The 57,671-nt window shown below is 45.0% G+C and carries 49 protein-coding genes and 1 tRNA gene (1 of these 50 only partly in view); 24 read left to right on the top strand and 26 right to left on the bottom strand.

Going from position 1 to position 57,671, the window contains the following annotated elements:
- Positions 1-40: 40 nt before the first annotated feature.
- From ACBR23_RS00460 to ACBR23_RS00450, 3 genes are all read right to left on the bottom strand, one after another.
- Entirely contained in the window at positions 41-628 is a 588-nt protein-coding gene (locus ACBR23_RS00460; protein WP_371113764.1) for a Uma2 family endonuclease, read from the bottom strand.
- Positions 629-988: 360 nt separating this feature from the next.
- Entirely contained in the window at positions 989-1,273 is a 285-nt protein-coding gene (locus ACBR23_RS00455; RefSeq protein WP_371118333.1) for a hypothetical protein, read from the bottom strand.
- A 994-nt stretch (positions 1,274-2,267) separates the two neighbouring features.
- Positions 2,268-3,554 carry a class I SAM-dependent methyltransferase gene (locus tag ACBR23_RS00450; protein ID WP_371118332.1) on the bottom strand — a complete coding sequence of 429 codons (1,287 nt, stop codon included), beginning with the start codon at positions 3,552-3,554 and terminating at the stop codon, positions 2,268-2,270.
- Between the two features lie 358 nt (positions 3,555-3,912).
- On the opposite strand from ACBR23_RS00450, the gene ACBR23_RS00445 reads away from it, so the two are divergent.
- Positions 3,913-6,684 carry a phycobilisome rod-core linker polypeptide gene (locus ACBR23_RS00445; RefSeq protein WP_371113766.1) on the top strand — a complete coding sequence of 924 codons (2,772 nt, stop codon included), beginning with the start codon at positions 3,913-3,915 and terminating at the stop codon, positions 6,682-6,684.
- A 224-nt stretch (positions 6,685-6,908) separates the two neighbouring features.
- On the opposite strand, the gene ACBR23_RS00440 is transcribed toward ACBR23_RS00445, so the two are convergent.
- The 3 genes from ACBR23_RS00440 to alr all read right to left on the bottom strand — a co-directional run bounded on the left by ACBR23_RS00440 (position 6,909) and on the right by alr (position 10,419).
- Positions 6,909-8,033, bottom strand: a complete 1,125-nt coding sequence (locus tag ACBR23_RS00440) for a patatin-like phospholipase family protein (RefSeq protein ID WP_371113767.1) — start codon at positions 8,031-8,033, stop codon at positions 6,909-6,911.
- Positions 8,034-8,083: 50 nt separating this feature from the next.
- A complete protein-coding gene (locus ACBR23_RS00435) occupies positions 8,084-8,926 on the bottom strand; it encodes a mechanosensitive ion channel family protein (RefSeq protein ID WP_371113768.1) in 843 nt (280 codons plus the stop codon).
- 293 nt (positions 8,927-9,219) lie between these two features.
- Entirely contained in the window at positions 9,220-10,419 is a 1,200-nt protein-coding gene (gene alr, locus ACBR23_RS00430; RefSeq protein WP_371113769.1) for an alanine racemase, read from the bottom strand.
- A 275-nt stretch (positions 10,420-10,694) separates the two neighbouring features.
- On the opposite strand from alr, the gene ACBR23_RS00425 reads away from it, so the two are divergent.
- Positions 10,695-12,362 carry a peptidoglycan-binding protein gene (locus ACBR23_RS00425; protein WP_371113770.1) on the top strand — a complete coding sequence of 556 codons (1,668 nt, stop codon included), beginning with the start codon at positions 10,695-10,697 and terminating at the stop codon, positions 12,360-12,362.
- A 321-nt stretch (positions 12,363-12,683) separates the two neighbouring features.
- Here ACBR23_RS00425 and ACBR23_RS00420 read toward each other — a convergent pair whose 3' ends face one another.
- Positions 12,684-13,706 (bottom strand): S-layer homology domain-containing protein, encoded by a 1,023-nt coding sequence (locus tag ACBR23_RS00420; RefSeq protein WP_371113771.1) that lies wholly within the window; start codon positions 13,704-13,706, stop codon positions 12,684-12,686.
- Between the two features lie 91 nt (positions 13,707-13,797).
- On the opposite strand from ACBR23_RS00420, the gene ACBR23_RS00415 reads away from it, so the two are divergent.
- The 3 genes from ACBR23_RS00415 to ACBR23_RS00405 all read left to right on the top strand — a co-directional run bounded on the left by ACBR23_RS00415 (position 13,798) and on the right by ACBR23_RS00405 (position 15,094).
- Complete coding sequence (locus tag ACBR23_RS00415; RefSeq protein WP_341731422.1) at positions 13,798-14,166, top strand: YkgJ family cysteine cluster protein; 369 nt, start codon at positions 13,798-13,800, stop codon at positions 14,164-14,166.
- A 137-nt stretch (positions 14,167-14,303) separates the two neighbouring features.
- Positions 14,304-14,624, top strand: coding sequence for a hypothetical protein (locus ACBR23_RS00410; protein WP_371113772.1), 321 nt, complete (start codon positions 14,304-14,306; stop codon positions 14,622-14,624).
- A gap of 182 nt (positions 14,625-14,806) precedes the next feature.
- Complete coding sequence (locus ACBR23_RS00405) at positions 14,807-15,094, top strand: YggT family protein (RefSeq protein WP_340524505.1); 288 nt, start codon at positions 14,807-14,809, stop codon at positions 15,092-15,094.
- A 70-nt stretch (positions 15,095-15,164) separates the two neighbouring features.
- On the opposite strand, the gene ACBR23_RS00400 is transcribed toward ACBR23_RS00405, so the two are convergent.
- The 3 genes from ACBR23_RS00400 to ACBR23_RS00390 form a co-directional block, all read right to left on the bottom strand.
- Complete coding sequence (locus ACBR23_RS00400; protein WP_341735807.1) at positions 15,165-15,596, bottom strand: hypothetical protein; 432 nt, start codon at positions 15,594-15,596, stop codon at positions 15,165-15,167.
- Between the two features lie 62 nt (positions 15,597-15,658).
- Positions 15,659-16,711, bottom strand: coding sequence for a shikimate dehydrogenase (locus tag ACBR23_RS00395; protein WP_371118331.1), 1,053 nt, complete (start codon positions 16,709-16,711; stop codon positions 15,659-15,661).
- Between the two features lie 57 nt (positions 16,712-16,768).
- The gene (locus tag ACBR23_RS00390) at positions 16,769-18,127 is read right to left on the bottom strand and encodes a P-loop NTPase fold protein (RefSeq protein ID WP_371118330.1); all 1,359 of its coding nucleotides are present in this window, start codon (positions 18,125-18,127) and stop codon (positions 16,769-16,771) included.
- A gap of 657 nt (positions 18,128-18,784) precedes the next feature.
- Here ACBR23_RS00390 and ACBR23_RS00385 point away from each other — a divergent pair.
- A tRNA-Ser gene (locus tag ACBR23_RS00385) sits at positions 18,785-18,873 on the top strand.
- A gap of 320 nt (positions 18,874-19,193) precedes the next feature.
- Positions 19,194-19,469: a hypothetical protein gene (locus tag ACBR23_RS00380; protein WP_371113773.1), complete on the top strand. Its 276-nt coding sequence runs from the start codon at positions 19,194-19,196 to the stop codon at positions 19,467-19,469.
- 87 nt (positions 19,470-19,556) lie between these two features.
- Here ACBR23_RS00380 and ACBR23_RS00375 read toward each other — a convergent pair whose 3' ends face one another.
- The 3 genes from ACBR23_RS00375 to ACBR23_RS00365 all read right to left on the bottom strand — a co-directional run bounded on the left by ACBR23_RS00375 (position 19,557) and on the right by ACBR23_RS00365 (position 22,477).
- Positions 19,557-20,999 (bottom strand): tyrosine-type recombinase/integrase, encoded by a 1,443-nt coding sequence (locus ACBR23_RS00375; RefSeq protein ID WP_371113774.1) that lies wholly within the window; start codon positions 20,997-20,999, stop codon positions 19,557-19,559.
- A 119-nt stretch (positions 21,000-21,118) separates the two neighbouring features.
- Positions 21,119-21,535 carry a hypothetical protein gene (locus tag ACBR23_RS00370; protein WP_371118329.1) on the bottom strand — a complete coding sequence of 139 codons (417 nt, stop codon included), beginning with the start codon at positions 21,533-21,535 and terminating at the stop codon, positions 21,119-21,121.
- Between the two features lie 87 nt (positions 21,536-21,622).
- Complete coding sequence (locus ACBR23_RS00365) at positions 21,623-22,477, bottom strand: FAD-binding domain-containing protein (protein WP_371118328.1); 855 nt, start codon at positions 22,475-22,477, stop codon at positions 21,623-21,625.
- 74 nt (positions 22,478-22,551) lie between these two features.
- On the opposite strand from ACBR23_RS00365, the gene ribD reads away from it, so the two are divergent.
- From ribD to ACBR23_RS00345, 4 genes are all read left to right on the top strand, one after another.
- Entirely contained in the window at positions 22,552-23,706 is a 1,155-nt protein-coding gene (gene ribD / locus ACBR23_RS00360; RefSeq protein WP_371118327.1) for a bifunctional diaminohydroxyphosphoribosylaminopyrimidine deaminase/5-amino-6-(5-phosphoribosylamino)uracil reductase RibD, read from the top strand.
- A gap of 63 nt (positions 23,707-23,769) precedes the next feature.
- Positions 23,770-24,366: a hypothetical protein gene (locus tag ACBR23_RS00355; RefSeq protein WP_341735802.1), complete on the top strand. Its 597-nt coding sequence runs from the start codon at positions 23,770-23,772 to the stop codon at positions 24,364-24,366.
- Positions 24,367-24,457: 91 nt separating this feature from the next.
- Complete coding sequence (locus tag ACBR23_RS00350; RefSeq protein ID WP_371121352.1) at positions 24,458-26,599, top strand: RecQ family ATP-dependent DNA helicase; 2,142 nt, start codon at positions 24,458-24,460, stop codon at positions 26,597-26,599.
- Between the two features lie 4 nt (positions 26,600-26,603).
- Positions 26,604-28,112, top strand: coding sequence for a DNA-processing protein DprA (locus ACBR23_RS00345; RefSeq protein ID WP_371115794.1), 1,509 nt, complete (start codon positions 26,604-26,606; stop codon positions 28,110-28,112).
- A 79-nt stretch (positions 28,113-28,191) separates the two neighbouring features.
- Here ACBR23_RS00345 and ACBR23_RS00340 read toward each other — a convergent pair whose 3' ends face one another.
- Complete coding sequence (locus ACBR23_RS00340) at positions 28,192-29,106, bottom strand: PPC domain-containing protein (protein WP_371118325.1); 915 nt, start codon at positions 29,104-29,106, stop codon at positions 28,192-28,194.
- Between the two features lie 97 nt (positions 29,107-29,203).
- Here ACBR23_RS00340 and ACBR23_RS00335 point away from each other — a divergent pair, with 97 nt between their 5' ends.
- The 3 genes from ACBR23_RS00335 to ACBR23_RS00325 all read left to right on the top strand — a co-directional run bounded on the left by ACBR23_RS00335 (position 29,204) and on the right by ACBR23_RS00325 (position 34,196).
- Positions 29,204-30,886 (top strand): flavin monoamine oxidase family protein, encoded by a 1,683-nt coding sequence (locus ACBR23_RS00335; protein WP_371118324.1) that lies wholly within the window; start codon positions 29,204-29,206, stop codon positions 30,884-30,886.
- 425 nt (positions 30,887-31,311) lie between these two features.
- On the top strand, positions 31,312-31,794 hold the full coding sequence (locus ACBR23_RS00330) for an FxLYD domain-containing protein (protein WP_371118323.1): 483 nt from the start codon (positions 31,312-31,314) through the stop codon (positions 31,792-31,794).
- A gap of 383 nt (positions 31,795-32,177) precedes the next feature.
- On the top strand, positions 32,178-34,196 hold the full coding sequence (locus tag ACBR23_RS00325) for an ABC transporter transmembrane domain-containing protein (RefSeq protein WP_371118322.1): 2,019 nt from the start codon (positions 32,178-32,180) through the stop codon (positions 34,194-34,196).
- Positions 34,197-34,426: 230 nt separating this feature from the next.
- Here the strand turns inward: ACBR23_RS00325 and ACBR23_RS00320 are convergent, their stop codons facing one another.
- The 3 genes from ACBR23_RS00320 to ACBR23_RS00310 form a co-directional block, all read right to left on the bottom strand.
- Positions 34,427-36,919 (bottom strand): ATP-binding protein, encoded by a 2,493-nt coding sequence (locus ACBR23_RS00320; RefSeq protein WP_371118321.1) that lies wholly within the window; start codon positions 36,917-36,919, stop codon positions 34,427-34,429.
- Complete coding sequence (locus tag ACBR23_RS00315) at positions 36,916-37,956, bottom strand: ABC transporter permease (protein ID WP_371115788.1); 1,041 nt, start codon at positions 37,954-37,956, stop codon at positions 36,916-36,918. Before ACBR23_RS00315 ends, ACBR23_RS00320 begins: the two co-directional genes overlap by 4 nt.
- A 209-nt stretch (positions 37,957-38,165) precedes the next feature.
- Positions 38,166-38,678, bottom strand: coding sequence for an adenine phosphoribosyltransferase (locus ACBR23_RS00310; protein WP_371115787.1), 513 nt, complete (start codon positions 38,676-38,678; stop codon positions 38,166-38,168).
- Between the two features lie 238 nt (positions 38,679-38,916).
- On the opposite strand from ACBR23_RS00310, the gene ACBR23_RS00305 reads away from it, so the two are divergent.
- On the top strand, positions 38,917-40,083 hold the full coding sequence (locus tag ACBR23_RS00305) for a pyridoxal phosphate-dependent aminotransferase (protein ID WP_371118320.1): 1,167 nt from the start codon (positions 38,917-38,919) through the stop codon (positions 40,081-40,083).
- Between the two features lie 192 nt (positions 40,084-40,275).
- Here the strand turns inward: ACBR23_RS00305 and ACBR23_RS00300 are convergent, their stop codons facing one another.
- Together ACBR23_RS00300 and ACBR23_RS00295 are read right to left on the bottom strand one after the other, a co-directional pair.
- On the bottom strand, positions 40,276-41,049 hold the full coding sequence (locus ACBR23_RS00300) for an RNA polymerase sigma factor SigF (RefSeq protein WP_341731437.1): 774 nt from the start codon (positions 41,047-41,049) through the stop codon (positions 40,276-40,278).
- A 440-nt stretch (positions 41,050-41,489) separates the two neighbouring features.
- Positions 41,490-42,332, bottom strand: coding sequence for a photosystem II manganese-stabilizing polypeptide (locus ACBR23_RS00295; protein ID WP_341735791.1), 843 nt, complete (start codon positions 42,330-42,332; stop codon positions 41,490-41,492).
- Positions 42,333-42,708: 376 nt separating this feature from the next.
- Here ACBR23_RS00295 and ACBR23_RS00290 point away from each other — a divergent pair, with 376 nt between their 5' ends.
- Complete coding sequence (locus ACBR23_RS00290) at positions 42,709-43,071, top strand: hypothetical protein (RefSeq protein ID WP_341735790.1); 363 nt, start codon at positions 42,709-42,711, stop codon at positions 43,069-43,071.
- Between the two features lie 71 nt (positions 43,072-43,142).
- On the opposite strand, the gene ACBR23_RS00285 is transcribed toward ACBR23_RS00290, so the two are convergent.
- Both ACBR23_RS00285 and ACBR23_RS00280 read right to left on the bottom strand, forming a co-directional pair.
- Entirely contained in the window at positions 43,143-44,789 is a 1,647-nt protein-coding gene (locus tag ACBR23_RS00285) for a calcium-binding protein (RefSeq protein ID WP_371120841.1), read from the bottom strand.
- A gap of 365 nt (positions 44,790-45,154) precedes the next feature.
- Positions 45,155-46,447, bottom strand: a complete 1,293-nt coding sequence (locus ACBR23_RS00280; RefSeq protein ID WP_371118318.1) for a ribonuclease D — start codon at positions 46,445-46,447, stop codon at positions 45,155-45,157.
- A 78-nt stretch (positions 46,448-46,525) separates the two neighbouring features.
- Here ACBR23_RS00280 and ACBR23_RS00275 point away from each other — a divergent pair, with 78 nt between their 5' ends.
- The 5 genes from ACBR23_RS00275 (at position 46,526) to ACBR23_RS00255 (ending at position 48,695) form a co-directional block, all read left to right on the top strand.
- Positions 46,526-47,134 (top strand): Uma2 family endonuclease, encoded by a 609-nt coding sequence (locus tag ACBR23_RS00275; protein WP_371118317.1) that lies wholly within the window; start codon positions 46,526-46,528, stop codon positions 47,132-47,134.
- Positions 47,135-47,198: 64 nt separating this feature from the next.
- Positions 47,199-47,804 carry a Uma2 family endonuclease gene (locus ACBR23_RS00270; protein WP_371115782.1) on the top strand — a complete coding sequence of 202 codons (606 nt, stop codon included), beginning with the start codon at positions 47,199-47,201 and terminating at the stop codon, positions 47,802-47,804.
- 44 nt (positions 47,805-47,848) lie between these two features.
- Positions 47,849-48,175, top strand: coding sequence for an ATP/GTP-binding protein (locus ACBR23_RS00265; protein WP_371118316.1), 327 nt, complete (start codon positions 47,849-47,851; stop codon positions 48,173-48,175).
- The gene (locus ACBR23_RS00260; RefSeq protein ID WP_371118315.1) at positions 48,126-48,302 is read left to right on the top strand and encodes a DUF3226 domain-containing protein; all 177 of its coding nucleotides are present in this window, start codon (positions 48,126-48,128) and stop codon (positions 48,300-48,302) included. Before ACBR23_RS00265 ends, ACBR23_RS00260 begins: the two co-directional genes overlap by 50 nt.
- Before the next feature lie 48 nt (positions 48,303-48,350).
- Positions 48,351-48,695: a hypothetical protein gene (locus ACBR23_RS00255; RefSeq protein WP_371118314.1), complete on the top strand. Its 345-nt coding sequence runs from the start codon at positions 48,351-48,353 to the stop codon at positions 48,693-48,695.
- A 40-nt stretch (positions 48,696-48,735) separates the two neighbouring features.
- Here the strand turns inward: ACBR23_RS00255 and ACBR23_RS00250 are convergent, their stop codons facing one another.
- Positions 48,736-49,083 (bottom strand): histidine triad nucleotide-binding protein, encoded by a 348-nt coding sequence (locus tag ACBR23_RS00250; RefSeq protein ID WP_341735785.1) that lies wholly within the window; start codon positions 49,081-49,083, stop codon positions 48,736-48,738.
- A 191-nt stretch (positions 49,084-49,274) separates the two neighbouring features.
- On the opposite strand from ACBR23_RS00250, the gene ACBR23_RS00245 reads away from it, so the two are divergent.
- Positions 49,275-50,804: a YifB family Mg chelatase-like AAA ATPase gene (locus tag ACBR23_RS00245; protein WP_341735784.1), complete on the top strand. Its 1,530-nt coding sequence runs from the start codon at positions 49,275-49,277 to the stop codon at positions 50,802-50,804.
- Between the two features lie 12 nt (positions 50,805-50,816).
- Here ACBR23_RS00245 and ACBR23_RS00240 read toward each other — a convergent pair whose 3' ends face one another.
- The 4 genes from ACBR23_RS00240 to ACBR23_RS00225 all read right to left on the bottom strand — a co-directional run bounded on the left by ACBR23_RS00240 (position 50,817) and on the right by ACBR23_RS00225 (position 54,910).
- The gene (locus ACBR23_RS00240; RefSeq protein WP_371115778.1) at positions 50,817-51,641 is read right to left on the bottom strand and encodes a hypothetical protein; all 825 of its coding nucleotides are present in this window, start codon (positions 51,639-51,641) and stop codon (positions 50,817-50,819) included.
- Position 51,642: 1 nt separating this feature from the next.
- Positions 51,643-52,113 (bottom strand): helix-turn-helix domain-containing protein, encoded by a 471-nt coding sequence (locus tag ACBR23_RS00235; protein ID WP_371115777.1) that lies wholly within the window; start codon positions 52,111-52,113, stop codon positions 51,643-51,645.
- A 706-nt stretch (positions 52,114-52,819) separates the two neighbouring features.
- The gene (locus ACBR23_RS00230; protein WP_341735781.1) at positions 52,820-52,960 is read right to left on the bottom strand and encodes a hypothetical protein; all 141 of its coding nucleotides are present in this window, start codon (positions 52,958-52,960) and stop codon (positions 52,820-52,822) included.
- A gap of 258 nt (positions 52,961-53,218) precedes the next feature.
- A complete protein-coding gene (locus tag ACBR23_RS00225; protein WP_371115776.1) occupies positions 53,219-54,910 on the bottom strand; it encodes a transglutaminase domain-containing protein in 1,692 nt (563 codons plus the stop codon).
- A 439-nt stretch (positions 54,911-55,349) separates the two neighbouring features.
- Between ACBR23_RS00225 and ACBR23_RS00220 the strand changes: the two genes are divergently transcribed.
- Together ACBR23_RS00220 and ACBR23_RS00215 are read left to right on the top strand one after the other, a co-directional pair.
- On the top strand, positions 55,350-56,210 hold the full coding sequence (locus ACBR23_RS00220; protein ID WP_371115775.1) for a DUF928 domain-containing protein: 861 nt from the start codon (positions 55,350-55,352) through the stop codon (positions 56,208-56,210).
- 470 nt (positions 56,211-56,680) lie between these two features.
- On the top strand, positions 56,681-57,671 hold the 5' end (the start) of the coding sequence (locus ACBR23_RS00215; protein ID WP_371115774.1) for a ShlB/FhaC/HecB family hemolysin secretion/activation protein. The gene runs 1,052 nt beyond the window's last position; 991 of the gene's 2,043 nt are visible here — the first part of the coding sequence; its start codon is at positions 56,681-56,683; its stop codon lies off the right edge, out of view.

Genomic DNA, 57,671 nt, shown 5'->3' with positions numbered 1-57,671 from the left:
AATCAGGTTTCTCTGCCCCATACCTAAGCTCTAAACTTAATTAATCCGACTCAAAATCAACTTTATCATAAATATCTGCCAACGTAAACTGAAAAGAAAGCGACTTCAGAGATATCGTGACATTAGCATCATCATACTCCGAAAAAGTCCAACTATTCCCATCTGTTTTAAAATATTGCTCGACGTGCATCTCATACTGGTCAATTAGTAAATATTCCTGAAAAGTTGGAATGCTACGATAGGCCGCAAACTTGCCATCTTTGTCATAGCTTCTGGTAGACTTTGACAACACCTCAGCAATCATTAATGGATTAGTTATAGTATCTCTGCGCCCTTCTTCCAATTGCAACTCACCCTGAACTACCATCACATCAGGATAAGTATGTATGCGTTTTCCAGGAATCCACAGCCGTTGGTCTGTAACAAAGACGCTATAGGGTTGACGCTTGAGTGCAAAGTTTAACTCAGCGTAGAAATTGCCAGTAATTTTGTTGTGATTAGGAGTTCCACCAGTCATCAGGACAATTTCACCATTGATGTATTCGTGTCTTTCTTCCGAGTTGACCTCAAATTCGAGGTATTCTTCGGGCGTGTAAACCTTTTTTTCAGGGTGTGCTATCGTCTGCATTTCAACCTCCAAGGTTGTCATTTTTGGTTAGCTTGTAGGGTGCGTCATATCAATTCCGGTTGCACCGGAATGATATAGAGGAGACGGCTTGGCCTTAGTCCCTACCCCAGATTCATTGTAGGGACACGGCACTGCCGTCTCCTAATTGCGGCTACTGACGCACCTAACTAATTTAACTGGTTCCCAGGCTCTGGCCTGGGAACCGATGTCTAGAGGCTCTGCCTCGTCCTTATCTATCAGGAAAATGGAGGCAGAGCCTCTAGATATGCGTTACCAGGCCAGAGCCTGGTAACGAGTAAATTAATAATTCCCATGCAACCGGAAACGATATAAACCCTAACAAGGATTTAACCTTGCAGCTTACCGTCCAGATTTTCTCGACGATTTACCATCAGCCAGCTTCCGGCGAATCAGCACGCTCATCACTTGCTTCGGATTCGCCGCCCGCTGTACGGGACTCCAATCGCCGACTTCCGCAAATCCCAGCCGGTACAAGGTGAGTATGGTTTCCCTGACAGCCTTGGGCGAACCTGTAACCGTTACACACACAATTTCCTGTTCCGATACTGGTGCTGATTCGTCATTTGAGCCTTCCAGAGATGCGCTAACGGATTTGTCATCGTTGGGCACGAATTCTTCAGTCATATTCTGTTCTCCTGGTTTTGGGTTTTCTAGAAAAACCCAAAAACCCAGCCACCCCGCACAGCAACGCAAAGCAAGGTGGCTACAGAGAGTGTTAAGATTCTCGGAGCCTCCAGACTGCTATACCCAGTTTGGGGGTGAGCTGTCCATTGCTGTTACCAGCAGCTTTGGGCAGCGTAACTAGATTTTTGGGCGACGCGGGCTGCTTGTCCTGCAACCTCTCACTTCAAAGCGTAGCCGCATTTGGGGGCCTGTGTCAATCCATTTGGGATTTGGGATTTGGGAAAGGTGCGTCAGCTTTGAGATTGCTTCACTACGTTCGCAATGACGAAAATCCTAGTACGTGCATCCAGGATTAACTGGTTCCCAGGCTGGAGCCCATTCGTGACAACTTAACGTCAAACCCAATCACAGACTGCTGTTTGAGTATTAAGCTCAGATTCCCCCTAGCCCCCCCCAAGGGGGGAAGGGGGACTTTGAGCGGAATCTTGTCCCCCCCTTCTTAAGGGGGGTTAGGGGGGATCTGGCCTTAATCGTCAAACAGTAGTCTGTGACAGGGTTTGGCCTTAAGTTGACACCAAGTTTGTTAGTGAGCACGCGAGTCCGACAGGGAATCAATTCCCTGTCTCATAGCTAAAGTCAGTTGAAACTGACTGAAGATTTGCGTCAAACCAATACACATTAACTAACTCTTCAGTCCTCTTTGAGAGGACTTTCGCTATGAGACAGGGGTTTAAACCCCTGTCGGGTTATTGGTTCTACCTTAAGTTAACACCAATGGGCAATGCCGTCTCCTCCTTTCGGCTACTAATAATATTGGGAATTTAACAGAAATTATACTCCGAGCGAGAAACCGGGTTTTTCACAGAATTCACCGTGTCTAACCAAGATTTAGTAAAAAACCCGGTTTCTGACCTATGCCTAGTTCAAGTAAGGTGCGTCAGTTCAAGATTGTCGATTTTTAGCGAAAATAATGGCGACTGACGCACCCTACGACTCAACTCGGTGTGAGCAATATGAGCTGTTTTGATAAGATCGATCGCACTTCATCCAATCCCATCTCCACATCCACCAAAATCTCTCCCACAGTTTTCTGTATCTCTTTCTCCCCCCCTTGGCAAGGGGACGTTACCTCTTTCTCCCCCCCTTGGCAAGGGGACGTTACCTCTTTCTCCCCCCCTTGGCAAGGGGGGGCTGGGGGGGGTGCACAAGCTTGCAGAAACTCAAACTCGGCACTTGACAAATTGACCAATTGGTAGTTGCAATCAAACACCTGTTGACTCGGCCAACCGTGCATACAAATACTCAACTCTGGAATGGCAGCCAAAAGAGCTTTATCGTCCGACCAATCAATCTTATTAACAGGCTTTTTGCCCAAGAAAAACTCGTAATGAGTGATCTCCGTATCCAACAATTCAATTAATCGATAAAGCTCCCGTTCCGTCAAACCCTGAGCTCTTTCGATCAATTCCGGTGCTTTAGCCAAAAGTCTTTCTAACTGCCAATATCCCGGATTTGAGAAACCGATAAATTCCAATCCCGAAGCGTCGATTAACTCGAATAATGTCTCAATATTGTAGTCAACTTCCTGCGGGTGAACGTACATATCGGCAAAACATTCGTCTCGCTGATTTTCTCCGGCCCAACGCTGTTTTTCGTACTTGACAAGACGGTTGGTTTCTGGTAATGAAGCAAAGATTTCACGGCCGACTTTCACACCATCGGGATAGTCGCCTTTTTGAGTTCCTTGCAGAAGTCCGATCGCCCTTTGCATCAATTGAATTTCCCAGCGTCCGAGTTCAGCATACACAAAAATGTGCATCAAGCCACCGCTAGCCAACTTCGTCGCCAGGGATTGAATGCCACGAATCGGATCGGGTAAGTGGTGCAGCACGCCCACGCAGTTGATCAAATCAAACTCGCCTTCTAATTCGGCGGCATCATAAATGCTGAGGTGACGAAAATCTGCTTCGCGCGCGCCCGATCGCCTACAGCGTTCTTGTGCTACCTTCAAGGCACCGGAACTAAGGTCGATCGCCGTTACCGACGCTTCAGGATTGAGGTGAATCAGATAATCGGTACTCGAACCGGTGCCGCACCCAGCATCCAAAATGCGAATATCGAGTTTTTGCGGCTTTTGGCCGGTGCAAAAATTGTAAGCATCCGGCCAACTCCAGCGCCAGTTGTACCCCGGTGGTGGTTCGTCACTCAAAGGATCGGGCGGAAAAGGGAATGTATCGTAAAGGCGACGCACGGCTGCACTGATATCAGGCGAAGTTTCCATAGATTTGGGAATTATCTTGAATTTTGAGTGGGGTCGGGTGAATCCCAGGATATAACATAACGGCTAGAAGCCTTAACACACGAGAGAATGAAACAGCCCGACTGAACAGAAGCAACCTAGCTTCTTCCTTCTTCCTTCTTCCTTCCTCTTCCTTGTAATAAAACTTATCATTTTTTCTCATATAGGCCCTATTAAATCTATACAATAAGTTTCGACAGGCTTTTTAACAAATTAGGGTTGATGAACCCCAAAACATTTTAATCTGAGAAAGTAAGTAGGCCGGAACCTTAAGCTAGGGAAAGGCAAAATTAGTCTGAGCAAACGCTGTAACGATTTAGATAGGGAGCGAAGGAGTCTAATGACTGTAAAAGCAAGTGGCGGAAGTTCAGTTGCGCGTCCGCAACTATATCAAACTGTACCGGTCGCAACAATTTCGCAAGCAGAACAGCAAGACCGCTTTTTACAGCGGGGTGAACTCAGCGAATTGGCGAGTTATTTCAGTTCCGGGGCCTTGCGGATCGATATTTCCGCAACTCTGACCAAAAACTCGGAATTGATCGTATCCCGTGCAGCCAACCGGATTTTTACCGGGGGTTCCCCGCTGGCTTTCTTGGAAAGACCAGCAGAACCTGTGATGGCTATGGCTGGGGCGACTCGTGGCGGTACTGCAACGGTCTCTGAAGGCATGAAACTGGGAACTGTTACCTACGTTGAAGGTCGCGCTGGTGGCAGCAATGGCGGTGGCGGTGGATTCTTGGGACTGGGAAATCTGTTTTCTGGTAACGGTGGCTACAGCGGCCCAATTCCCCCAGGATTTCAGCCGATCAATGTCTCGCGCTACGGCCCTGGGAACATGACTAAATCCCTGCGGGATTTGAGCTGGTTTCTGCGTTATATCACCTACGCGATCGTCGCAGGCGACCCGAATATCATTTCGGTGAACGTCCGCGGATTGCGGGAAATTATCGAAAATGCTTGCTCGTCGGCGGCGACAATTGTGGCAATGCAGGAAATGAAGTCAGCTTCTTTGAGCTATTTCAAAAAGGATAGCGAAGCTGCTGCGATCGTCGGACAATATTTTGACGTCGCTATTACCGAATTCAAAGCCCCCACGCCTTCACCGAAGGTGCGTCAGCGCGAAACCAACGACCAGCAAGGGCTGCAATTGCCTCAAATCTACTTCAACGCAGCGGAAAATCGGGCGAAATTCGTCATGAAGACCGGTCTGTCGTCGGGTGAAAAGATTGAGGTCATCAAGGCGGCTTATCGCCAAGTTTTTGAGCGGGATATCAGCCGCGCCTACAGCCAAAGCATTTCTGACTTGGAATCCAAGGTCAAAAATGGCGAAATCTCGATGAAAGAGTTTATTCGCCGCCTTGGCAAATCTCCTCTGTACCGTCAGCAATTTTTCGAGCCATTTGTCAACAGCCGTGCTGTGGAATTGGCCGCACGTCACTTCCTTGGTCGCGGTTTGAGTTCGCGGGAGGAGTTTAGCAAGTATTTTGCGATCGTCAGTAAAGGCGGTTTGGCAGCCCTGGTAGATGCCATGGTCTATTCTCAGGAATATGCCGACTACTTCGGTGAAGAAACGGTGCCTTACCTGCGTGGTTTGGGCCAAGAAGCTCAGGAATGTCGCAACTGGGGCCCACAAATTGATTTGTTCAATTTCAGTGCTCCTTTCCGCAAGGTGCCTCAGTTCATCACCTTGTTCGCTGGCTACACTCAGCCTCTCCCAGACCAGCACGTTTATGGTGTGGGTAATGACCCGCTGGAAATTCAGTTCGGTGCGATTTTCCCGAAAGAAACTCGCAATCCTAAGAACCGTCCAGCTCCTTTTGGTAAAGACACTCGTCGTATCCTGATTCATCAAGGTGCGGGGATTGATAATCAATTGAGCAACCCAGGTGCTCGTGGTAAGGCTCCTGGTTCTCTTGGACCCAAGGTCTTTAAATTAGACCAGTTACCAAGCAATTATGTAGCTTCCAAGAAAACTGCTCGCGGTGTCTCTAGCAGCTACAGCAATGCTTCCAGCGTTAAATTTACGGAAAGTTCGACTCAAGCGGTGATTCGGGCTGCTTATCTGCAAGTGTTTGGTCGCGATGTGTTCGATGGCCAGCGCCAAAAGGTGGCAGAAATTAAGCTGGAAAATGGCGACATTCCGATGCGCGAGTTTATTCGGATGTTGGCCAAGTCCGATGTGTTCCGGAATATGTACTGGAGCAAGTTTTACGTTTGTAAGGCGATCGAGTATATTCACCGCCGACTCCTGGGCCGCCCTACCTATGGCCGTCAGGAAATGAATGCTTACTTTGACATTTGCGCTAAGAAGGGTTTCTACGCGCTGGTCGATAGCATCATGGACAGTCTGGAATACAACGAAGCTTTTGGGGAAGATACTGTGCCCTATGAGCGCTATCTGACTCCGGCTGGTTTGTCGATGCGGACGATGCGATCGAGTTCCTTTGGTGAGAAAAAGGTCAATGTTGAGCCGACAGCAGAAACTCCTCGGTTTATTGAATTGGGCACTGCGAGTGATGCTGGAGATCTTCAGTTGCAAAGTCGGATTGCTCAAGGTGTCAGCAAGCGCCGCGAACAAACTAAGGTGTTCAAGCTGACGACTACTTCGGACAAGGTAGCTTTGAAAACTTTAATTCAAGCTGCTTACCGTCAAGTTTTTGAACGCGATTTGAATCCTTACGTTGTGAAGAATGAATTCACGGCGCTGGAAAGCAAACTTGGCAACAATGAAATCAACCTCAAAGAGTTCATTGAATGTTTAGGTTGCTCGCCACTTTACGTGAAACAGTTCTATGCACCTTATCCAAATACTAAGGTGATTGAGTTGGGTACGAAGCACTTCTTGGGCCGTGCTCCTCTGAATCAAGCAGAGATTCGGACTTATAACCAAATCTTGGCAAGTAAAGGGATTAAGGGCTTTATCAACGCGATGTTACTCACCGTTGAATATGCTGAGGCTTTTGGTGAGGATACTGTTCCTTATCGTCGCTTCCCGACTTTACCGGCTGCTAATTTCCCGAATACTGAAAGGCTGTACAACCAGTTGACTAAGCAGAATGGTGAGATTGTGGTTCCGAGTTTTGAGCCAGCGACTGCTACCGACAGAAGCTAGATTGATTTGAGATGTGAGATGTTAAATTAGCTTGAATTTAACATCTCACATTAGGGGATGGGCTGGTGTATTTACCAGCCCTTTTTGATTGCTTATATCGTTTCTGGTTGTATCGGAATTATTAAACCACAGAGAACACAGAGGACACAGAGAAAGAGAAGAGAGAAATCATAATTCCGATGTCAACGGATTTGGTATGATTCCCCTAGCTGAAAGAAACAAGACTAATCTCCAAATCCCCTAGCCTTCAAGTGTTTTTCCCAACTAAAACTGGAACTCAGAAAAAATCTTTTAGTATATAAGTATCCTAAGCGATACAGTTTAGCCTTGCGATCGCCATCCAGGTTAAAGTGAGTCGCCGTCACCTCAGCTTCAGTCACGTCAATATTAATTACCCTACCTTTATCCATCTCCCGCTGGTGATACCTGTCTCTGGCTTTCATCATGGTGGTGAACATTGCCGACAACATCGACACGGGACTGTTAATATTAACTTGATTCTCAATACCAGTATCAATTAATCGAAACCCAAAGGTAAACCAGCGTGGGGGTACGGGAGTTGCACCGGATTGTTTGTCATAAATCCACAGCGGGAAATTACTCAAAATTCCTCCGTCTACAATTATGTCATTCCCCAGTTTTCCTGGTTCAAAAAATAGCGGAATACTCATGGACAAGCGCACGGCTTCAGCTACGCTAAAATCTTCAGCACTTTTGAGTCGCAACTGTTCGTACAAAGCATCAGCATCCGCCGAGTCTCTCCGCTGTAAATCGTCGGGAATTACCAACATTTCACCACGACTAAGGTTGGATATTACTACTTTTAATTCTCGGTCTTTTACCTGTTGTTTGACATCAGCAAAAGTTCGTAAATCACCTTTGGCTAGGGTGGATTCCAGCCACTGTCGGAAAGGTAAGGAGGAGTATTCTCCCATCTGGCGACTAATTGTTAGGAAAAGTAAGGTCCATACTGGAGATTGCAAGTCGTCTGCTGGGTCGCCATTTAAAATTAGAGGGCTGTTTTTTTTGCTGAGAAATATGCTATAATCAAGCTGTCCTAGTAATTCTTCTAAGTCATCGATTGACAAGTCTGTAGCCAAAACTGCTGCGGTAATTGCACCGGCAGATGTGCCGGCTAATTTGCGCCACCGGATACCCAAATCGTTGCAGCATCTGAGGGCTCCTAAAAAGGCAATTCCTCGCACGCCACCACCTTCAAAAATGCCGTCGGCATAGATTTGACCCTTGTCGTCGGGAGGTGGAAATTTGCTGAGAATTTTTTGTTTTTCGGCGGGGGAAATCCTGACACCTGGTTCTTGAAGAATTTGCTGGGGATACCACTTGTTCATGGGAAATACCTCGGATTGATTTTAAATGTGAGTTTTGAGATTGACATTTATTATTGATTTTGGTCAGCCTTCATGGCTTCTTTGACTTGTTCTTGAATTTGCGATCGCACTTGTTCGTAAGCTACGGAGGCGCACCAAGGGCGCAGAGACAAAATAGTGGAATCGGGAGTAATCTCAGCCACCAAACAAGTAGGGGGCGGATTGTCCAAAACTAGGGGATGAGATTGGACAATTTCTAATAACTCGGTTACAGTTGGACGGATGGGGCGATCGCCAATATCAATCTTCAAGTCCACCCGCCTAGTCCCCATTGCCGTGGTATTTTTCAGGGTACCATCAAATAACTTATTGTTGGGTACAATTATTTTGACATGATCGTCTGTCACTAAGGTGGTGGAAAAAATGCCGATCGCATCTACAACTCCTTTAACCTCCCCACCTTCGATGGCGTCTCCCACTTCAAAAGGACGTAAACTAATCAACATCACCCCAGCAGCAAAGTGTGATAAAGTATTTTGCCAAGCCAAACCAATCGCCAAACCAGCAGCACCCACCACAGCAACCACACTGGTAGTTTGAATTCCCAACTGACTCAAAGTGGCGATGACTCCGACTACTAAAATCGTAATTTCAGCAGCTTGGACTAAAAATTTGCGTAACGTGGCTTCAGTGCGACTCAGGGCTCGGCGAGTCACGCGCCCCGCAATCCCGATCGCAAACCGCGTCATTAACAAAATGCCAATAGCCCACAGCAGCTTAGGGACAATATCAAACCCCAATTCTATGAATTTTTTGGAAAGTTCTTGGGCGACTTGCAGGGCTTGAATTCTTTCTGTATCTAGTTGGGAATAGAAGGTTTGGGCTATTACTTGAAATTTGGCGATCGCTATCATATTAATTTGTTATTGGTTGTTGGTTATTGGTTATATTGTTGACGGTTGCATCGGAATGATTTAACCACAGAGAACACAGAGAACACAGAGAGAGCGGAGAGAAATGAATAATTCCAATGAAGACAGGAATTGATATTATATCGTTTCCGGCTGCATCGGAATGATTTAACCGCAGAGAACACAGAGGACACAGAGGGAGAGAATAGAGATCTGAATCATTCAGATGCTACCGGATTTGATATTATTTGTTGTTTTGTAGTTTATTCTAATAACCAATAACCAACAACAAATAATTATGATGCTGCTACGCGCGGCAATCTGTGTTTAAAACCGCATAGAATTTCCCAGGAAATGGTTCCTAAAATCCCTGCCCAATCATCAGCGCTAATTTCATTTCCTCCATCTTTACCCAACAAAGTCACCACTTCACCGACTTCTAGATCGGGAATAGAACTCACATCCAGCATTAATTGATCCATAGTCACTGCCCCCACTTGTGGCACAAAACTACCCCGGATTAATACCTTCATTTTATTAGAAAGATTGCGCGGAATGCCATCAGCATAACCGATGCCAACTACCGCAATTTGCGTCTGTTGCTGAGCGACAAATTGATGGCCGTAACTGACACCAGTTCCGGCTGCTATTGTTTTCACCTGTGTCACCCTAGCTTTTACCTGCATGACGGGTTTTAAATTAGCCACATTTTGTAAATGAGGTGCTGGATAAAGCCCGTAATTAGCTAAACCAACTCGGACTAAATCGTAATGCAAGTTTGGGTTAGCCAGGGTAGCAGCCGAGTTTGCTAAGTGCAGGCGATCGGGATTAATTCCTGCTATCTTAAGTTGGGCGATCGCCCGTTCAAAATTCTCCTGTTGTTCTAGCATAATAGTTGGGTCTGGACTATCTGCTGTCGCCAAGTGAGAGTAAACACTAGCCAATTTTAAATGAGGTAAACTCTGGATTAACTGCAAAAATTCTGTGGCCTCTTGCCAAGGTGTACCCAAGCGAGACATTCCCGTATCTAACTTAGCATGAACCGGTACAGATTGATGGAGAGTAGCGAGAACTTCCGAAAATATGAGAGCTTGTTTGACAGTACAAATAGTCGGCTGCAAGTGCCAATGGGCGATCGCTTTTACTTGTTCTGTAGTATAAGTGGCCCCCAGCACCAAAATCGGCGCTGTAATCCCCGCTTCTCGCAACTCAATTCCCTCTGGAATTGTCGCCACTCCCAGCCAACTAGCACCAGCTTGCAAAACTGTTTGACTAACTGCGATCGCACCGTGTCCATAAGCATCAGCTTTCACCACAGCCATCAGTTGCGATCGGGGAGATAAAATATTTTTAAGCTGTTTTACATTGTGAGTTAAAGCTGCTAAATCAATTTCTACCCAAGCCCGCTGGCAAAGTCCACCGTAACCATCGGAAAGTAAATTCGGCGGACATTCTTTAGGCAATGCTTCTGCCGATGTTTGTTCCCTATTCAACATGATTAATCACTCCAACTTCCTCACACTATTAAAATTTTTTCTCAATTCCGCAGGCGATACCTCTGCCATAAATATTGTAGAACAGACCCCCTTCGACTACGTGGCGGTTAAGAACTCAGCTTTGCCAAAGGCTAGTCGAAGGATCGAAGTGGTCAGCATCCCTAGCGTGTTCTTAACAGACTTTTCGGGAGATGCCTATTATAAACTTTTCCAGTTTATCATTTCGATCGATGTTAATTGGTGTATCATATCACCAAAACCACTGAGTCAAAACTATGGACGGACTAGCCTACCTGCACTTAGCAGAAACCTGGGAAACCCCTCCCAGCAAAACTCCAGGAAAAAACTCAACAACGCACCTGAATTTAGCCTCTACTCCTTTGCTATGCTTGCTCCTGGCTTTAAGCATTATTAACTACTTAGTAAATCCCGCACTAGCCATCAAAAAAGGAGATTCAGGCCCGGAAGTTACCGAACTCCAGAAAACTCTCCAAGACGCAGGATATTTTCGTAGCCCACCCACAGGATTTTACGGTTCTGTAACTCAAGCTGCCGTGAAAAAGTTCCAAACAGAAAACAATCTCAAAGTAGACGGAATTGTCGGTCCAAAAACCTTGGCTGCACTGAAAGTTAAGCCCGAAGCTACAGTCCCAGAATCGGCGGCGCAAAAAACACCAAATCCCGATCGCCCACAACCCGACTCTATCGCCCCAAAAAATCCAGACGAATTACAATCGCCTACCAAACAGCAGTCCGAAAAAAATACCACCAAACCACAAGCTTTCCCATCACCTACAGCCCCGGAAAATCCAAATAAATTAGAAGATTCTAACTCCAATAATTCACCCAAAAGACCGATATTTTCTAATCCATTTTTACCCCCATTTATGGTGGAAACTCCCCCACCGCAAGTAGCTCCCAAAAAGCTGATTCGTCCCCGTCCCAAAAGCCAGGGGAAAATGACCTTGAAAAAAACGATTTACGGTAGCATATCCCCGAAATCAATTGTTTATTCAGGTGCTGGTCTGTTTTTTGCTCAAAACATGATGTACAGCCACACAATCACAGTCTACGATCGCAACTTTAAATTAGTCAAGACCATTCCCGATCGCGTAAACTTATCAAAGTTTGGTTTTTCCAAATTCAAGGGTAATTATCAAGGCGCTCCGGTGGAAGCTGCTTTTTCAAATGATGGCAAATATGCCTATATATCAAACTATCAAATGTATGGTGCTGGCTTTGACAATCCCGGTAGTGACAGATGTTCTCCCGCCGCCAAACATGACGAAAGTTTCATGTACCGCATCAATACCCAAACTCTCAAAATAGAAAAAGTAATTTCTGTAGGTGCTGTACCGAAATTCAATGCTGTTTCCCCCGATAATCGGCTGGTGCTGGCGAGTAATTGGTGTAGTTGGGATTTAAGCGTAGTTGACACTCAGAAAAACAGCGAAATTGAGCGGGTAAAATTGGGAGCCTATCCTCGCGGTATTGTGGTCACTCCTGACTCGAAAACCGCCTATGTTGCTGTCATGGGTTCCGCCGATATTGCCAAGGTTAATCTCAGAGATTTTTCGGTAAATTGGTTACGAAATGTTGGTAGTTCGCCCCGTCATTTGGTAATAGACCCCAACGGCAAGTATCTTTATGCTACTTTGAATGGTGAAGGAAATGTCGCAAAAATTAGCCTGGATTCTGGTGAAGTTGTGGACAAAGTTTCGAGTGGTAGTCAGCCTCGCAGCATGACAATTTCTGATGACGGGAAACTGATTTACGTAGTTAACTATTCTTCCAATACTGTCAGCAAGATTAGCACCGGAGATATGAAAGTTTTGCAAACAGTGAATGTGAATTCAAGTCCCATAGGCATTACCTACGATCCGCAAACTAATCAGGTTTGGGTGGCTTGTTATTCTGGTAGTATCATGGTTTTTCAAGATTGATCTCAAATCCTATCTTCATTCTAGGTAATATAGCAGTCCTTGCAGGAGTCGTAAAGTTTTTTACCCCACCCCAACCCTCCCCTTACTAAGAGGAGGGAGCAAGAAATTCAAAAATGATTTAGGATTGGTATAAAAAACAAACAGATGAATTTTAGGGTGGGGTAGGCTAGAAGCCTAGGGAGCATCCTGATTTTGCATAGGCGAAGCATGACCGCAGACAATTTATTCGTGATAACCAGAGATTTACAGCCGTCAGGCGAAAGCCCCTACGAATATATTTGCAAAACACAGATGCACCCGAAGCCTACCCCACCATAAAATTTACTTCAACACCTTGGAACGCCGCACAACATACTGAGAAGATTTAGCTGGTACTTTCCCTTTTTTTGCCATAGCTTGGTAAAGCATGACCGCTACTTCTGCGCGAGTTGCTGTTGTATTTGGCCTCAAAAGTTGGCGCTTCGGATAGTTGACAATAAGACCTGCTTCCGTAGCTGCTGCTACTTGGTCAACAGCCCATTTAGGTATTTTTTGTTTGTCGGTATAAAACTGTAAAGTTTTGGTCGTTGTCTTTGATGGTTTCAGATTCAAGCCGCTAGCCAGAGATGCGATTACTTCCACACGGGGAACTGGTTTTTCAGGACGGAACTCCTGGTTTGGGTATCCTTTTAAGTATCCTGTCTTGACGCTGTAGTCGATGAAAGGAGCAGCCGGATTGCCGGATTCGATATCTTTAAAATCAACTGCTTTGCGACGCGGTTCTTGATCGGACATTTGCTTAATTAATCGCGCTAGTTCCGCTCGCGTTATTGGTTCGTCGGGACGAAATTTGTTGTCTGTGACATCTGAAAAAATTTGCCGATCGACTAATGCTAAAATAAATGGACGGGCCCAATGCTGATCTGGAACATCGGACAATTTGACCGGACCGATTTTTCCTTTAGCTGGTTTAGGTTTGGTAATTATCGGAGCCGGAGTCGAGGGCACAATTGCCTGTTCGGGAAGAACGCTAGCTGGAGGGACAATCACAGGAATTGGCACAATAACTTGCGGTAATGGTGCAACACCAGTTCCCGGAGAGGGGGAGGGAATGACTTGGACTGGGGGGGATGGCAGATCCGAACTAGACGGCGGGGGCGTTAAGATTGTGGGGCGATCGGACACAGCAGCAGGTTGAGAGAATACCGCTGGAAATTGCCAATTGGTAATACCGAATTGACTGGGTTTTTTCCCTATTACCCAAAATAAAATTCCACCCACAGTGCCGAAGGCGACTAGGATCGCAATTAATTCATCCAATCCGAGAGGTCTTTTTTCCCTTGATGGAGGTTGTGAAGAAGACATAATTATCACCTACATATCTATAGATATGCTAAGCTACTATCCCAATCTAAAATCTAAAATCTAAAGTCTATCTAAAATCTCAAATAAAACTATGGCTACCTGGCTTTGCGTAAAACAGTGCGGTGCTTGTTGTTACCTCGACCCCACAGAGCGCCCTGACTTAGACGAGTATTTATCAGAGGAAGAATTGGGACTCTACTTGAGCCTCGTAGGTGATGACGGTTGGTGTGTCAACTTTGACAAAGAAACGCGAGAGTGCGGAATTTATGCCGATCGCCCGCGCTTTTGTCGTGTAGACTCAGAGGTGTTTGAGGATATGTACGGTATTGAGCCTGCTGAGTTGAACGATTTTGCGATCGACTGCTGCTTAGAGCATATTGAAGACCTTTATGGCGATCGATCTTTAGAGATGATCCGCTTCCAGCAACAAGTCGGAAGTATCGCCCATCCTCAAAACTGATAGTGTAATCCCACCAATCAATAATCTATTTCGCCACCTTCAGGTAGATCTGTAACCAAAAGCATTCAATGGATAGCTGCGCCCTAGTCTGGTTACAATGAAAAAATCAAGGAAATATCGCCTAGTTGAGTTGAAAAATGAGCAATCGAGACGGTTTTACAGGCGGATTTATTGCAGGTGCCGCAGTTGGTGGCTTGGTGGGTGCTGTTTTGGGGGCGGTGCTATCGAGACGCGCTGCTGAGGCATTCCTGGCGGACCCCTCAGAGTCCAAGTCCATCAAGGGAAGCAAGGGCAAAAGCAGCCAAATGGAAGCCCAACGCATGGAAGTAGCAAGGCTGAGTTTAGAAGATAAAATTTCCCAACTCAATCAGGCCATCGATGATGTGCGACTCGAAATCCGTGACGTGAATGGCAACGTACAGCACACCAGCCAAAGTTCTTTAGCTGAAGATTCCTGAATCAATTTCAGGTTGCTTAGCATAACCAAAAGCAATTGGCTAGCAGCCCCCGGATTGATCCGTGGGGTCAATTCTACAATCCTCAATCTAGAATCCAACAGCGAAAATCGCTTCACTGCGCCAATTATGCTAAACTAAAACTCAAAGCTTTTCTAAACTTTACTCAACATCAAGCAAAATTTATGAGTTATTCAATAGGGCTTTTGGCAACCACCCTGTCATCATTTCTGCAAATCTATTTCGTTCTCATGATTATTCGGGTGCTGTTAAGCTGGTTTCCCAACATCAATTGGTATGACCCTCCTTTTTCGATTTTGAGTCAGTTAACAGACCCTTACCTTAATTTATTTCGCTCAATAATCCCCCCCCTAGGAGGTATTGACTTTTCTCCCCTGATTGCCTTTTTTGTCCTTCAGTTCGGCTCGGAATTCTTGATCGGTCTTTTAAGCAACTTGCAAACAGCACTTTAGCTAATTAAGTCGAGTTCCAATAATAGAATAATTATAAACCCGACTTTTTTCAGAAGTCGGGTTTATATTTTTAGCGACGCACCACACCAGTAAAACCAGTAGCTTTAAACTGTTTGAGTTTCAAAGGAGTTGGTTGATTAGCCGCCACGGAGATTCTAAGCTGAAAATCGCTGACTCCGGGAGGAACTTCTTCGATGGACCCCAAACGAGTCCGATTCTGCATCACCGGGTTGTCATCGGCATCATAAATTCGACCGAAAATATCAGCATTAACAACAGGTTTACCGCTGGTATTTTCAGCTTTACCAGTAATTAAAAAACAGTTAGCTTCCATGGAACTGCCACTAGAGACGGTTCCTTCTGCCATTTCTGCCGGACATTCGCGATAGGAAAGATCCGATAGTTTAATTTGTGTCAGCGCCCAAGCTGGTGGAGTGAATGCTAAACTAAAAATTCCGATCAGGCAAGTAGCGAAAAACAGGCTGATAGCTCTAAATTTCATAGGTGGCAACGCCAGTATATTTTAAATCTCAGCTTAGCGCGAATTCCGTAGCAAATTGCTAGTTAATCTAAGCCCAAATGCTTTCGCAAGGCGAGGCGCATGACTTCTACGGGGACTGATTCTGTCTCCAGCCAAATTTTTAAGGCGGCGGCTCCTTGTTGAACTAACATGGGGAGTCCATCAATGACTTGGGCTCCGCGAAGTTGGGCATCTTTGAGAAATTGAGTAGGGCTGGGGTTGTAAATTAAATCATAGGCGATCGCACCTGGGGAAATTTGGTCGATCGCAGCTAACGGAATCGGCGACTTTTCTCCGTGGGGATACATCCCCACCGGAGTCGTGTTGACTAGCAAATCTGCCTGAGAAATTAACCTTGACAAATTATCCCAAGTATGAACCTGCAAAGATTTGACAGGTATAGGAGAATCAACCCAACTCTGCTGAAATTCGGCCAAATTTTGCTGCTGGCGCCCCACAACATGAATCTGGGCACAGCCCAATTGAGCACAGCCGGCCACCACCGCTCTCGCCGCGCCCCCATTTCCCAAAATTACGGCTACTTTCTGACTCCAATCGGACTCCCCCCTAGCCCCCCCTTGGTCAGGGGAGTGAGAGGATTCGGCAGTCATATTGCCACTTTCTAAGGCAGATTTCACCTCTGTAGCCCCCCCTTGGTAAGGGGAGTGAGAGGATTCGGCAGTCCTATTGCCACTTTCTAAGGCAGATTTCACCTCTGTAGCCCCCCCTTGGTAAGGGGGGGTTGGGGGGGGTTGCAGCGGGGCGAGAAAGCCTTCCACATCTGTATTTGTACCGCACCAACCTTTGTCAGTTCGGTATACGGTATTGACAGCACCGATCGCACGAGCAATGGGAGAAACCTCGGACAACAGGGGTAAGATTGCTTGTTTGTGGGGAATGGTGATGCTAAATCCCCGCAAGCCGATCGCCTCAAAGCCTAAAAGAGCAGCTTTTAGATCCTCTGGTTTTACCGGAAATGCTAGGTAAACAAAATCGACTCCCAAATGGGAAATCGCAGCATTGTGCATCACCGGTGACAGAGAATGGGCGATCGGATCACCAATCACTCCCAACAATTTAGTAGTACCTTTAATCATTTTTTGAATTGACGGTTGACTGTGAGCTATTAGCTGTCAACCATCAACTGTCAAGCATCAACCGTCAACTGTCAACTCTTTGGCGTCAGCCAAAATTGGGTTGACATCAAACCAATAATCGTCACCATAACGGTACTCAAATACCCACAGGCTGCGCAACAAAATTTGATATTTAGTTTCTCCGCTGACTGTTTTGGCTGAGGATACTTGCTTCAACAGTTCCCACTCATCAGGCTCGATCGCCAAAGTGAGTTGATGACGCCGCTGAACAATTACCTTTTCCAAGGTTTCCCTAGAAAGCGGTGGATCTTCTCTCTGGAGACAACCATAAAGTAGTTGCAGCAAATTACGGACGTGTCCGCCACTAACTCGACAGAGGCGATCGAGGGTTTCGGGAGAATCAAAAATCTTACCAATCAAAGCATAGCGTTCGTTTTCCTGCACCATGGGGAAAGCGCGAGCCAACACCATCTGGCGCAACAACTCTACACCCTCTGTACACTCAGAACCATCGCGACTATGTACCGGGACCATTGGTAACACCTTGGGATCGACCCCAAACCGATTGGTCAACTGACCCAAATCGTTAGAAAATATCAACACCAAAGGAATGGTATAAACTACGTGACAATTGAGTCTGGCCAACTGTTCGCCGCGATCGACAAACAGATATTCCGGCTGAAGTCGTCCTGTGGGCTTAGCGCACAAATGTATGCGATCGAGATTATCAATAATCACCACCAGGCCTCGTTTTCCCCGACTTTTGAGAGCTTGAGTAGCTGGTTCCAGCAACTCCTTATTCAGAGCATCCAAAATTACATTAGTTCGCGGCTCCAAATATTGCCTCAACTCCGATCGCAAATTCGGAGAATCCTTAGCTTTGGCAGTAATTTTACCAATACCAAAAGCCAAAGAAAATTCTCCCTCCGTACTCGCACTTATTTCCCCCACACCCGGAAAATTTGCGTCAGCTTTCAGATCGATTTGAGTTTGAAAAACATCTGCCACCCCCTTCAGCAAAGCCTTAAAACCTGTCGGTTGCAGCTTAATTTTTAGTTTCTCAATACTTTCGCTCACCTGACGAGCCACACTCAATAAAATGTCAGTTATATCCACATCTGCCATATCCAAGTCCTTGCTAGACTCAAAGTAGACTACGTGAAACCCCTGATGTTCCAATTCAGATTGGAGCCGTAACAATTCTGTAGATTTACCGCAGCCAATGTGCCCAGTGAATAATTGGCAAGTGGGTTCGTCAGGGGATAGACGGCTGATAGTCCGCTCCAATTGTTCTACGATTGTGCCACCCCTAACCGAAGAGAATTCGATGTAATATTTTTTGTCTTCTGAATTTGCTACTGCGATGGTGTAGCTGGGATTGCAAACCTTATAAAATCTCTGTAAATCTAGTTCCATACCCTGTCCACTCAAATTTATATTATACCCTAATACCTTATTCATTTCGCTATCTTAATTATCAGCCCAAATTGCGAATTTATTCTCATGTTTTTAGATGGGCGATTTTAATATTTCTCCCCCAAATTAATCCGTGCAGTAGAAAAAAACTGCTTTCGACCACATAAAAATCACTGACGAAGATTTGGCGATAATGTTCTCGAAGGGCATGGCTTATTTTAGTACAGTTAGTGAATCAAAAAAGCAGGTACTAAGTAAACCCACTTTAAAAAAATAGAAGATCCAGAAACCAGACTGAGTAAAAAAGTCTGGTTTCTCACACCAAAGGATTTTACGTTTAATAGACATCTGCCAAAAAGCCTGTCAAGGGGAGGCAAGATTCCTACCTACCATCATTTTAGGAGATTTCTAATATCGCATCTGGCTGGCTTATGGGAAATCTGAAAGACAGTTGCCCAAAATCCAACGGATGTTAGAACTTTACAAATTTCAATAGACTTCTCTGAAACAGTCAAGAACAGGAATCCTGCCTGTGCCACAGGAATTATGGGAGAGCAATAAATGCTGAAATCTAGACAGGGTAAGCGATTTAGGAATTTTTGAATTAGGGGTTGCCACAGCCATAATCTGTGTGCTATCATTAGTTACTGTCATCGAGGAGAGGTGGCTGAGTGGTCGAAAGCGGCAGATTGCTAATCTGTTAAGGGTGTTAACATCCTTCGAGGGTTCAAATCCCTCCCTCTCCGTTTAGTATCTAATAGCTTCAAGCTCTAGGAACCAGATTGAGTAACTGGGGATGTGCTTTCCCCCTAAATAACGGGATATGCAGAGGTGGTGCGTAGGGAGCATCCCTATTTTGTATTGGCTATAGCATTCCCGCAGAAAATTTATTAGCTCACGCCAGAGATTTACAGCGGTCATGCTTCGCCCCTACGAATATATTGGCAAAATTGAGATGCACCCAGTGGGTAATATCGTTTCCGGCTGCATCGGAATGATTTAACCACCTCGGTATCGGTTTTAGCTTTACTTGTGTCGATTTTCCTTTAAAGAGGTAGAAAAGTTTGTGGCTGTTGACTCAGAAATGGCTTCAAGTCGCTGTTTTTCTGACAAGTCAATTGCGTTGGTTTATGACGCATATTTGTTACTTTTAAGTGATGATGTCAGTTTCTCGGCTAAATACGGACAAGTAATTTTCGACAAAGCTTTCATCTTTGGAATTGATATCGACGGAAACTTTTTGATGCTAACCGCAGAACAAGTCGGAACTGTAAAAAAAGAATTAGTTCTTGGTTCCAAAGCAGGGGGTATGTTTTTGGAGGTTTGGTTGGACGCGGAATAGCAGCATAGTTGTCAAATAGTCACTAAAAAACCCCCTAGAAATAAACCTAGGGGGTTATTGTTTTATACCCTTATTTATGGGGGTAAATTATACTTCGACTAAAGTAGTACCTTCTGCTACGCCCAGATAATGCCGAAGTATCACGTCAACGCTGTTGCCACAAGCGGATGCGATGAGTAGTAGTGCGTTATTGTCATGGGCGTTAGCGTGTGCCGTAAGCGTGATGTACGTGTGCCGTGTGTGGTAGGGAGACAAGTATCCACTTATCAAACCTTGTTCGATTAGTTGGGTTACTACACCAGGATAATGATACGTTTTTTCAGTGCCATCAGCTAGTGTGCTTGTTGTCGAACTACCTACCCATGCCCTAGACACTAAATCTCGTGTCAAGTGCTTACCTCGGAAACCGGAAAAAATTAATCCCTCAGCTTCACCTTGGCTTTTTAGCGTTAGCAGTAGTTGCTTTAGTCGAGAGTTTTCCCCAAAGTAGAACAGTCTTATTTCACCCGTTTTAGTCTCTTTGACCTTGCGGGTGGAATAACCTAACGATTTAGAAAATCGAATTAGATTACGCTCAAAATCAACATCTTTCCATGTCAGCGGAAAGGCTTCTGAGGTACGACATCCTGTTAGAAAGTAAAACTCTATCAAGGGCGCTAAGGCTTTATAAGTCTTGTTACTGGACTCGCAAAATGCCTTGATAATGATATCGCGTTCTATTTTGTTAAAGGCACGACGGTCATTTTCTAACTCTTTCTCATCCTGTACTTCGTGCCACTGAATCAACACGCCATCCACAATCCGAGAAGCATACTTTTGTTGAGTCGTAACCGCTGGCGAACTGTACTTGTCGCCTACAAACGGATTATTGGTTGTAAGCGATGTCAGTAACCCTTTAGACTTACAAAAGTCAAAAGCTTTAGATAATTCACTTATTAGGTAGGACTTTCTACACGTTGATAGCAGACTAATTTGGCTACCTAGAGTAGAATCATCAATTCTCAAGGTTGATATGGGAGTATCTAATTCCTTGTATTTGTTATTTTTTTTATCCCACTTACGCCCGTAAATTGCATTACTAAACATGGTGCAAAAAACATCCTTAAACGTGGTTTCCTCAACAACAGTTTTCTTCCACTCTAGGTATGCCTCCCACATTTGACCTACGGTGATTTCAGGCTCTACTTGTACCGTACCAGGCAACTGTAAAACTTCGGCTAATTTAGCGTATTTACCGCCACCTAAGCTGTACTTAGCAAGGGTAGGGTCAAACAGTTTTTCCCACTCTGGATGGTCTAAATCCGCTTCAAGCGCGATTGCAATTTGCGTGGCACGTTTCCAGTCTTCAGGTTCATCAGCAGAGAAGCCGTATTTGCCTATCCCTAAGCACTTAGGCTTACCTTTAAGGCTTTTGCCGTCTAGTTGCTCCCAAAGAGGGTTATGACGCTTAGGAAACCGCAGTGCGAGACTTCCTTTGTCAGCGTACACGGCAATATCGCAAGCGGGTTGAGCCTTGGATTGAACTTTCATGGGGTAGTCCTCTATAAGTATTGAGTTTTCAAGGTTCTGAAATTCTAGACAAAATCTAGATTATTCTAGCTTTTACCTATCTTGTTTTATACCCTTATTTATGGGGGTAAAGCTTTTAGCTAGTATAACACATATTTTCTCGCTACGCGCCAGTAGCGAGAAAAACGCTTTAAATCTATGTAGCCATCATAGCGAACAAAGGGTTCTGGGGATAAAATTTCAACAGGGAGCGATCGCCCAATTGTGATACAAATATCCTGAAACCGAGGACTGGGACTTTCCGTAGTCACTATTTGATTGGCACTGAATTCTTGAGCAAAAGCCATAACTTCTGTCGCCACATCGCCGCGACGAATAATTACTGGCAATTCCAGCAAACATTCGTAAATAAACAAGATGCGCTTGAGACTTAACTGCCATTCATCGATTAGCGCATCATCCCAAACCCAAATCGCCGGCGCATTTGGGTAGGATTTTAAAACGGGACCTTCGGGGTTTAGACAGTCTCCATGTAGCCAAATAATCGGATTGTTCATAAATGTGTAATCGGGAATCGTGAATCGGAAATTGGTGACGATCACCAACCAATAACAAATAACAAATAACAAATAACAAATAACTAATTAGCGACGTTTTTGAGGACGATTCCAACTTTGAGAACCGCCACTGCGATCGACCTTTTCTGCCGCAGGAAATAACTTCCCTTCCAAATATTCGTAACTCCCCTCAAAATCACATTGTCCGTACAGAGGACAATCGGCACAATACACCCCCTTAGTGTAACGTTCCAAATTCTCCCGATTAAAAAAATAAGCCTTGTGACTAAAAGTGCTAGCTACCCACTGCCAAGAAAGATTATTGCTCGCCGGATCTCCATCTAGCAAATGTGCCAAAAACCAGCGAGCTCCAGCTTGCCAGCGCACTTTGCGCCAGTGCACGAGATAAGCGGCCATCCACATCCGCTGGTGATTGTGTAAATAACCAGTTTCCCGCAACTGCTGGCTGAAACTATCGATACAAACCAAACCAGTCGTCCCCTCAACGATATCTTCGGGCATGATTTCGCTGTAAGATGAAGCGGTATAGCCAGTTTTATAGGGTTCCCGGTCTTGCCAAATCCCCTCTCCCAATTCTGCATAAAGTCGCTGCCAATAATCCCGCCAACCCAACTCGTTGACAAGTTTCACTGCATCTTCTTGATGTCGCACCTTTGCTAGCACCATATCCCGGACTTCTGCAAGGCTCAAAACGCCGTAACGTAAATAGGGCGACAAGCGAGTTACCGCGCCGTTGAGAAAGTTGCGGGTTGAGCTGTACTTGCCGGGATCGACTTGTTGTAGTGCTGTTTCGGCGGCTTTACGCCCGCCTAGGGTGGGGGATACGTGACTGTCTCTGGCGGCGGCTTCGGGGAACTGTTGGCGCAGGTAGGTAATTAATTCTTCGCGGCTGGCAAATTCCCGCTTCATGTCCTGAGTCATTTTTCTTAATCCCCTGTTATTCTTCCTGAATGTTAAAGCTATACACTCAAGGTTAAATATCATAGCAAAATCTTATGGCAACTTTTCCGACGGACGCTAGTGCGATCGTCAGCTCAAGTACACAACTCAAAAATAGCGAAATTCAAGAGTTCGATCGAGCCATGATGCGTCGCTGCATAGAATTAGCCCGTCGCGCCCTCGGCAAAACTGCTCCCAATCCCCTCGTGGGTGCTGTAATTGTCCGCGACGGCAAAATTGTCGGCGAAGGATTTCACCCAGGTGCGGGCCAACCCCACGCCGAAGTTTTTGCACTCCGGGAAGCTGGGGAACTCGCGGCCGGAGCCACGGTTTATGTGAACCTAGAGCCTTGTAACCACTATGGACGGACTCCTCCCTGTTCCGAAGCTTTAATTCAGGCTAAGGTGGCAAAAGTAGTGGCTGGGATGGTCGATCCGAATCCTTTGGTGGCTGGAACAGGACTTGCTCGGTTGCAGGCCACTGGCATTGAAGTTGTGGCTGGGGTAGAAGAGGAAGCTTGTCAGAAACTGAATGAGGCTTTTGTACACCGGATTTTGCACCGACGTCCTTTCGGAATTTTCAAATATGCGATGACTTTAGACGGTAAAATTGCTAGCACTACCGGTCACAGCGCTTGGGTAACAGGCGAGGCGGCTCGGAGCGAAGTACATGGGGTGCGTGTCGGCTGCGATGCTGTGATTGTGGGAGGAAATACGGTGCGTTTGGATAATCCTCAATTGACTAGCCATCAACCCGATCGCCATAATCCCCTACGGGTGGTGATGAGTCGATCGCTCGATTTGCCCAAGTCGGCTCGTTTGTGGGAAACCTCTGGTGCACCTACTTTGGTGTTCACTGAACCTGGGGTTAATCTGGAGTTTCAAGCATTTTTGATGGCAAAAGGGGTGGAAGTTGTGGAATTGTCGCCACTGACACCGACTAATGTTATGGGTTATTTGTACGATCGCTCTTTTCTGTCTGTACTGTGGGAATGTGGCGGCACTCTGGCGGCAAAAGCAATTGCTGACGGTGCGGTGCAGAAAATTATGGCTTTCATTGCTCCTAAAATTGTCGGAGGTTCCCAGGCTCCAACTCCTGTGGGAGATTTGGGGTTTGCCAAAATGACTGATGCTTTAACTTTAGAGCGAGTTTCTTGGCGCACCGTGGGTACAGATTGTTTGATAGAAGGCTATTTGAAAAGTCAAGATTGAAAGTTAAAAAGCCGAAGCAAATCTCTATTTTTAGTTTGGAATTTTTAACTTTTAAGTATTTCTATGCTTGAAATTTTGATTTGGAGTTTGATGGTTGGCAGTCTGGGTTTAGAGTCGGCGCTGGCGGGGGTGTTCATCAACCGCGAGCTATTGGCTATGGGGCAACAATGCGATGAGGAGGAGGAAGTTTTGACTCGCTACGAATCTCAAGAGGAACATTTAGCTGGCCGAGATAATTCGCCATCTAACGGCAATCCTAGACCTGATACTACGGTTGTGGAGTATAAAATTGTGCGGGCTAACAGCGATTTATTTCGGAATCCTGCTATTTTTCAAAAGCTGTGTCGAGAAGAGGCGGAAGTTGGCTGGATGCTGCTAGAAAAACTGGACGACAGGCGGGTGAGGTTCAAACGTGCGATCGCCCTTCGGGATAGCCAGAGGTCAGATTTGCCAGCCTTTGACCCTTACCGCAGTCATTACGGTCCCATGTTGAATGGAACTACTTTGGCAGGGGCGATCGTGTTTCTGAGCGCCATGGTACTTCCTGCTATTTTGGGCTATGCTTTGGTGTCTACGACTCTAATCAGAAATCGGTCGAATGTGCCTTTGGCTCCTATTCAATCTATGCCTTCTCCGGGAGCGCGAGATAATACGAATTAAGACTTGGGTGATTGATGATATTATGTGAGTAGTTAGTGCTTGATTTTTTAATGATTAAAAATTAAGCACCTTTGACCAAAAGGTTACGGATATGATATTGGAATTGAAAGATAGGGCGCGATCGCTTCTCCAGAGGGCATTGAATAATACACAAGCTGACTTTCGTGAGGGACAGTGGGAAGCGATCGCCTCTTTAATTGAAGAGCGATCGAAACTCCTGGTAGTAGAGCGTACAGGTTGGGGCAAAAGCTTAGTCTATTTTCTCGCAACTGGGCTGCTACGAGATAGAGGAGCGGGCCCCACGATCTTGATTTCACCCCTGCTCGCTCTGATGCGAAACCAAATTGTCGCTGCCGAACGAATTGGCATTAAAGCAGCAACAATTAACTCCAGCAATACCGACGAATGGCAACTCGTAAAAAATCAGTTGCTAGCAGGACAAGTCGATGTTCTCTTAATTTCCCCCGAAAGACTCGCAAATGAAGACTTTACAAACACCATTCTGTTACCAATTTCTCAGAAAATTGGGCTATTTGTCGTCGATGAAGCCCACTGCATTTCCGACTGGGGACATGACTTTCGACCAGATTATCGGCGGATTGTCCGAATTTTGCAATCCCTTCCTCAAAACATACCAGTTTTAGCCACAACTGCTACAGCTAACAACCGAGTTGTCAACGATATTGTCGAGCAATTAAGTGCAAATCTCCGCGTCATCAGAGGAAAATTAATCAGAGAAAGCTTGCAACTCCAAAATATCGCTCTTGGAAGTTCAGCAGCAAGAATGGCATGGTTAGCAGAACAATTGCCCAAGCTACCGGGAAGCGGAATTATTTACACCCTAACTGTCAAAGATGCCGAACGGGTTGCCGACTGGTTAACAGAGCAAGGAATTAATGCTAAAGCTTATCACAGCAGGAAAAATAACGAAAAGAACAATAGCGATCGGGAAAATAGCGAGAATAAAGATAGCGATAGGGAAGCTTTAGAGGACAAACTTCTTAACAACGAAATCAAAGTCTTAGTTGCAACTGTAGCTTTAGGAATGGGTTTTGACAAACCCGATTTAGGATTTGTCATTCATTACCAGCGTCCCGGTTCGGTCGTTCATTATTATCAACAAGTAGGGCGAGCGGGTAGAGCCGTAGAACAAGCCTATGGTATCCTTTTAAGCGGCGATGAAGATGACGACATTACCAACTATTTTATCAGAACAGCTTTTCCTCCACAAGCCCATACGCAGGAAGTTTTAATCGCGCTTAACCAAGCAGATAACGGCTTATCTGTTCCCCAGTTAGAGCAAGAAATAAATTTGTGTAAAGGGCAAATTGAGAAAGTTTTAAAACTGCTGTCTCTCGAATCACCAGCCCCGGTAATCAAGCAAAATTCCAAGTGGTATGCTACCCCAGTTGACTATCAGCCAGACACTGATAAAATCGAACGTTTAACGCAAATTCGCCGCCAAGAACAAGACAGAATGCGAGAATATATGGGCGAAAACCAACAATGCCTCATGGCTTTTATCGCAAGAGAATTAGATGATCCCAATCCAACTAACTGTGGCAAATGTGCGGTGTGTTTGGGTCAACCTTTACTGCTAGAAACCCCTTCTATGGAAACGGTAAATCAAGCAATCCAGTACCTGCGACGGTGCGATCGCATTATCGAACCCCGGAAACAATGGCCTCCAGGAAAAGCATTGCCAACTTACGGTTTTTCTGGAAAAATTAAACCTAATTTAATAGCAGAATCCGGCAAGGCGCTGTCTTTATGGGGTGACGCAGGTTGGGGAGAATTAGTTAAACTAGGTAAGTATCAAGATAATAATTTTAGTGACGCACTGGTTGAGGGCGCTTTTGAAATGATTCAGCGCTGGCAACCTGAACCGTTTCCGACTTGGGTGACTTGCGTACCTTCTTTAAATCGTCCCGACTTAGTGCCTAATTTTGCTCAACAACTGGCAGATAGATTAAATTTGCCATTTCAGCCAGTTATTCGGAAAATTCGTCAAACACGAGCTCAAAAAGAAATGAATAACAGTTATAAGCAAGCTCATAATTTGGATGGTGCATTTGCGATCGATACTTGGGAAGGAATCAAAGGAACAGTTTTCTTAGTTGACGATATGGTAGATTCCCGGTGGACTTTTACAGTCATTGCAGCACTTTTACGTCAAGCTGGTAGCGGGTCAGTTTTTCCTATAGCATTATCCCTCAACTCTCTCGCCGATTAGATATATGAATCACGTACTACCGCCAGATACTCAAGCAATTTTACTCTTGTGCGCTAGCTTCGGGCAAAATCGGCAAACAGAACCACAGCCCCTAACGCTTAGCGAATATAATTCTTTGGCTGGTTGGCTGCGCGAAAATCAGATGCGCCCAGAGGATTTGCTAACTCCAAATTGCTTAAACCTATTACAAAATAATCCGGCAAATAACCTTGATTTTTACAGGGTTTCGGCTTTATTAGAACGGGGGGTAATGCTGAGTTTAGCTGTTGAAAAATGGACAAATCAAGGGCTGTGGATATTGGGAAGAAGTGACTCTCAATATCCCAAGCGCCTCAAGCAAATATTGCAACATTTAGCACCAGCAATTCTCTATGGAATTGGCAAGATAAAATTGCTATCTCAGGGAGGATTAGCTATTGTTGGTTCTCGCCATGTTGATGCAGAAGGACTCGATCGCACTCAGAAAATTGCACAGGCTTGCGCCCAAGAAGCAATGCAGGTAGTTTCCGGTGGTGCGCGCGGGGTAGATACTGCGGCAATGTTAAGCGCGCTGGAAGCGGGAGGAACGGCTGTTGGCGTACTGGCTGACAGTTTGGCAGCTTCTTCTGTGGCTGGAAAATATCGCGCTGGCATTAAAGAAGGTAGGCTGACTTTAGTATCTGCTTGCGATCCGAATGCTGGTTTTAATGTTGGCAATGCGATGGGGCGAAACAAATATATTTATGCCTTAGCCGATCGCGCCCTTGTAGTAAGTTGTTCGGGAGGTACGGGCGGTACTTGGGCTGGTGCAATAGAAGCCTTAGAAAAGATAAAAGATGTGCCTGTTTTTGTGCGGATAGATGATGCCGTACCAGAAGGCAATCGCCAACTGCTGAAACGGGGAGCACAACCTTTGCCATTTCCATTTATACCTGGTAGTTCATTAAGGGGAATTTTAAGGAAAATTAGGGAGGAATCTAGATCGGAATTTGGCTCGATGGCAACTGAAGCATCAGCCAATTTTTCTAAATCTGCTGATGCGAGGGAAAACCAACAACCGCAAGATTCGCTGTTAGAAATTGAAGTGGTAGTTACAGATGTGGAAGTGACACACTCATTAACATCGGAGATTGTGGTAAATCAATCGCTTTCAAACTCTGGAGTGGAGATTGTACTCGCAGAAACAGAAGTGGAAGCGTCAGCCCCAGAGGAAAAAGATGTTGCATCTAAGGGAACTTCACAAGATGCGATTCCCTACGGGATATCTTCGATTAACGCACACAGGAACACACAAGCAGTCGAATACCCTCCCATAGATATTTACGAAGCAGTTTTACCGTTCATTCTCAGTCATTTAGAGCAACCGTTAGATGATAAATCTATAGCGGAACTTCTGGATGTTCAAATAGGGCAAATGCGGCTGTGGTTAAAAAAAGCAGTAGCAGAAGGTAAGGTAATCAAAACTAATAAGCCAGTGGCTTATGTAGCCAATCAACAAGGAGCTTTATTGTCTTTGTTAAATGAAAGTGCATAACCCAATGTGACTCCAACTTCCGTGGGGTAAATCATTCAATTATCTACCGAAAATTTCCCATCTAAAATCGATAAACTCCTTAATTTTGTGACGGTGTTATGGAAGGAGCCGATGTCAATGTCAAGTTATAATTTGTATCACCTTCAAATTGAGAAACGCGCAGAAAATAAGTACCAGCAGGCAAAGCCCCATTACTCACAATCTGTTCCGCAGCCGTACCTAAATTATTAGACGAAGCAATAATACCACTCAATCCCACTGCGCCTTGACCGTTGATATCCTGAATTAATTCTAGGTCTGCATCTGCACTCAAACCATCCAGAGTTGCACTGAAAAGACTAGGAGTATTCAATACAAAACTATAAATATCCGTTGGTTCCGCAGCACCTACAAAATCATTTAAATTTTTAGTTCCTGTGAGAATATCTAGGTTTTTAGCAACACTTAAATTATCAGCAACATCTGGTAATGTACCCAAAAGTCCTTCGGCTTGACCAAATTGAATGTAGTGCTCGATCGCACTTTTAACCACCCCATTTCTCACTGCTGCTGCTACCAGCGGATACTTGGCTAAATAAAATGCTGGATCGAAGAAAGGACTGGGTTTGCGAATTTCTGTTTGACCGATTTTCAGAAAGTGTTCAAAGGCTGTAACTTGATTGGTTTGAACTACTCTTTGAACGTCGGGGTTACTGCTTAGGTAAAAACTAACATCAAATAAAGGGTTGGGACTTCGACGCTCAAATTGACCGTAGGCAATAAAATGATCGGCACCAGAAAATTTATTTTTTTCTCCTGATACGGCTACATCCGTGTTTGTTTCTAAATAATAGCTGGCATCAAATAGCGGATTGGGGTCGCGATTTTCAAATTTGCCAATCTTTTGGTAGTGATCGAAGGGACTCGATACCGTGCCTCTGGCGACGGCTACAGCAACATCGGGGTTGTTTTCGAGGTAAAATTTGCGATCGAAAAGAGTTCTGAGGGTTAGCATTTTTATAACAATCTATGTACACTTAACCTGGAAAGTGGATAATCACATTTAATCAATAATCCAGTTCATATCAAATTTTTGTGAAGGTGTCTAGGTTATGGCTAAATCTGCACTGATGGCAATGCTGCGCCGCGCTTCGATAATTGCCCAGAAGTCAATGGCAACGGGTATTCCGGCTGATGAACTGCTGGGGATGCTCACAGATCGCACTTCCAATTTTCCCATATCTCGGCGCGGATTGCTACGGGGGGGTTTGGCGACGGGGGCGGCGCTGGCTGCTGCGACTTTGACGCGGGAGGGAGAGGGGGCTTTTGCTCAACAGCAAGGTCGATCGCCCATTTTGGTTGTCGGCGCGGGAATTGCGGGTTTGACGGCGGCCTATCGCTTGCGTCAAGGGGGTGTACGTGCCGATATCATCGAGGCAACTAACCGCGTGGGGGGGCGGATACGCACTATTCCCAAGGTGGCTGGAACTTTGATTTCGGCGGATGTGGGAGGAGAATATATTGATAGTGGCCACACTACTTTGATTTCCCTGGCGACGGAATTGGGTTTGCGGGCGATCGATTTAGCTCAGGCGCAGACGGGATTGGTCAAGGATACCTTTTTCTTGCAAGGACGGCGATTTTCTATGGAACAATTAATCACCGATTTTGCGCCTATTGCTAGTAAAATTAGGGCTGATTTGCGGGGAATTGGCAATAACCTTGACTATCAAGATTTTACGGAAACAGCCGAAAGAGTAGACAATCTTTCCATCGCTGAATATTTAGATAGTGTAGATACTAGCGTCATTGTTAAGCAGTTACTCCGCATTGCTTACACTACGGAATATGGTCTAGATGTGGACGAACAGTCTGCCTTAAATTTGCTGTTTTTAATTGCTTCTGAGGCTGATAGTTTTCAGTTGTATGGTGACAGTGATGAGCGCTATCAAATTGAGGGTGGCAACAGTCAAATTGTCAATGGTTTGGCTGGTCAATTGTCTGGTTCCATCGAAGCAGGGACTGTTTTGGAAGCGATTAATATTTTGCCGGATGGCCGTTATCGGGTAAGTTTGCGATCGGGACAAAGTGCATTCGATCGCACTTATGAGCGAGTTTTGTTAACTTTGCCCTTCAGCACTCTGCGAGATGTTAATATCAATGTGCCTTTACCTCAACCGAAACGACGGGCGATCGAGCAATTGGGCTACGGTACTAATTCTAAGTTAGTTACGGGCTACCGCAGCCGTCTCTGGCGGGAACTTTATAAATCCACGGCTTCTGTGTTTACAGATTTAGGATTCCAAAATTGTTGGGAAGCTACACCTTTTGCTCCTACGCCTAATGCCTTAGTTACTAATTTTACAGGAGGCAAACAGGGTTTGGCGATCGGTAGTGGCATTCCTGAAGATCAAGCCAAAAAATTCTTGGGACAATTTGAAAAAGTTTTCCCCGGAGTGAAAGATTTGCGATCGGGTAAAGCTGTGCGAGCTTTTTGGTCTGGAGAACGTTATTTTAAAGGTTCCTATTCTTGCTACTTAGTCGGACAATGGACGCAAATGCACGGCGTTGAAGGCGAAAAAGTTGGCAATTTATATTTTGCAGGGGAACACACCTCCCTAGAAAATCAAGGCTATATGGAAGGTGGTTGCGAAACTGGACAAAGAGCAGCTTTGGAAATTTTGCAAGATTTAGGTTTGACAAGTTCTGCTAATGCTTTGAATACTCGTTCAGCTAGTAGTTTGAAAACTCGTAGGCCTAGTCGAAAAGTTCCGGGAGCAAGGACTAAAATATGATTGGGTGCATCTGTGTTTTCCAAATATATTCGTAGGGGCTAAGCATTCCGGGAGCATCCCGATTTTGTAGGGGCGAAGCATTCCGGCCGTAAATCTTTCCTTTTAACCAATAATATCATTTCCGGTTACACCGTCAGGTGATGTTGACAGTTGACGGTTGACAGTTGACGGTTGACAGTTGACGGTTTACGGTTGACGGTTGACAGTGAACAGTGAACAGTGAACTCGAATTTACTATTCCGATGAAGAGATGATTTGATATTATATAAAATCCTCTCTTCATCGTCCTGTATTAAACTCTCTCTTCTCTTGCTTCGCGTACTTCGCGCCTTCGCGGTTAAATCATTCCGATACAACCGGAATTGATATAACTTATCTGCCGAAATGCTTCGCCCTGACTACTCCCAATTTGTGTGGGAAAATCAATGACAAACTTACCTGGCATAATCGCATTCTCAATTCTACTGGCAATGCTGACATCAGCTAAATCTTTACTGGCGAATACCCCAACTCCTCTGGCTCAAAATCGGGAAATTGATGAACCTTTTTGCTACATGAAAACTCCCGATGGCAAAACCGTAGATTTAGGTAACTTGTGCGAGCAAAAACCAGCATCAAGAACTTCCCAAAGTTGTATTAGCGGTTCCAATATAGCCAAGTCTATTTTGATTACTAATGTAAATTATGAGGGCAATTTTTTAAGTGGTAAAATTGTCAATCAAAGCTGTAAAGTTGTCCAAAATATCAAAGTCAATTATGAAGTTTTGGATGAGTCAGACAATCTCATAGACAACGGATTTATCTCGGTTCAACCAGTTGCTGTGGAACCGGGAAAGTCCGCTATTTTTCGGGGAGAAGTGATAGCGGGGGCGAAGGTAGTCGCAACTCATGTTGATTTTAAATTTTAGATTGGAGACTGGAATAATTGAATTATTTAATAATTAACAGCAACTCCGGCTGGACAAAAATTGCGTCGCCTGGACGCTTTCTGTAAAGAAAGATTTTCTATATTTGCGCGATCGCTGGTATTATATTTTGGCTCATATATAGCAATCCTTGCAGGAGTCGTAAAGTTTTTACCCCACCCCAACCCTCCCCTTATATCGTTTCCGGCTGCATCGGAATGATTTAACCACAGAGAACGCAGAGAACACAGAGGGAGATAAGAGAGATGAATAATTCCGATGTTACCGGATTTGATATTACTAAGGGGAGGGGGTAAGAGAGAAATTTCACAAATGATTTAGGATTGCTATATCTCTAGAAACATAACTTGCAGAGGTAAAATATCTTGAAAACGCGATCGACTTATTGGCAAATCCTACCCTACCTCCGTCCCCAAAAGCAAACCATCGGTAAAGCATTAGCTTGTACCTTAGTATTTACTGTCTGTTGGCCGATTATAGCGTGGCTGGTTGGCGAAACAGCAAAATTTATAGGTAAAGGAGATTTAAAAGGATTCGCCCAAATTGCCGCACTCAGTGCCATTATATTTCTGATTCGGGGAACAGTTCAGTACGGTCAAGATACGCTGATGGCAAAAGCAGCTTTGACCATTACTTTAGAAATTCGCAAAAAAGTTTACGCACACCTGCAATTACTGAATCTTGGCTATTTTGAAACTGCAAAAACGGGAGATTTATCCTATCGCCTCACTGAAGATATTGACCGCATTGGCGAAGTCATAAATAAATTTTTCCATCAGTTTATCCCTTGCATTTTACAGCTAATTGTGGTAATGGGATATATGATTTATCTCAACTGGCAATTAACTTTAGGTGCATTAATCATTGCACCGCTGATGGCACTATTAATTAGCTGGTTTGGAGAGAAACTGCTCAGTTATTCACGAGAAAGTCAAAATCGGATCTCTGACTTATCAGCTTTGCTAACAGAAGTATTCAGCGGTATTCGTTTAATCAAAGCTTTTGTAGCCGAAGAATATGAAATTTCTCGCTTTACAGAAGCAGCGGAACAAAATCGTCGTGCTAAATATTTATCAGAACGAGTAAAAGCACTTCAGTTCGTAGTAGTGGGCTTTCTCGAAGCAATTAGCGTGATTTTGTTGTTTTTCCTGGGAGGTTGGCAAATTGCTCAAGGAAATCTCACAGGTATTCAATTTATTAGTTACATCGCGGGAGTAGCGCTGTTAATCGATCCGATCGCCATTACTACTGCTAATTACGGTGATTTCAAGCAGGGAGAGGCTTCTAGCGATCGCATTTTTGAGCTATTAGCAATTGTACCCACCATAGTCGAAAAGCCTGGGGCGATCGAACTTCCCCATGTTACGGGAAAAGTCGAATACCGCAACATTAATTTTGCCTACCCCCTTCAACCCGCCCTCGATCAGGGGGTAAAACAACCTCAACCCGCCCTCGATCAGGGATTAAAACAGCCTCAATCCCCCCTTGAAAAGGGGATAAAACAGCCTCAATCCGCCCTCGATCAGGGGGTAAAACAGCCTCAATCCCCCCTTGAAAAGGGGGTAAAACAGCCTCAATCCGCCCTCGATCAGGGGGTAAAACAGCCTCAATCCGCCCTCGATCAGGGGGTAAAACAGCCTCAATCCGCCCTTAATAAGGGGGTAAAACAGCCTCAACCCCCCCTTAATAAGGGGGGGCAAGGGGGGGTTCCCATTTTACAAAATATGAGTTTACTGGCACTTCCGGGAGAAATGATTGCGCTTGTGGGCGCATCCGGTGCGGGGAAAACTACTTTAGTAAACTTGTTACCCAGATTTTACGATCCGCAAGCTGGAGAAATTTTAATTGATGGGATTAATATTCAAGATGTGACATTAAATACGCTGCGGCAGCAAATCGGGATTGTACCCCAGGAAACTATTTTATTTTCCGGGACAATTGCTCAAAATATTGCCTTTGGGCGCTCTTATTACGAACTCAAAGATGTGGAAAAAGCGGCGCAAATTGCCAACGCCCATCAATTTATTAGTGATTTTCCCGACGGCTATCAAACTTGGGTTGGGGAAAGGGGTGTAAATTTATCTGGTGGTCAAAAACAAAGAATTGCGATCGCCCGTGCAGTGTTGCTAAATCCGCGAATTCTCATCCTGGATGAAGCGACATCAGCCTTAGATTCCGAATCAGAAGCTTTGGTGCAGGAAGCATTAGAAAGATTGATGCAAGACAGGACTGTATTTATTATCGCCCACCGTTTGGCAACTGTGCGGAAAGCCGACAGAATCTTAGTTTTGGAAAAAGGGAGAGTTATGGAGTCAGGAACCCATGAGGAATTGCTAGAAAAAGGCGAGCGTTATGCTGGTTATTATGCTCAGCAATTCAGTTAGTTAAAGTAAATAGGACCGATCGACTCCGCCCAAGAAACCGTGGTTTTATCCAAACAGAGTGTCATCAGTTATTACTGATTAGTAATTAGTAATTCTCACTCTGCTCTTCCTCTGTGTCCTCTGCGCTCTCTGCGGTAAAAAAATCCGATCCAACCCTAAAGGAGATGACTCAGTTATAACCCACTGTTCATTCTTTACAGCAAGGCTTAAAAAACAAATTAGGATGCTTGCTAGTGTCCCATTTTTAAGTTAGGAACTTGTTGGCGTAGGGGAATCTGAATCACGAACTCAGTTCCTTTCCCGATCGCAGAAAAACAATTGAGCTTACCACCATGTTTTTCCGTGATGATTTGATAACTGATAGACATCCCCATACCAGTCCCTTTTCCCACAGGCTTGGTGGTAAAAAACGGATCGAAAATGCGTTGCTGAATCTGTTCGGACATACCAACACCGTTATCAGCGATCGCAATTTCTATCCACTCAGCATCGATCGGTGACGTGCGAATCCTAATCTCCCCCGGATTAGCTTCCAGTTGCTCATAGGTTTTCTCACTACCGCTTTCTTCGAGGGCATCGATCGCATTTGCCAGAATATTCATCAACACCTGGTTCAGTTGTCCAGGGTAGCACTCAGCGTAAGGTAGGAGGAGGTTGTAATCCTTAATTACCTTAATCTCTGGGAAATCGCCTCTGGCTTTGAGGCGATTTCCCAAAATCACGAGGGTACTGTCAATCCCTTCGTGAATATCGACGGTTTTAAAATCAGCTTCCTCAAGGCGGGAGAAGTTGCGTAATGAGAGTACAATCTGACGAATGCGATCGGTGCCAATCTTCATCGAATCCAGTATTTTCGGTAAGTCTGTCTGCAAAAATTCTAAATCGATGTCATCCACCAGAGCTTGAATATCAGGGGACGTATTTGGGTTCTGCTGCTGATAAAGTTGAATCAGATCCATCAGATTCTGAGTGTACTCCCCCAAATAGGTCAAATTCCCATGAATGAAATTAACGGGGTTATTGATTTCATGGGCCACCCCAGCCACTAACTGCCCTAAACTCGACATTTTTTCTGCCTGAACCAGTTGCATTTGGGCCTGTTGCAACTCCAGCAGAGTGCGTTCCACCTGCTCTCGCGCTTCAGTAATAGCAGCAATTTGGGGCAGACTGGTCCAAGAGGCGATCGCCACTCCCACAAAAGCCACCGTCACTAACAAAATGCTAAACAACGGCACATATTGCCCCACACCCACCCGATCTAAACCCGCTCTCACCCACCAGCCAATACTCACCGCACTGCACAATAAGCCAATTAATATTGTTACCTGAAATGCCAACCAATCTGTTGTGCCAGTATGAGATTGCCGATCGTAACGTTGCATCCACCCATCGGGATGGAATAGGGAGAAATTCAGGCGAGGTAATCGAGTGCCCGCCACGCCAATCAGCCAAGGTAAGAGTAAACCAATGGCTAAGTCCTCCCAGCCCCATGCCAAGCCGCCCACCACCAACACAGTCGCTTCCATGCCAAAAAAACCCAGGGACAACCAAGGCCATCGAGCTTCTGGTAGTCGCCGACTGACCCACTCACCTAAGTGAATTGCCATCATCGAACTCAGGTAGCCGGTGCCCGCCACCATCACCACCCGTGCGACATCGCCCCACCCCAGGCAAATGAGACTCAGCCCGAGGGTAAAAAATAAACTGGGTTCGAGCACTCCTCGGCGAGACAGCACGGCAAATACGGGCGGTAAGTAGCCATCTTTGGCTAACTGATACAAAATCCGGGGACTGTTAGAAACAGCCGTAGCAGAGCTGAGGAGACATCCTGACGTAATCAGAAAGGTGACCAGGGCGGGGGCGAATGCGCCCCAGAAGGGGTGTGTTGCTGCCACTAGATTGAGATAGGCGCTATCCCCTAAGCCGGGATCTGTGGCTAACCGCATTAAAACCCACGATCCACCGAGATAGACGATCGGAATCAATCCAGTCGTTACCTGCAAGCACCGGAGGGTAACACGGGGTTGGCAGCTATCGGCCACAAAGGAAGAAGCACTCTCGCAACCATAAACCGCATAGACGGCGATAAAGAACCATTTCATCCAATCGATCGCAGAAATGCCTACTCCCAGATCCGGCAGTAGCCCTGGGCTAGTGGGAGTCAAACTTAACCAACCTATGCCTTGAAGACAAAAGGTGAGGAGAAACCCGATCGCCGGAAATATAAAAAAAGAGTGCAAAATCCCTAGGGTGCGAGTTCCACTAAAAGCAACGATAAAGGGCAGCACGGTAAACCCAATTCTGAGTAGGGTTTCTGGACAAGTAATGCCCAGTGGAGCCAGATTCACCTTAATTAAATCGGTCAGAATAATCGCATTCATGGGTGGAACAGATACCCAGCCCAGCAAGTAGCCGATCGCCCCATAGCGAGCCAAGTTTGGGAAATGGTGGAGCAAGCGGGTAGTATAGTTTGGGGTCCCCCCAGCGACATCTGGGAAATAGGTTCCTAACCGCTTAACTTGCAGGTTGAGCATCATACCAATGATTGTTCCGGGAAACCAAACCCAAATCGCCTGGGGACCTAGGGCAGCATTCATTGCAGGCGCAGTCCCTAACCATAAAAGCAACCCACTAAAGCCAAACCCCCAGGTTTCTGGTGAAGAAAGACTCCGAGGTAAGGCTGGTATGGAAACCGGATCGCGATTCGTGGTTAATTCTCTCATTTCAAATCTTCCAACCGAATCCTCGGATCGATCGCCTTCAGCAACAAATCAGCCAACAAATTACCAACAATCAACATCGCAGAACCCATCATCAAAGTTGCCATGACTAAATACAAATCTTGATTAGTCACAGCATCCAAAGCCAGCTTTCCCAAACCAGGCCAATTAAAAAAAAGTTCCGCAATAAACGCACCACTCAACAAACTAGCAAACTCAAAACCCAACAACGTAATCAATGGATTGACCGCATTCCGTAGAGCATGAATATAAATTACGCGATTTTCTGGCAAACCTTTAGCCCGTGCTGTTCTGATATAATCTTGACGCAGTACATCCAATAATTGTCCCCGCATCAATCTTTGCAAACCTGCAAAACCCGTCAGGCTCAAGGCGACTGTGGGCAAAATTAAGTGCCAGCCGTAATCCATGATTTGTCCCCAAAAAGGTAAGTCCGCGTGGTCAATACTGGTCATTCCTCCTACTGGAAACAGAGGCGAAGTATTCTGGGCAAAAAATAGCAGCAGCAAAGCCATGATAAAGCTGGGAAATCCTTGTCCTGTGTAGCTGACTACTTGCAAAACGCGATCGACTGTCCGATTTTGATTGACAGCGGCGATGATTCCCAAGGGAATAGCGATCGCCCAAGTTACAATCAAAGAGGCGATCGCCATTAACAGCGTCGCCGGTACCCTTTCCCACAACAGAGAAGCCACCGATCGCTGATACACAAAACTCGTACCAAAATTCCCCCGCGTTACAATTTGTTGCAACCACAGCCAATACTGGACAAAAGCAGGTTTATCTAAGCCAAATTGTTGTTCGAGTTGTTTAAGTGTTTCTCGCGAAATCTTCGGATTTTGGCTCAAAGTATCCAAGTAATTTCCCGGTGCAAGTTCAATAATTGCAAAACAAAGAATTGATGCTAAAAATAGCGTTAACAGAGCCTGTAACAGTCTCTTGAAAACATAGATAAATGTCTCACTGCCAAACAGAGAACTCAACACTCGTAAATTTTCGTGAAACTTAATAGAAGTCATAGCATTTTAGAATTTAGAATTTAGATGTGTGAATGAGCTCAAATCCGTTAGTATCGGAATAATGCATCTCTCTCTGCTCTGACTCTCTTCCTCTGTGTCCTCTGCGGCCTCTGCGGTTAAAAAGTCTTTATTCAAAAGTTAACAGTTAACAGTCAACAGTCAACAGTTAACAGTCAACCGTCAACAGTTAACAGTTAACAGTCAACATACTAATACTCAACTAGCGTCACAATTGGTACATCGGGCAATTTCTGTCTGCCGCCCAAAGCCTGCAATTCAATTACAAAAGCAAAACCTACCAGTTCGCAGCCAGCTTGCTCTAACAGCTTAGCCGTTGCAGCGGCTGTCCCCCCAGTGGCGATTAAATCGTCCACCACTAGCACCCTACTACCCGGTGTCATCGCATCTTGGTGCATTTCCAGTCGATCGCTACCATACTCCAACTCATACTCAGCGAAATAAACCGCTGATGGCAATTTCCCTGGCTTGCGGACGGGAACAAAGCCCAATCCCATTTTATAAGCCAAAGGAGTCCCAAATATAAAGCCCCGCGATTCCATACCCACCACATAGTCAGGAGACATTGCAGAGCATTTTTCGGCTAAACTGTCAATGATATAGCTCAGTCCTTGGGGGTTTCGCAACAAAGTTGTAATATCTCGAAACATGATTCCCGGCTTTGGGAAATCAGGAATATCGCGAATCAGAGATTTGAGATCCATAAGCTTGTAAAGTGGGGGGTTAAGAGTAACAAGGCATCAAAAATGGTACACCAATAATGTCAAAAATTAGAAACTAAAAATAAAAAATAAAACTAATAACTTTTTAGCGTTTTATTTTTGAATTGGTTAAAACAGTACCTACCATCCAAGGAAATGTCATAATTTCCTAACAACAGGGTTGAATATTCAGATTTTTCGCCCTAAGATCTAAAGTCAAAAATCTCATATCTAAAATCCAATGATCAAGTTGGCAGCACGAGTGGGCGAAGTTCCTCCTTCCATTACCTTAGCGATCGCAGCTAAGGCAAAAGCCATGAAGGCCGAGGGGATTGATGTCTGTAGTTTGAGTACAGGAGAACCAGATTTTGATACCCCAGAACACATTAAAGCAGCGGCAAAGCAAGCTTTAGACAGTGGTAAAACTAAGTATGGTCCAGCCGCTGGCGAACCGGAGTTAAAAGCTGCGATCGCCCGTAAACTCCGCGACGATAACAACCTCCACTATCAACCTGAGAATATCATTGTCAGCAACGGTGGTAAGCATTCTCTGTATAATCTGATGATGGCTCTGATTGAGCAGGGAGACGAAGTAATTATCCCTGCTCCCTACTGGCTGAGTTATCCAGAAATGGTCAAACTAGCCAGCGGTAAGCCAGTAATTGTCCAGACTGATGCTTCTACGGGATATAAAATCACCCCGGAACAACTGCGTCAAGCCATTACCCCCCGCACCAAGTTATTTGTCCTCAATTCGCCATCTAACCCTACGGGAATGGTGTATACTCCCGCGGAAATCAAAGCACTAGCAGAGGTAATAGTCGAGACAGATATCTTAGTCGTTTCGGACGAAATTTACGAAAAAATTATATACGACGGAGCCCAACACGTCAGCATCGGTTCCCTAGGCAAAGAAATATTCGATCGCACCATCATCAGTAGCGGTTTTGCTAAAGCTTACTCCATGACTGGCTGGCGAGTTGGCTATTTGGCCGGACCGCTCGAATTAATCAAAGCTACCAGTACCGTTCAAGGACATAGTACCTCAAACGTGTGTACCTTTGCACAGTACGGGGCGATCGCAGCTTTGGAAAGCAGCCAAGAATCCGTGGAAAAAATGCGTCTGGCTTTTGCCGAGCGCCGTGAAGTAATATTTGAATTACTCGATGCTATCCCCGGAATTAGCTGCACCAAACCCGACGGTGCTTTCTATATGTTTGTCAATATCAGCAAAACTGGCATGACTTCTCTAGAATTTTCCGAAGGTTTATTAGAACAGCAAAAAGTAGCAGTTATTCCCGGTATTGCTTTTGGTGCAGATGACCACATTCGCTTGTCTTACGCCACCGATTTAGGCACAATCAAAAAAGCTGTGGAAAGGCTGGATAAATTTATCCGCCACGTCTAAAAATTCGTTAGTAGTCAGTGGTTATTTGTTGTTTGTTGTTTGTTGTTTGTTGTTTGTTATTTGTTGTTTGTTATTTGTTATTTGTTGTTTGTTATTTGTTCCCAATGACCAATGACCAATGACCAATGACCAATGAACAATGAACAATGACCAATGACCACTGACCAATGACCACTGACCAATAACCAATAACTACAGTTGTTTAGTCATAATCTCTTTGAGCAAATCCAGCCCCTTCTTAACACGCCGAGAAACAGTCACCGCACTAATACCCAAGCGTTCAGCCGTTTCCTTCTGCGTCAAATCATAAAGAAAAACAAACTCCAATATCTCACGAGTTCGTTGTTCCAACATAGACAAAGCTTGCTGTACCCGAATTTGGTCTTCTTGAGCCAACTGAAAGCTGCGATACTTGCTATCGGGCACCAATGCTCCCAGACAAGTAGTCCCCTCATTTTCATCTTGCACCGGCGCATCCAAGCTCAGAGGTGCCCGGTTGAGGTGGGCCAGCTTAATTTCTCGCCATTCTTCCACAGAAACTTCCAACACCGCGGCAACTTCCGCATCTGTAGGATTTCGGTTGAACTGCACTTGCAAATCCTTAATCACTGATACAGATTTGCGTTCGAGCGATAACCAGTGTCTCGGAACTCGCACCGAAGGGCTTTTATCCCGTAGATAGTGCTGAATTTCCCCCCGGATGTAGGGAATTGCAAAGGAACTAAAGGCGTGTCCCTTGGATAAATCAAACCGCTCAATGGCTCTGATCAAACCAATACACCCAACTTGCAGCAAGTCGTCGTAGCTTTCCCCGCACTGGTTGAGCCAGTGGTGAACTTCTTTTCTCACCAATCCGATATTGAGTTTAACTAACTGATTGCGGACTTCGTTGGATGCAGAACTTTGGTACTCGCGCAACAATTGCAAGTTTTCGGTTTTTAGTTCGTTTGGGACTGTGGTAGACATAGTGGCATAGGGGTTGGTAGAGCAGAGCAGTGATTTGGCCTTAGATGTAGATTTCTAATCTAGTCTAAAAAATTCCTATTTAATTGGTGTAATCCTAGCACTTGATAGCTGTGACAGCCGACACATCTGTTGAGCTTGGCCAAGGTGCAGTGATTTGGTGGAGTCCTGCGCGGGTATGATTTTACCCGTAGGGTCTTACAAATATAATTTTTCGGATTTTTTCCACTGGATATTGTAAGTGAAAATTTGTTTTAATGCAATACTTTAATTAATTAAAAAATAAAATTTTACAACCCACAAACAATAATAATCAAATCATAAATTTATTGATTAGTCAACAGTCCTCAGTTACATTCCTTCCTACTGTTGGCTAATCAATAAAGAGTAGTATCTTTAGAGTAAGAAACTACTAAGCGTGCGATCGACCGTCCAGTCAAATTCTAGGATACAGAAGGCTCAATGCGAGCATAAAAGATGCCACGGATTTTTACATCCAAAGCAGGTCTAGCTCCCAAATCTGTATCAGAAGGCTGTATGCTTTCAAAAATACCGCCAACTTCTCCGGTGGTGTTGTCTACTTTAGCAACTTGGAGAGAAATTTTACCCGCCTTGGTGCTGGTATCAGCTAACTTAACATTAGCCCGCACACGCTTGGAATTGTCAGAAGCAGGAAGGGCTACAGCATTGTCATAGCCAGTAGCAACGCCACGACCTTTAGGGTCTAAAAAGCCAGCGCTGCGGTAAGAAGGAACGTTGAAAGTCCCTTGCAAATCTGTGGAAGTATTGATAGCAACTACTCCGGGGTCGGAACTAGCAACTAACTCTTTAATGGTGAACAAGAAAGGTACTTGTTCTCCACCGGGTAACTGAATCGTAATTGCTTGAAAGTCCAAGCCGTCTTCTTCTGTAAAAGTCAGAGTTCCGTCAGTACCAACCTTGAGAGTACCTTGAACTTGGTCAATGCTAGACGTGAACCGTGTCAGCAATTTTCCAGGTACAAATTCTGCCTCTTGGCGTTTATTTGCTGGTTCTTCCTTAACAAAATAAGTGGTGGGCTGCAAACACAAACCAGTGAGCTTATAGGTAGCACCCGCTTCAATGGCGATCGAGCCGCGAGAAGTTTCTGCCAAGCTAGGGCAGTTATTTGCCAATCCAGTACCTCTAATCTGGTCGTAGGTGAGTAACTCCGTAGTCGCCACCGTTGTATCAGGAGCAGAAGAACAAGCAACCAGTGCACTCATGCAAAATGCTAAAAGTGCCACAATTAAAGAACGATATTTCATTCCAAACCTCAATATCCAACATCGGATTATATTAAGAAAAAACCCTACTTCGAGCAAAATATAATTGCTCGCGAGCAGGCTATGCCAGTCCAACCATCCGAAAGCCCTCACCGGCTTAGACTCAAAAAGTCGAGCGAGTACGGCGAAATTAAGCCATAACTTAGGATTTCTCAAAATCTACGGATCGTAGCACAATACACATGGTACGACGGGTTGTGCTCTTTTCTTGACTTAGACTACAAATTAATATTGCCTAGGTCAACCTACTTAAGTTAGGTTGCTTATGACCCCGAATGGCGATCGCGACTAGCTCGATTAGTCTGCTGATACTCAGGTTGGGCACAAACGCTTTGTAGATTTCAAAGGAAGCAGCGGTATGGACAACGGCAAAGATTTAGAGTCAGGAAAGTTGCAGTCTCAACTGCAATCCCTGACAGAGGCGATTCGGACTTTAGCCGAAAGTTGTCAGGAAGACAGTGTGCTGCTTTTGGCTTTGCTGCGGACACTGGAAAGTTCGCACCGAGAAATTCGGGACGGTTTGTTTCAAGCGTCTTTTCCCGAAAACCGCCAAGCACTGTATAAACTGCTCAGGAATATAGAGGCCAATGGTGGCTGGCCTTACATCCACCGGATGAAACTGCGCGAGCTCTTAGGCTACACGGAAGAACTATCTCTGCTAGAAGATTCTCCAGCCGAGTCTGATGGTGAATCGGCTGAGAATTCGCAAGCTCTTAAATAGTTTTGAGGGTATGAGTTATGAGTTTTAAATTAACTCATAACTCATAACTAGCTCCCGCGATCGCATCTCACCTAAAATCCGAAAGGTGTAGGAGGTACGGGTATCGGACTCGGCAGCATCGAGGGAAATATCGGTGTCTGGCCGGGGGTAGGTGTTGGGCCGATCGAACTAATCGTCAGCAAAGGAGAATCGGGCAGGTTAATTGTCGGGGGAGAAGGAATCCTCGAAGCCGTCGGAGTCGGAGTTGTCGCCGTTGTCGGAGTCGGAGTTGTCGTTGTTGTCGGAGTCGGAGTTGTCGCTGTTGTCGGAGTCGGAGTTGTCGCCGTTGTCGGAGTCGGAGTTGTCGTTGTTGTCGGAGTCGGAGTTGTCGCCGTTGTCGTTGTTGTCGGAGTCGGAGTTGTCGCCGTTGTCGGAGTCGGAGTCGGAGTCGGAGTCGGAGTCGGAGTCGGAGTTGGAGTCGGAGTTGGAGTCGGAGTCGGAGTCGGAGTTGGAGTCGGAGTCGGAGTCGGAGCAGTCGGATCTGTAATTGTAGTGGTAACGGTAGTTGTAACTGTAGTTGTTGTTGGTCTGACAGGAACCGTCCCAGTCACAGATACAAAATCAGTAGCCTCAATTAAACCCGCCGGAGTGTCTGTCAAAATTGCCAACAGTTTCCCGTCCTTCTTTGTCGTAATTACTGTATCCCTCCGGTTTGAACCGTTGCCTTGGGTAATTGCCAAGTCAGTAAAAGATAAATTAGTCGGCAGTCCAAAGAAATCTTCGGCCTCGTTGTAATCAGTAATTAAAGCCAGACTGCCAGGCCCTGCTCCCAGCACAAATATATCACTGCCACTTCCACCAGTCAGGGTATCTGAACCCTCACCTCCGCTCAAACAGTCATTACCCTCTGCCCCAAATAAATTGTCATTGCCAAAACCGCCCAAAAGTGTATCGTCACCCAGGCCACCAGCCAAGGAATCATCCCCAAAACCACCGTCAAGAATATCGCGACCTTTGCCACCAAACAGGAAATCATTATCTTCACCTCCCTGTAGCAAATCTTCGCCTTCATCGCCCCGCATGGTATCGGAACCAGTGCCGCCAACGACTGTATCGTTACCCTTGCCGCCAAATATCTGGTCATTACCACCGTCTCCGTAGAGCGAATCGGTACCGGCACCACCGTATAAAGTGTCGTTGCCATCTTCACCTCTGAAGTAGTCCTTGCCATCACCGCCAAATAATTGATCGCTACCACTACCGCCGTTGAGAGAATCATCGCCGGCATCTCCGTAGAGAAAGTCGTCATCACCATTCCCAAATACCGAATCGTCGCCATCACCGCCGGTGAGAGTGTCGTTGCCAGTACCGCCAGCAATCACATCCAAGCCTGCGTTGCCACGAACTAAGTCGTCGCCAGCGTCTCCAAACACGGTGTCGCTACCGTCGTTGCCATCGAGGATGTCGTTGCCCAAACCGCCGCGAATGGAGTCATCGCCGTTGCCACCGCTGACGGTATCACGGCCTTGGCTGCCAATGAGTTCATCGTTTCCTTCACCACCAAACAGCGAATCGGCTCCATCGCCTCCAATGATTTGGTCGTTGCCACTATCGCCCTCTAGGGTGTCATCTCCTGCGGCACCCAAGAGCGTGTCATCGCCATCTAAGCCACGAATGCGATCGCCTTGGGGAGTTCCGAGCAGAAAATCATTGCTGTCTGTGCCGATTAGGTTTGCCATAGGGGATACACTGCTCCTCAATCAAATAATTTGTTGTGAACAAACCTGACGGTCAACTGAGTACAGTTAGACCGCAGGCTTCTTTTTCCTTTTTTGCAAAGGCTTTTTTGAGTGACGGAGTTCCCCCGCCACTTTCTTAAATTAGGTCGATCGCCTTTAACACCAAGCATTATCGCTTGCCTACGTTAGCATAGATAATTTTTGCCATTGTCGGGAAGTGCGATCGGCAAATACCCAAATCCTCAACTTCCCAGAAGTTGTCTGGGCCCTAAAAGAACATTAGACCTCTAGCAAAAACACTGTTTGTTAAGGGCTAGTTAGATGCCTCACCCCTACCCCCCACAATAATTATGGGATATGTCCATTCAAAACGGAATTTCCTCATCTTCATCTTCCACCGTCTTAGCCCTCATGCGCCAACTGGTAATATACTCAATTTGCACATCAATTTGATTAATAGCTTCCCCTAACCGTTTTTGGATATATTGAGTCAGCGTCACCCTAAAGTCCAACTCAATTCCCACAGATTGTACCAGTCTTGCCAAACTCGCAAAATCTACTTTCATCAAACAAGAACTCGACAGCTTAAAATGAGGAGTGTTTCCCTTGTTTTGCGCCATCATTGCTTTTTTAACACGCTCTTTTAAATGGTCAACTTCGGAATCCAAGAATTTCCATTCAGGTAAAATTTCCTTGTACCTTTCCCCCAACACTATTAAATCATCACTCACAGGTCGTGGCGCAATTTGATTAGTTGATTTTCTTCGCTGCTGTGCGTTAAAAAGCAACCGCCAACTCTGCACCTCTTCTACTTCCAAAGATGGATGCTCAATCAGTTGCCCTAACTGTCTTTGAATTTCCTTCGTCAGTGTCACCGGAAAATGCAACTCAATCCTCTCAGCTTGTGTCAGATTGGCCAGCGTCATAAAATCTACTTTCATCGCGATCGAACTGGATAGCTCAAAATAAGCACTGTCTTTCAGTTTTTGGGCCACCATCCCAGTTTTAATTCGTTCTTTCACCTCAGCAAATTCTGAATCTAGCGGTTTCCACCGAGCTTCTATATTCTGATATTTCTCCCCCAATGCAGTCAAGTTTTCACTGGCTGGATCTGGATAAGATTTGTGAAATATTTCTAGCAGGTGGCAATGGACTCTCGCTAAATACACCACATCCATCTTGGCATATTCTACCTGCTTTTCTGTCAGGGGACGCTTTCCCCAATCACTCCCCTGTTCTGTTTTATCTACATAATTAATATTACAAATTTTTTCTATTAAAGTCTTCAATTTGCGATCGGGCAATGGTAGAATATAATAAGGAATTTTTCTCGCCATATTTAAGGTGCAAGTGATATTTTGGGCATCATCATTTCCCAAAAATCTGATGTCATAGTTAGCATTGTGCATCACTTTTTCAATATTGGGATTGACCATGATTTTGTCTATGAATTCTTTGACTAATTCTGGTCTATCCAAGAGGTCGAGTAGAAAAGTAGCATCGCCAGTCAAGTCTCTGGAGTCAGCTAATACCTGAATCAGAGACAATTTGGGGTTAGACATATAATCTGCTATTTCTGTATCAATCCACAGGATTCTAGATTGGGCAAATTTAGCGATGAGCGCTTTGATGTCGTTAGCTACTGTTAAATAAGGCATTTTTAGAGATTTTAGCTATTAATTTGATGATATGATTATAATATCAAAAAGAGGTCTAATTATTTAGGAGGTGCGATCGTGGTGATTGCTTCAACCAAACCGCCCATTCTTCCAGAACCGACCAAGACTCGTTTCACTCTAGATGAATACCGGGCGATGGAGGAAACTGCTGAAGAACGTCACGAATACTGCAACGGGGAGATTATCACTATCTCAGGAGGTTCAGAAGTCCACAGCGCGATCGCTTGTAACTTGTTAATTTATTTGGGATTTTTGCTCAGAGACACAGATTTTCGCTTGTATAACAGTGATTTGCGGGTTTGGATTCCCGAATATCAGCGCGGAACTTACACTGATTTGATGGTAGTGAATGGCGAACCAGAATTCAATGCCGATCGCACGGATGAAATTCTCAACCCTTTACTGATTGTCGAAGTTCTTTCGCCCTCTACGGAAGCTTACGACAGAGTTGAGAAGTTCAGAAAGTATCGCTCTCTTCCCAGTTTTTGTGAATATCTGCTGGTTAGTCAGACTGAACCATATATTGAGCAGTATTACAATTGCGATCGCCCGTCGGGCGATCGCTGGCAATGGCAAGTCTATGATGGGCTCGATCGCGCGATCGTCCTGCACAGCTTAAATATAGAACTTCCGATGTCCGAAGTCTACCGCCGCATTAACTTTTAAGGGCGACTGGTTGAAATTTGAAATGAATGATGTTTAACTAGAAATAGAAGTTTAGGAGAAAGCTATGGTTACTCTAATTCAACACCCAGCGCCAACTCAACTTGAAACACCAGCAGAGGAAAAAGTATGGACTGATGCCGAATTCATGGCACTCAACCGAGATGGACACCGCTACGAAATTGTAAATGGAGAACTAATTGATACGGGAAACAGGAGTGCCAAACACGGTTATGTTGCCGTTATTTTGAGTGCTGCCTTGTTTAACTGCGTATCTACGCAAAAATTAGGCGCTATGTTCGATTCCAGCACCGCTTTCAAAATGAAATCAGGAAATAAGCGATCGCCTGATGTTTCATTCATGGCAAAAGAACGCCTGCAAGGGCTAGATGAACTCCCCGATGGCTTCCTCGAAGGTGCGCCGGATCTTGCCGTAGAGATCCTTTCTCCTAGTAATACAGTCGAAGAAATTCACAATAAACTCGTAGAATATTTTGACAATGGATCGCGTTTAGTTTGGGTGATTAACCCTAAAGAAAAGTATGTTTTGGTGTATCGATCGTCCGAAGAACCCGATCGCCTGCTTAAGTCCATTGACTCCCTAGATGGCGAAGAAATCGTCCCCGGCTTTAGTCTGGCGATTGCCGAGTTATTTCAGAAATTGGGTTTTTAATCAAATATGATATAAGCTAGTTAAAAAAAGTATAGGAATATTTTATGCTAGAGTCCTTTCATATAGACAACTTTAGGCTATTTAAACACCTTGAAGTTAGAAAGCTGGGTCGTGTCAACCTGATAGTTGGCAAGAATAATTCTGGAAAGAGTACATTTCTTGAAGCATTAGAACTCTATACCAGCAATGCTTCCGCTATAGTCCTGCTTGACCTTCTAAAGTCAAGGCAAGAGACTTGGTTTAGTGAAGCTCAGCCACATTCCCAAAATTTTATCAGTAATTCTGTGCGACATCTTTTCCACGGTCATAAATTACCTCCTATTGGAGAACAGTGTTTGCAAGCAAGATACAGATCGAGTTTTACTTGTTGAAGGAGATAATGATTGCCATGTTGTTATGGCTTTATGCAAAGCTCATAATGTTCCTGAGACTTTTGGTATATATCAATGTGGTTCAGATAGTGGAATAATCGCCTGCTTAAGTCCATTTACTCCCTAGCGAGTAATTAGCTAGTAATATAGATCATAATCTCAAAGGTAAAAACCTATGGATACACCACCACTACCACAACCTCAACTCAATCCGACACCAATCACCTTCGATCAGTACGATGCCTACACTCCCGAAAAGCTAGAACTATGGAATGGTTTCTATAACTATGGGGGACAAAATTTAACAGGTTTTCATCTCGCAGTATTGGCAAATATGGGCTTACGGAAAGCTGTTCGCAATGTACCGCTGTCATTATGGCTAGAGGCAATTCAAGAGTTAGCTTTGCAAAATTCTAAACTTAACTTTGATAGTGAAATGGGGGAAGCTATGCTTAACCGATTGAACCGAGGATTGGAAGATTTGCAAAGTGTTATACAGTATTTGGAAGAAGAGAGTTAGTTAAGAGTATTGAATTGCCAATCATATTTTGAATCGTTTTTTAACCAGGGGGCCATTTCATATGTCGTCCGCCCAGAATATGAAGGTGCAAATGATCGACAGTTTGACCACCATCATTCCCATTATTAATCACAACTCGATAGCCATTACTAAGTCCGAGTTGTTCTGCTACCAGTTTGACAGTTAGCAGTAAGTGTCCCATGAGAGCATGATCTCCAGACTCTGCATCGGCTAATTTTGGAATAGGCTTTTTAGGAATTACCAAAATGTGCACCGGTGCTTGGGGATTCACATCTCGGAATGCCAGGGCTAAGTCGTCTTCATAAACGATGTCGGCGGGAATTTCTCGGCTGATGATTTTGCTGAAAATGGTTTCTTTAGTTGTCATGAGTTATGAAAGCAGTTGGTAATTGGCAGTTTGTAATTGACGTACCCTGAGCGAAGTCGAAGGGTCGAAGGGTCAGTTGGCAGTTGTTAGGAGTAAAAGAGAAAAGTTTTTTCTACTGTTCCGAGTTTCTTGCTCCATCATTAATGATAATAGAGAGTGGGGACAAGATAGCCGAACAAGGATAAAAAATAATGCTTGCTAGGGTTTGGAGTGCATCGATTGTTGGAATTGACGCGGTAAAGGTTGGTGTTGAGGCGGATGTGTCGGGAGGGCTACCAAAAATTGTGGTGGTGGGGTTGCCCGATTCTGCGGTCCAAGAAGCTAAGGAAAGAGTTAGGGCGACGCTGAAAAATTCGGGATATGCTTTTCCGATGCGGAGTATTGTGATTAATTTGACTCCGGCGGATTTGCGGAAGGAAGGGCCGAGTTTTGATTTGCCGATCGCCATTGGTATTTTAGCAGCATCGGAACAGGTCAGCGGTGAGCTTTTGGGAGATAATTTGTTTTTAGGAGAACTTTCTTTAGATGGAAGTTTGCGCCCTGTAGCTGGGGTTTTGCCGATCGCCGCTGCTGCTGCCAAAATGGGTATTTCAGGATTGATTGTACCCGCTGGTAATGCACAAGAAGCGGCATTGGTACAGGGAATATCTGTCTATGGTTTTGAGAATATTTTTGCAGTTACTGATTTTTTAAACAATCCTGAAGTTTATTCGCCTGTAGAAGTAAACGGTAGACAAGAGTTAGCAAAAACGCGGATTCCGGGTTTAGATTTAAAAGATGTAAAAGGACAAGTTCACGCGCGGCGGGCTTTGGAAATTGCGGCAGCGGGGGGACACAATTTGATTTTTGTCGGGCCGCCAGGGAGCGGTAAGACTATGTTAGCGAGACGTTTGCCTGGTATTTTGCCGCCGCTGACCTTTGAGGAGGCTTTGGATGTGACTCAAATTCATTCGGTGGCGGGGTTGCTGAAGGATAAGGGTAGTTTGGTGGGCGATCGACCTTTTCGCAGTCCTCACCATTCAGCATCGGGCCCTTCTCTTGTCGGCGGTGGTAGTTTTCCGCGTCCTGGTGAGATTTCTTTAGCACATCGTGGTATCCTTTTTTTGGATGAATTAACTGAGTTTAAAAGAGATGTTTTGGAGTTTTTGCGCCAACCGTTGGAAGATGGTTATGTGACGATTTCTCGAACTAGACAATCGGTGATGTTTCCGGCTCAATTTACTTTAGTTGCGAGTACAAATCCTTGTGCTTGCGGTTATTATGGTGACGCGATTCAACAGTGTACTTGTTCGCCACAAAAGAGGGAGCAATATTGGGCAAAACTTTCTGGACCTTTGATGGATCGGATTGATTTGCAAGTGGCGGTGAATCGTTTGAAGCCGGAGGAGATTACTCGACAGCCGACGGGGGAGGAGTCGGAACCGGTGCGGGTGAGGGTACAGCGCGCAAGGGCGATCGCCACTCACCGTTTTAGGTCAGAATCTAGTTTGCGGTGTAATGCGGAAATGCAAAGCAGCCACATTAACACCTGGTGTCAGTTGGATGATGCTTCTCGAAATTTATTGGAGATGGCGATTCGGAAGTTGGGGCTTTCGGCTAGGGCTAGCGATCGCATTTTGAAGGTGGCTAGAACTATTGCGGATTTGTCGGGGGATGAAAGTTTGAAAACCAATCATGTGGCGGAGGCGGTGCAGTATCGGACGATCGATCGGATGCAGTAAGTGAGCTGATTGCTAGTCAACATCATTTGTTGCTAATTCTTGTTCTAAACGTTGAGCAAATATTTGGAATGATTTGACATCTTCTGATGATATATTACCCTTAACTTCCATGTTTTGAACTCGTAGGATTTCGCCACGGCTATCTTTAGCAGTAATTGTTAGAGTTTGCCCTTTCATCCAGAGTCGATATCGATCTCCTTCATAAGAGCGACCCCCTTCTACTGCTGGAGTTCCCAACACAGTTAATGCTTTTTTAGCAGTTTCGATTAGCAAATCGCAGTATTCGTAGAAACGAACTTTACTAGCAAATTCTGGGACTCTATTATTTTTTTCTAATTTTTCAATAATTTCAGCAACAGTCTGAGGAGGGTTCTTTAGATCCTCAGCCTGCTGCCGAATTACCTCAACTATTGATTCTGGGTCATTATCAAAAAGCTGAGTCAGAAATACATCTGGGTGCTGCACTTCAATCCCATAAGGTTCTAAAGCTTCTGGCGGGAAGTGTTTGAGATTATCAGTGACAATGATTTTAGCGTTTGCTATTATGGCAGCAGCTAAAACATGGCGATCGCCAGGATGATTTGTCATTGCTTCCACCAAACTTGCAGGCACTTCGACCATTGCTTCAGGAAAGGTGTTCTTGATCATTTCCTGAAAACGAGCTGCTTTGAGCTCTGTCATTCTTCCTTTTTTTACCAGATTGCGGGTAACACCATCTAGAATTTCTTGTGAAAAATGAACGATATACAAGTCAGTCTCAGCAGCACGCAGCATGGTATCACATAGAGGCATGGGGAAAATAACACAGGAGTCTACAATAACAGATACAGCTTCCATTCTACTCCTGAGCTATTTCGCATACCCCTTCTTCGTAAAACCCCTCCTCCTGAAGAAATTGGCTGAATTCCTTCATTCCTTGGCGACGCTTCACTTGACGCTGTTCCTTGTAGGTAATTACATCTTGAAAAAGGACGCGCCTATGTTTTCCTACTTCGATATAAGGAATTGCTCCCTCCTTTAATAACTTGACTAAAAAGGGTCGCGATACCTTCAGTATCTCAGCAGCCTCCTGCGTTGTCAGTTCGGGATTATGAAGTTCTACCGAGACAGATTGACCTGATGCCATTCCATGTACAATTTGACGCAGAATGCTGTAAACAGATTCGGGAATCAGTATCTCTTCTCCGTTACTTCCGACTAATTTGGGCTGTGCAGATTCTCTGCTGAGTATTTGCTCTAATTTGTCTATTGATGCTTTTTCGGGTTCTTTAACTAAAACTGACTCTGGCGACGCTTTTTGCCTCGACATAATAAATCTCTCTTTTGATGTGTTTTTCTTGGAGGTAGAAAACCCATTGGCTATAATCAGGAGTTTAAACCCTTGATTTTAGCCACTCACTCTACTGCTCAACACGTTGAGGTTGCCATCAGGTAAAACCTGTGCAGCATGACTGGCAAAGGTTTGTAAGTATTTGTTCGACATGATACTTGGCTTTTCAATTCAATATAACACTACACCTGTTGTAAGTGTAATATCCGCAATAAACGAAATATTCAAAATGTCAATAAAAATAAGTGTACAAATTAGATGCGCGCCAGCTTAGTCCCGGACGCACGGGTGGTCAGGGTTTCGACTTCGCTCAACCACCGGGGGTTTTTTAACGAAAATACTCCGTTAAAACCCTCAGTCTCGGTTAAAAAACCCGGTTTCTTGGTTCGTAGTGCGTCAAAGCATCGATCGCCTTCTGACCATTGGATAACAACTGTATATTTCATGGTTCTGTGTCCTTTGCTTCGATTTGCTTAATTCACCTTGTATAGGGCTTATTCATAAATATTATTCAACAAAATCATAGTAATGGAAAATCACCAAAATTATAAGTTGTCTTCCGCTTTTAAATGAGGAAAAAATGTGAAACCATCCACTAGATAAATCAAGTTCAGTCAAACAAGGCGATCGCACTCGATCGCCTTATCTCAAATCATAAAAATTGCCATTTGTCAATAGCCAGTAGCTATTTTTTTTTCCGTTTAGCCTCATCTAACCGTCTGCGATCGCCCCACTCAACCGCAGTCAAATAGGCAACCCCGCCCGTAACCATCAGCAGCAGTAAAAAGGCGACTACAACCAGAACATTAGCAATAGAAAATTCCACAACCCCTCCGACAAAATTCTACTTCACATTAAACCTCTCCCACAATTACTGTGAAACAGGCCTCAACAGCCTGTTTCAGACAAGCTTTTTAAGAGAAGTCTCTTTTAGATTTTAGATCAACTCAGGTTAATTTCTCCTAAATCCCGTACCGGGGAGCGAAGCTGTGGGATCGGGCATCGAACCTGGGTTAGTTGTTATTTGTGATTAGTGATTATCACCAAAAAATAACAACTAACAGTTAACAGTTAACTAATGACTTCAAATTGCTGGCAACTCTGACAAAATTGTAAACCTCACATGATTAATTGCCAGACTCCCCACAGAAACATTCTCTTTTTTCACAGGAAGACCATCACTCGTCAGACTTTGAAAGCGAATTCCCTTGCCAATTTCGACGTGATACCAAGCTAAACCCATAAAAAAGCGCAAAGGATAAGGCCCTCTTTCTTGGATGTCATCAGGATTTGATTCCATCGGTACCCACCCAAAGCCCGGAATGTAAAACTCTAGCCAAACGTGATTGAAATCTGGTTCCAGTGGCAAACCTTTTCTGTCAGCAAAAGCCGGACACTTGTACCGTCCAATTGTGCGACAAGCAATGCCATTTAACCGGGCTAAAGCCAACAAAACCCCCACGTATTCGCCACAGGAACCAATACCACGGCGCAGCACAATATCCGGTGTGTCGATATGTGGTCTAATTCCGTAAGCAAGTTGGTCATAAACAAAATTACGAATGCTCAGTAATTTTCTGAGAATGTTTGTTTCTGAACCAATAGCAGCCGTTGCAGCCGATCGCACAATCTCCGTATCCATCGCCAAATTATCATTATCCACCAAATACTTAGCTTCAAACTCCGGCGACAGTTTAGGAATCTTTTCCACATCCCTAGGCGACAATTGATACTTAATTGCTCGAACTTCCAACAAAGCCTTCCAGCCAAAAATTCGCCGTTCTCCAGCATGAAGCCGATCGAACTTAAACACAGCTACCCGTTCCCCCTCCTGAATTTCCTCAGTAAAAGGCATCCCGATCGGGGTAATTTGCGTCACCTTTTGCCGATGAGTTTCCGAAGGTAAAGCAATCCGCCACTCCAAATTATCAATTGCTACCTCCTCCAGGGGAGACAGTTCCTCGACATAGGACATTTCCATCAAAAAACCGTTGGAAAGAGCGTAGCCTTCGGCTTGATTGTAGTGAAAATACAAAGGGTGAATAAAAGTGCGATCGCGCTTAGTCAACTGAAAAGGATCTGCCGAATTCGGGTCATCCCGGATGTAAAGTTCATCTCCAGCATAGGCCACATAAAGAACTTCTTCCCCAGTTGCAGCATCCTGATGAAAAGCCAAGCCCGAAGGATTTTCAAAGGGTGTCAAAACACTAAATTTAACATCCCCATTTGCCCGTTCTAAACAGTAAACAGTTTGCTCAGTCTTGTCGCAAACCCAAAGTTCTTCATCCCGCACAGTAATATTTTCTACCCCAATACCAGGAGCATAAAATCGAGTAATCTCGCGCCCTGTATTGCAGTCAAAAACCAGAATATAGCCAAGTCTCTGACAGGTAACATAAAGTGTAGATTGCCACACAGCAATCCCGTCAGCCGGATAAGAAAGGGAAACAAAATGTTCCGGTTTCAGTTCCCCGACTTTTCCATCCCGAATGGCGCCCCGACAGCAACAAATATCCTCATCGCTTGCAAACCAAAGAGTATCTTCCCAGATAGCCAGGCCAGTTGCACCGGCAAACTTAGCTGTTTGACAAGGATTTAAAACGGTAGTGTTGTCAGTTTCTCGATCGATCTCCAATAGTAGCCCTTCTGTCCGATCGACAGCGAACAATCTATTTCCTAAAAACGTAATGCCGTGCAGTGCGTAGACTCCGATGGGTCTGACCATCCGCAGCCGCGAAGGCTGTTGGTCACAGAGAATTGGTGAATCGAGGTTCATGCTAAATATATTGCCGATACTTTACAGAAAACCAAAACAGAAAACTAAATTTGTTACTGGTAGCCAAACTCCGAGAGTCCATCTGCAAAATTGCTGACTTGGAGGAGGCCCAATTGCCATCAAAGCGATCGGACTCTGAGAGTTCCACTCCTGTTTAGTGGTACGGCAGAGTCAGTTAAATTTGGGTTGAGCTCAGATGATGCCTGATATCAGATTTAACTCCCTCAACTCAACCTGTTGTGATGAATTCAACTCAGTATAAATACTAAGCTACCACGGTCGATCGCCACACAGGATTATATATGTGTCAGATCCTCAAAATTAATAGTATCTACCTGAAGATATAAATTAAGTACAACAGATTACTATATCTAGACAAACTTTGGGTAGAATAAAATCATACGATAAAGTTCTAGGTTTATCAGAAGGCTGGTCAATCATGGCTTGGACAAAGTGTCATCTAAATACCGTGGCCCTTTCCTTAATTCTGTCTTTGGAGGCAGTTGCCACCGTTAATTTCTCTCTACCAGCAAAAGCTCTTAACAGTCCCACAAACAGCGTCAGTCGCCCTGACATCCAATATCTACCCTTACAGTGGCAAACAGTTCAATTTTCCTCCCAAACCGGAACAAGACTCAACAGCCAGCCCATAGGAATGACTTGGAATAATTTTCAACCACCCGAACAGGGAGTACCTGGGCGGCGGGAAGGCGGAGGAACACGGGGCTCAAATTGTCCTTCTTCCACCACAGCCTTGATTCCCAAATCAACTATGGGGCGAACCCTTTCACCCAAACCGACTTTTTTCTACTATGTTCCCGTAACTGTGGACAAAAAAGTCGAGTTTGAGTTGGCTGACGAAAAAGACAAAACAATTTACAAAAAAAGTTTTCACATGGTAACTAGCCGTGCTGGTATCGTTAATGTGAGCCTTGCCAAAGACGGCACTTCGCCAGTCTTGGAAGTGGGCAAAAACTATCATTGGTACTTTTCGATCAAATGCAACCCCCAAAACTCTCAAGAGGATGTTCTCGTTTCCGGGTGGATCAACCGTACTGCACTGGCCCCAAGCTTGAAAACCGAGTTGGAGCGATCGTCTGGGCACGATCGTCTCAGCATTTTTACCCAACAAGGTATCTGGTACGAATACCTCGCAACTCTAGCCCAACTGCGGCTCTCCTCTCCCAGCGATGCCCACTTAGCACTCCAGTGGTCAGAAATGTTGAGTTCGGTAGAATTAGGCACAATTTCCCAAGCACCATTAGTCCCAACTAATTTAAATTTTGAAAAGCCAAAATAAACCCAACTTTTTGTTCAAAAGGTGAAACTTGTAGAACTCTCAAATAAGTCCTGACTGTGAGCTGCCAGATTGAAGTCAAATCCGAGCAGTTGCCCAAAATTGGCGCAACGCTATATTCCACTAGAGTCTCCTCCCCAAGCACCTAAAGCCACTGACAAGATTTTAGGTGTAGACTTGGGGGTAAAAACTCAGAACAGATATTTCATTAACGTCTTCTTCAAAGATGGGCTGATGCGATGGGAGCATCCCGATTTTGTATGGGCCATAGCATGACCGCAGACAATTTATTAGTGATAACCAGAGATTTACAGCGGTCATGCTTCGCCCCTACCAATATATTTGCAAAACACAAATGTACCCGGTGCGATCTAGCAGCAAACAAAGTTATTTAACAGCAACAATTAATTATGCGCCGCACTGTCAATATTGTTATGTTTCGGGTTGGGACCTCACTGCTAAGTACAGTCTCGATGATTCCCTCCTATGCCCATCCAGCTAGATCCCAAACTGCCGATATTTCTCAGTTGCCCGCCATATATACCAACTCACAGCATAGGACACAGGCACCAGCTCGCCTAGGAGAAAGCATACAAAATCTCGGTTCTACCATTCAAACAAATGTTGATGATGATATATTGTCCACCACAAACCAGCTAGTAGATAACAGACAAGAATCAATTTCCCTGATTAATGAAACTGCTAGTGATAGTGGGGATTTGATAGCAAAAAAACAGCTAGAGGCTATTGGGAAAATTAATAAAAATGCTGGAAATAGCGCAATTTTGCCCGCCATCAAACCACAGATTGACAATAATTTATCGCCCCAAAATCAGCAAAATTTTAATTTTTTAGCCCAGAATTCACAGACAGAACCCAGAAATCTGCCAGCGCCACCGACAGGGGCAGATCCAAATCGCGATCGCTTTCTGCAACCCACACAGCCACCTTCCCCAGAACCTCCCCCAGCACCGCCACAAATTCAGCCACCATCACCACAGCCACTTCCCCAGCCACTACCTTCGGATCTGATTCAAGTTCAAAAAATTCAAGTAGTTGGGAGTACGATTTTAAACGCCGACGAAATTAAAGCCTTAGTCAATCCGTTAGAGGGGCGTTCTGCCACCCTAGAACAACTCAAACAAGTCGCCGACAAAATTACTGAAATTTACCTGAATCGAGGCTACATCACATCCAGAGCGGTCTTACCGCCCCAAACTATCACCGCAGGGGTAGTCCAGATTCAAGTAATCGAAGGTAAACTCAGCAAAATTGAGGTAGAAGGAACTAAAAGATTGCATCCAGCTTACATCCGCAACCGGATTAGACTCGGTGCCGGAATGCCTTTAAGCACAGCTTCCTTAGAAGACCAACTGCGCCTGCTGCGAGTCGATCCTTTATTTGACAATGTAGAAGCTAGACTGCGGGCGGGTGATAATGAGGGGGAGAGCATTCTCATCGTTC

It is taken from the genome of Microcoleus sp., assembly GCF_041354475.1.
Lineage (GTDB): Bacteria > Cyanobacteriota > Cyanobacteriia > Cyanobacteriales > Microcoleaceae > Microcoleus.
This window is presented reverse-complemented; position numbering and strand designations above follow the sequence as displayed.

Bases quoted from the DNA above. Each gene is read 5' to 3' on its own strand.
- ACBR23_RS00445 (WP_371113766.1), top strand. From the start codon at position 3,913: ATGACTGTAAAAGCAAGTGGCGGAAGTTCAGTTGCGCGTCCGCAACTA.
- ACBR23_RS00320 (WP_371118321.1), bottom strand. From the start codon at position 36,919: ATGAGAGAATTAACCACGAATCGCGATCCGGTTTCCATACCAGCCTTA.
- ACBR23_RS00300 (WP_341731437.1), bottom strand. From the start codon at position 41,049: ATGTCTACCACAGTCCCAAACGAACTAAAAACCGAAAACTTGCAATTG.
- ACBR23_RS00280 (WP_371118318.1), bottom strand. From the start codon at position 46,447: ATGCCTTATTTAACAGTAGCTAACGACATCAAAGCGCTCATCGCTAAA.
- ACBR23_RS00225 (WP_371115776.1), bottom strand. From the start codon at position 54,910: ATGAACCTCGATTCACCAATTCTCTGTGACCAACAGCCTTCGCGGCTG.
- ACBR23_RS00235 (WP_371115777.1), bottom strand. From the start codon at position 52,113: ATGTCGAGGCAAAAAGCGTCGCCAGAGTCAGTTTTAGTTAAAGAACCC.
- ACBR23_RS00415 (WP_341731422.1), top strand. From the start codon at position 13,798: ATGGCTACCTGGCTTTGCGTAAAACAGTGCGGTGCTTGTTGTTACCTC.
- ACBR23_RS00265 (WP_371118316.1), top strand. From the start codon at position 47,849: ATGCTAGAGTCCTTTCATATAGACAACTTTAGGCTATTTAAACACCTT.
- ACBR23_RS00395 (WP_371118331.1), bottom strand. From the start codon at position 16,711: ATGATTAAAGGTACTACTAAATTGTTGGGAGTGATTGGTGATCCGATC.
- ACBR23_RS00270 (WP_371115782.1), top strand. From the start codon at position 47,199: ATGGTTACTCTAATTCAACACCCAGCGCCAACTCAACTTGAAACACCA.
- ACBR23_RS00340 (WP_371118325.1), bottom strand. From the start codon at position 29,106: ATGCTAACCCTCAGAACTCTTTTCGATCGCAAATTTTACCTCGAAAAC.
- ACBR23_RS00240 (WP_371115778.1), bottom strand. From the start codon at position 51,641: ATGGAAGCTGTATCTGTTATTGTAGACTCCTGTGTTATTTTCCCCATG.
- ACBR23_RS00345 (WP_371115794.1), top strand. From the start codon at position 26,604: ATGAATCACGTACTACCGCCAGATACTCAAGCAATTTTACTCTTGTGC.
- ACBR23_RS00290 (WP_341735790.1), top strand. From the start codon at position 42,709: ATGGACAACGGCAAAGATTTAGAGTCAGGAAAGTTGCAGTCTCAACTG.
- ACBR23_RS00310 (WP_371115787.1), bottom strand. From the start codon at position 38,678: ATGGATCTCAAATCTCTGATTCGCGATATTCCTGATTTCCCAAAGCCG.
- ACBR23_RS00410 (WP_371113772.1), top strand. From the start codon at position 14,304: ATGAGCAATCGAGACGGTTTTACAGGCGGATTTATTGCAGGTGCCGCA.
- ACBR23_RS00250 (WP_341735785.1), bottom strand. From the start codon at position 49,083: ATGACAACTAAAGAAACCATTTTCAGCAAAATCATCAGCCGAGAAATT.
- ACBR23_RS00365 (WP_371118328.1), bottom strand. From the start codon at position 22,477: ATGACTCAGGACATGAAGCGGGAATTTGCCAGCCGCGAAGAATTAATT.
- ACBR23_RS00355 (WP_341735802.1), top strand. From the start codon at position 23,770: ATGCTTGAAATTTTGATTTGGAGTTTGATGGTTGGCAGTCTGGGTTTA.
- ACBR23_RS00425 (WP_371113770.1), top strand. From the start codon at position 10,695: ATGGACGGACTAGCCTACCTGCACTTAGCAGAAACCTGGGAAACCCCT.
- ACBR23_RS00435 (WP_371113768.1), bottom strand. From the start codon at position 8,926: ATGATAGCGATCGCCAAATTTCAAGTAATAGCCCAAACCTTCTATTCC.
- alr (WP_371113769.1), bottom strand. From the start codon at position 10,419: ATGTTGAATAGGGAACAAACATCGGCAGAAGCATTGCCTAAAGAATGT.
- ACBR23_RS00245 (WP_341735784.1), top strand. From the start codon at position 49,275: ATGCTTGCTAGGGTTTGGAGTGCATCGATTGTTGGAATTGACGCGGTA.
- ACBR23_RS00305 (WP_371118320.1), top strand. From the start codon at position 38,917: ATGATCAAGTTGGCAGCACGAGTGGGCGAAGTTCCTCCTTCCATTACC.
- ACBR23_RS00405 (WP_340524505.1), top strand. From the start codon at position 14,807: ATGAGTTATTCAATAGGGCTTTTGGCAACCACCCTGTCATCATTTCTG.
- ACBR23_RS00440 (WP_371113767.1), bottom strand. From the start codon at position 8,033: ATGAACAAGTGGTATCCCCAGCAAATTCTTCAAGAACCAGGTGTCAGG.
- ribD (WP_371118327.1), top strand. From the start codon at position 22,552: ATGGCAACTTTTCCGACGGACGCTAGTGCGATCGTCAGCTCAAGTACA.
- ACBR23_RS00350 (WP_371121352.1), top strand. From the start codon at position 24,458: ATGATATTGGAATTGAAAGATAGGGCGCGATCGCTTCTCCAGAGGGCA.
- ACBR23_RS00315 (WP_371115788.1), bottom strand. From the start codon at position 37,956: ATGACTTCTATTAAGTTTCACGAAAATTTACGAGTGTTGAGTTCTCTG.
- ACBR23_RS00220 (WP_371115775.1), top strand. From the start codon at position 55,350: ATGGCTTGGACAAAGTGTCATCTAAATACCGTGGCCCTTTCCTTAATT.
- ACBR23_RS00295 (WP_341735791.1), bottom strand. From the start codon at position 42,332: ATGAAATATCGTTCTTTAATTGTGGCACTTTTAGCATTTTGCATGAGT.
- ACBR23_RS00370 (WP_371118329.1), bottom strand. From the start codon at position 21,535: ATGAACAATCCGATTATTTGGCTACATGGAGACTGTCTAAACCCCGAA.
- ACBR23_RS00460 (WP_371113764.1), bottom strand. From the start codon at position 628: ATGCAGACGATAGCACACCCTGAAAAAAAGGTTTACACGCCCGAAGAA.
- ACBR23_RS00330 (WP_371118323.1), top strand. From the start codon at position 31,312: ATGACAAACTTACCTGGCATAATCGCATTCTCAATTCTACTGGCAATG.
- ACBR23_RS00335 (WP_371118324.1), top strand. From the start codon at position 29,204: ATGGCTAAATCTGCACTGATGGCAATGCTGCGCCGCGCTTCGATAATT.
- ACBR23_RS00390 (WP_371118330.1), bottom strand. From the start codon at position 18,127: ATGGAACTAGATTTACAGAGATTTTATAAGGTTTGCAATCCCAGCTAC.
- ACBR23_RS00400 (WP_341735807.1), bottom strand. From the start codon at position 15,596: ATGAAATTTAGAGCTATCAGCCTGTTTTTCGCTACTTGCCTGATCGGA.
- ACBR23_RS00455 (WP_371118333.1), bottom strand. From the start codon at position 1,273: ATGACTGAAGAATTCGTGCCCAACGATGACAAATCCGTTAGCGCATCT.
- ACBR23_RS00255 (WP_371118314.1), top strand. From the start codon at position 48,351: ATGGATACACCACCACTACCACAACCTCAACTCAATCCGACACCAATC.
- ACBR23_RS00420 (WP_371113771.1), bottom strand. From the start codon at position 13,706: ATGTCTTCTTCACAACCTCCATCAAGGGAAAAAAGACCTCTCGGATTG.
- ACBR23_RS00285 (WP_371120841.1), bottom strand. From the start codon at position 44,789: ATGGCAAACCTAATCGGCACAGACAGCAATGATTTTCTGCTCGGAACT.
- ACBR23_RS00375 (WP_371113774.1), bottom strand. From the start codon at position 20,999: ATGAAAGTTCAATCCAAGGCTCAACCCGCTTGCGATATTGCCGTGTAC.
- ACBR23_RS00450 (WP_371118332.1), bottom strand. From the start codon at position 3,554: ATGGAAACTTCGCCTGATATCAGTGCAGCCGTGCGTCGCCTTTACGAT.